General features: G+C 71.4%; 58 protein-coding genes (2 of these 58 cut by a window edge). 37 read left to right on the top strand and 21 right to left on the bottom strand.

The features are described 5' to 3' along the window. Both AC59HU_RS15100 and AC59HU_RS15095 read left to right on the top strand, forming a co-directional pair. Positions 1–548, top strand: partial view of an MFS transporter gene (locus tag AC59HU_RS15100; protein WP_497224241.1) — the end only. The gene continues 1,060 nt to the left of window position 1, outside the view; the window shows 548 of its 1,608 coding nt (coding positions 1,061–1,608); the start codon falls outside the window, past its left edge; its stop codon occupies positions 546–548. Then, positions 545–1,348, top strand: a complete 804-nt coding sequence (locus AC59HU_RS15095; protein ID WP_497224240.1) for a dienelactone hydrolase family protein — start codon at positions 545–547, stop codon at positions 1,346–1,348. Before AC59HU_RS15100 ends, AC59HU_RS15095 begins: the two co-directional genes overlap by 4 nt. Positions 1,349–1,414: 66 nt before the next feature. On the opposite strand, the gene AC59HU_RS15090 is transcribed toward AC59HU_RS15095, so the two are convergent. The 3 genes from AC59HU_RS15090 to upp form a co-directional block, all read right to left on the bottom strand. After that, positions 1,415–2,584 (bottom strand): zinc-dependent alcohol dehydrogenase, encoded by a 1,170-nt coding sequence (locus AC59HU_RS15090; protein ID WP_497224239.1) that lies wholly within the window; start codon positions 2,582–2,584, stop codon positions 1,415–1,417. Then, positions 2,581–3,051: a hypothetical protein gene (locus AC59HU_RS15085; RefSeq protein ID WP_497224238.1), complete on the bottom strand. Its 471-nt coding sequence runs from the start codon at positions 3,049–3,051 to the stop codon at positions 2,581–2,583. Before AC59HU_RS15085 ends, AC59HU_RS15090 begins: the two co-directional genes overlap by 4 nt. Before the next feature lie 215 nt (positions 3,052–3,266). Further along, positions 3,267–3,899: a uracil phosphoribosyltransferase gene (upp, locus tag AC59HU_RS15080; protein WP_497224237.1), complete on the bottom strand. Its 633-nt coding sequence runs from the start codon at positions 3,897–3,899 to the stop codon at positions 3,267–3,269. Positions 3,900–3,932: 33 nt separating this feature from the next. Between upp and tadA the strand changes: the two genes are divergently transcribed. Next, on the top strand, positions 3,933–4,448 hold the full coding sequence (gene tadA / locus AC59HU_RS15075) for a tRNA adenosine(34) deaminase TadA (protein WP_497224236.1): 516 nt from the start codon (positions 3,933–3,935) through the stop codon (positions 4,446–4,448). On the opposite strand, the gene AC59HU_RS15070 is transcribed toward tadA, so the two are convergent. After that, positions 4,445–5,185 carry a glutamine amidotransferase-related protein gene (locus tag AC59HU_RS15070; protein ID WP_497224235.1) on the bottom strand — a complete coding sequence of 247 codons (741 nt, stop codon included), beginning with the start codon at positions 5,183–5,185 and terminating at the stop codon, positions 4,445–4,447. The two genes, tadA and AC59HU_RS15070, sit on opposite strands and share 4 nt — an antisense overlap. 4 nt (positions 5,186–5,189) lie before the next feature. Continuing rightward, positions 5,190–6,152: a cation diffusion facilitator family transporter gene (locus tag AC59HU_RS15065; protein ID WP_497224234.1), complete on the bottom strand. Its 963-nt coding sequence runs from the start codon at positions 6,150–6,152 to the stop codon at positions 5,190–5,192. Between the two features lie 62 nt (positions 6,153–6,214). On the opposite strand from AC59HU_RS15065, the gene proC reads away from it, so the two are divergent. Then, positions 6,215–7,066 (top strand): pyrroline-5-carboxylate reductase, encoded by an 852-nt coding sequence (proC, locus tag AC59HU_RS15060; protein WP_497224233.1) that lies wholly within the window; start codon positions 6,215–6,217, stop codon positions 7,064–7,066. A 137-nt stretch (positions 7,067–7,203) separates the two neighbouring features. Here the strand turns inward: proC and AC59HU_RS15055 are convergent, their stop codons facing one another. After that, positions 7,204–7,875 (bottom strand): potassium channel family protein, encoded by a 672-nt coding sequence (locus AC59HU_RS15055; protein WP_497224232.1) that lies wholly within the window; start codon positions 7,873–7,875, stop codon positions 7,204–7,206. Beyond that, entirely contained in the window at positions 7,868–9,361 is a 1,494-nt protein-coding gene (locus AC59HU_RS15050) for a TrkH family potassium uptake protein (protein WP_497224231.1), read from the bottom strand. Before AC59HU_RS15050 ends, AC59HU_RS15055 begins: the two co-directional genes overlap by 8 nt. Positions 9,362–9,536: 175 nt before the next feature. Here AC59HU_RS15050 and AC59HU_RS15045 point away from each other — a divergent pair, with 175 nt between their 5' ends. The 5 genes from AC59HU_RS15045 (at position 9,537) to AC59HU_RS15025 (ending at position 11,111) form a co-directional block, all read left to right on the top strand. After that, positions 9,537–9,998, top strand: a complete 462-nt coding sequence (locus AC59HU_RS15045; protein WP_497224230.1) for an ArsR/SmtB family transcription factor — start codon at positions 9,537–9,539, stop codon at positions 9,996–9,998. A 42-nt stretch (positions 9,999–10,040) separates the two neighbouring features. After that, the gene (locus AC59HU_RS15040; protein WP_497224229.1) at positions 10,041–10,235 is read left to right on the top strand and encodes a helix-turn-helix domain-containing protein; all 195 of its coding nucleotides are present in this window, start codon (positions 10,041–10,043) and stop codon (positions 10,233–10,235) included. Positions 10,236–10,317: 82 nt separating this feature from the next. Further along, a complete protein-coding gene (locus AC59HU_RS15035) occupies positions 10,318–10,416 on the top strand; it encodes a 30S ribosomal protein bS22 (protein WP_003792170.1) in 99 nt (32 codons plus the stop codon). A 75-nt stretch (positions 10,417–10,491) separates the two neighbouring features. Continuing rightward, a complete protein-coding gene (locus AC59HU_RS15030) occupies positions 10,492–10,797 on the top strand; it encodes a hypothetical protein (protein WP_497224228.1) in 306 nt (101 codons plus the stop codon). 20 nt (positions 10,798–10,817) lie between these two features. Next, complete coding sequence (locus AC59HU_RS15025; protein ID WP_497224227.1) at positions 10,818–11,111, top strand: glutaredoxin family protein; 294 nt, start codon at positions 10,818–10,820, stop codon at positions 11,109–11,111. A gap of 16 nt (positions 11,112–11,127) precedes the next feature. On the opposite strand, the gene aspS is transcribed toward AC59HU_RS15025, so the two are convergent. Both aspS and AC59HU_RS15015 read right to left on the bottom strand, forming a co-directional pair. Then, positions 11,128–12,447 (bottom strand): aspartate--tRNA(Asn) ligase, encoded by a 1,320-nt coding sequence (gene aspS, locus AC59HU_RS15020; RefSeq protein ID WP_497224226.1) that lies wholly within the window; start codon positions 12,445–12,447, stop codon positions 11,128–11,130. A gap of 24 nt (positions 12,448–12,471) precedes the next feature. Next, positions 12,472–12,600, bottom strand: a complete 129-nt coding sequence (locus tag AC59HU_RS15015; protein WP_497224225.1) for a hypothetical protein — start codon at positions 12,598–12,600, stop codon at positions 12,472–12,474. Positions 12,601–12,741: 141 nt separating this feature from the next. On the opposite strand from AC59HU_RS15015, the gene AC59HU_RS15010 reads away from it, so the two are divergent. Genes AC59HU_RS15010 through ccsB form a run of 5 tightly spaced genes read left to right on the top strand, consistent with a single transcriptional unit; the run spans position 12,742 to position 17,539 of the window. After that, positions 12,742–13,410 carry a histidine phosphatase family protein gene (locus tag AC59HU_RS15010; RefSeq protein WP_497224224.1) on the top strand — a complete coding sequence of 223 codons (669 nt, stop codon included), beginning with the start codon at positions 12,742–12,744 and terminating at the stop codon, positions 13,408–13,410. After that, positions 13,407–14,048, top strand: coding sequence for a TlpA family protein disulfide reductase (locus AC59HU_RS15005; protein WP_497224223.1), 642 nt, complete (start codon positions 13,407–13,409; stop codon positions 14,046–14,048). Before AC59HU_RS15010 ends, AC59HU_RS15005 begins: the two co-directional genes overlap by 4 nt. 4 nt (positions 14,049–14,052) lie before the next feature. Further along, positions 14,053–14,835, top strand: a complete 783-nt coding sequence (locus AC59HU_RS15000) for a cytochrome c biogenesis CcdA family protein (RefSeq protein ID WP_497224222.1) — start codon at positions 14,053–14,055, stop codon at positions 14,833–14,835. Then, positions 14,819–16,480 (top strand): cytochrome c biogenesis protein ResB, encoded by a 1,662-nt coding sequence (gene resB, locus AC59HU_RS14995; protein ID WP_497224221.1) that lies wholly within the window; start codon positions 14,819–14,821, stop codon positions 16,478–16,480. The genes AC59HU_RS15000 and resB overlap by 17 nt, the downstream gene beginning before the upstream one ends. A 9-nt stretch (positions 16,481–16,489) precedes the next feature. Then, a complete protein-coding gene (gene ccsB / locus AC59HU_RS14990; RefSeq protein ID WP_497224220.1) occupies positions 16,490–17,539 on the top strand; it encodes a c-type cytochrome biogenesis protein CcsB in 1,050 nt (349 codons plus the stop codon). 31 nt (positions 17,540–17,570) lie between these two features. On the opposite strand, the gene AC59HU_RS14985 is transcribed toward ccsB, so the two are convergent. Next, a complete protein-coding gene (locus tag AC59HU_RS14985) occupies positions 17,571–18,581 on the bottom strand; it encodes an o-succinylbenzoate synthase (RefSeq protein WP_497224219.1) in 1,011 nt (336 codons plus the stop codon). 83 nt (positions 18,582–18,664) lie between these two features. Between AC59HU_RS14985 and AC59HU_RS14980 the strand changes: the two genes are divergently transcribed. From AC59HU_RS14980 to AC59HU_RS14970, 3 genes are all read left to right on the top strand, one after another. Next, positions 18,665–19,582: a 1,4-dihydroxy-2-naphthoyl-CoA synthase gene (locus AC59HU_RS14980; protein ID WP_497224218.1), complete on the top strand. Its 918-nt coding sequence runs from the start codon at positions 18,665–18,667 to the stop codon at positions 19,580–19,582. A 124-nt stretch (positions 19,583–19,706) separates the two neighbouring features. Then, entirely contained in the window at positions 19,707–20,957 is a 1,251-nt protein-coding gene (locus tag AC59HU_RS14975; protein WP_497224217.1) for an AMP-binding protein, read from the top strand. Between the two features lie 254 nt (positions 20,958–21,211). Beyond that, positions 21,212–22,168 carry a 1,4-dihydroxy-2-naphthoate polyprenyltransferase gene (locus AC59HU_RS14970; RefSeq protein WP_497224216.1) on the top strand — a complete coding sequence of 319 codons (957 nt, stop codon included), beginning with the start codon at positions 21,212–21,214 and terminating at the stop codon, positions 22,166–22,168. A gap of 28 nt (positions 22,169–22,196) precedes the next feature. On the opposite strand, the gene AC59HU_RS14965 is transcribed toward AC59HU_RS14970, so the two are convergent. Further along, the gene (locus AC59HU_RS14965; RefSeq protein ID WP_497224215.1) at positions 22,197–22,661 is read right to left on the bottom strand and encodes a DUF4229 domain-containing protein; all 465 of its coding nucleotides are present in this window, start codon (positions 22,659–22,661) and stop codon (positions 22,197–22,199) included. A gap of 91 nt (positions 22,662–22,752) precedes the next feature. On the opposite strand from AC59HU_RS14965, the gene AC59HU_RS14960 reads away from it, so the two are divergent. From AC59HU_RS14960 to recQ, 3 genes are all read left to right on the top strand, one after another. After that, entirely contained in the window at positions 22,753–23,103 is a 351-nt protein-coding gene (locus AC59HU_RS14960; protein WP_497224214.1) for a PLDc N-terminal domain-containing protein, read from the top strand. Then, positions 23,100–25,238, top strand: a complete 2,139-nt coding sequence (locus AC59HU_RS14955; RefSeq protein WP_497224213.1) for a thiamine pyrophosphate-binding protein — start codon at positions 23,100–23,102, stop codon at positions 25,236–25,238. Before AC59HU_RS14960 ends, AC59HU_RS14955 begins: the two co-directional genes overlap by 4 nt. Before the next feature lie 311 nt (positions 25,239–25,549). Next, positions 25,550–27,748 carry a DNA helicase RecQ gene (gene recQ, locus AC59HU_RS14950; RefSeq protein WP_497224212.1) on the top strand — a complete coding sequence of 733 codons (2,199 nt, stop codon included), beginning with the start codon at positions 25,550–25,552 and terminating at the stop codon, positions 27,746–27,748. A gap of 178 nt (positions 27,749–27,926) precedes the next feature. Here recQ and AC59HU_RS14945 read toward each other — a convergent pair whose 3' ends face one another. Next, the gene (locus AC59HU_RS14945; RefSeq protein WP_497224211.1) at positions 27,927–28,655 is read right to left on the bottom strand and encodes a DUF305 domain-containing protein; all 729 of its coding nucleotides are present in this window, start codon (positions 28,653–28,655) and stop codon (positions 27,927–27,929) included. A 149-nt stretch (positions 28,656–28,804) separates the two neighbouring features. Continuing rightward, entirely contained in the window at positions 28,805–29,521 is a 717-nt protein-coding gene (locus AC59HU_RS14940; protein ID WP_497224210.1) for a thioredoxin-like domain-containing protein, read from the bottom strand. Positions 29,522–29,637: 116 nt separating this feature from the next. On the opposite strand from AC59HU_RS14940, the gene AC59HU_RS14935 reads away from it, so the two are divergent. Next, entirely contained in the window at positions 29,638–30,348 is a 711-nt protein-coding gene (locus tag AC59HU_RS14935) for a lysophospholipid acyltransferase family protein (protein ID WP_497224209.1), read from the top strand. A gap of 31 nt (positions 30,349–30,379) precedes the next feature. Here the strand turns inward: AC59HU_RS14935 and AC59HU_RS14930 are convergent, their stop codons facing one another. Then, positions 30,380–31,456 carry an alkene reductase gene (locus tag AC59HU_RS14930; protein WP_497224208.1) on the bottom strand — a complete coding sequence of 359 codons (1,077 nt, stop codon included), beginning with the start codon at positions 31,454–31,456 and terminating at the stop codon, positions 30,380–30,382. An 87-nt stretch (positions 31,457–31,543) separates the two neighbouring features. Beyond that, the gene (locus AC59HU_RS14925; protein ID WP_497224207.1) at positions 31,544–32,068 is read right to left on the bottom strand and encodes a winged helix-turn-helix transcriptional regulator; all 525 of its coding nucleotides are present in this window, start codon (positions 32,066–32,068) and stop codon (positions 31,544–31,546) included. Positions 32,069–32,125: 57 nt separating this feature from the next. Between AC59HU_RS14925 and AC59HU_RS14920 the strand changes: the two genes are divergently transcribed. The 12 genes from AC59HU_RS14920 (at position 32,126) to AC59HU_RS14865 (ending at position 46,557) form a co-directional block, all read left to right on the top strand. After that, complete coding sequence (locus AC59HU_RS14920; protein ID WP_497224206.1) at positions 32,126–33,400, top strand: MFS transporter; 1,275 nt, start codon at positions 32,126–32,128, stop codon at positions 33,398–33,400. 271 nt (positions 33,401–33,671) lie between these two features. Continuing rightward, positions 33,672–35,777: an acyl-CoA dehydrogenase family protein gene (locus tag AC59HU_RS14915; protein ID WP_497224301.1), complete on the top strand. Its 2,106-nt coding sequence runs from the start codon at positions 33,672–33,674 to the stop codon at positions 35,775–35,777. A gap of 151 nt (positions 35,778–35,928) precedes the next feature. Next, complete coding sequence (locus AC59HU_RS14910) at positions 35,929–36,930, top strand: ABC transporter ATP-binding protein (protein WP_497224205.1); 1,002 nt, start codon at positions 35,929–35,931, stop codon at positions 36,928–36,930. Next, entirely contained in the window at positions 36,927–37,799 is an 873-nt protein-coding gene (locus AC59HU_RS14905; protein WP_497224204.1) for an ABC transporter permease, read from the top strand. The genes AC59HU_RS14910 and AC59HU_RS14905 overlap by 4 nt, the downstream gene beginning before the upstream one ends. Then, complete coding sequence (locus AC59HU_RS14900) at positions 37,742–39,163, top strand: sensor histidine kinase (RefSeq protein ID WP_497224203.1); 1,422 nt, start codon at positions 37,742–37,744, stop codon at positions 39,161–39,163. Before AC59HU_RS14905 ends, AC59HU_RS14900 begins: the two co-directional genes overlap by 58 nt. Beyond that, positions 39,160–39,870: a response regulator transcription factor gene (locus tag AC59HU_RS14895; RefSeq protein ID WP_497224202.1), complete on the top strand. Its 711-nt coding sequence runs from the start codon at positions 39,160–39,162 to the stop codon at positions 39,868–39,870. Before AC59HU_RS14900 ends, AC59HU_RS14895 begins: the two co-directional genes overlap by 4 nt. A 59-nt stretch (positions 39,871–39,929) precedes the next feature. Continuing rightward, positions 39,930–40,856 (top strand): endo alpha-1,4 polygalactosaminidase, encoded by a 927-nt coding sequence (locus AC59HU_RS14890; RefSeq protein WP_497224201.1) that lies wholly within the window; start codon positions 39,930–39,932, stop codon positions 40,854–40,856. Between the two features lie 144 nt (positions 40,857–41,000). Continuing rightward, positions 41,001–41,660 (top strand): HAD family hydrolase, encoded by a 660-nt coding sequence (locus AC59HU_RS14885; protein WP_497224200.1) that lies wholly within the window; start codon positions 41,001–41,003, stop codon positions 41,658–41,660. Positions 41,661–41,798: 138 nt separating this feature from the next. After that, positions 41,799–43,322 (top strand): sugar ABC transporter ATP-binding protein, encoded by a 1,524-nt coding sequence (locus AC59HU_RS14880; RefSeq protein ID WP_497224199.1) that lies wholly within the window; start codon positions 41,799–41,801, stop codon positions 43,320–43,322. Then, positions 43,319–44,323 (top strand): ABC transporter permease, encoded by a 1,005-nt coding sequence (locus tag AC59HU_RS14875; RefSeq protein WP_497224198.1) that lies wholly within the window; start codon positions 43,319–43,321, stop codon positions 44,321–44,323. The genes AC59HU_RS14880 and AC59HU_RS14875 overlap by 4 nt, the downstream gene beginning before the upstream one ends. A 70-nt stretch (positions 44,324–44,393) precedes the next feature. After that, positions 44,394–45,407 (top strand): sugar ABC transporter substrate-binding protein, encoded by a 1,014-nt coding sequence (locus AC59HU_RS14870; protein ID WP_497224197.1) that lies wholly within the window; start codon positions 44,394–44,396, stop codon positions 45,405–45,407. Between the two features lie 103 nt (positions 45,408–45,510). After that, the gene (locus AC59HU_RS14865; RefSeq protein ID WP_497224196.1) at positions 45,511–46,557 is read left to right on the top strand and encodes a zinc-dependent alcohol dehydrogenase; all 1,047 of its coding nucleotides are present in this window, start codon (positions 45,511–45,513) and stop codon (positions 46,555–46,557) included. A gap of 91 nt (positions 46,558–46,648) precedes the next feature. On the opposite strand, the gene AC59HU_RS14860 is transcribed toward AC59HU_RS14865, so the two are convergent. From AC59HU_RS14860 to AC59HU_RS14840, 5 genes are all read right to left on the bottom strand, one after another. Continuing rightward, positions 46,649–47,521 (bottom strand): SIS domain-containing protein, encoded by an 873-nt coding sequence (locus AC59HU_RS14860; protein WP_497224195.1) that lies wholly within the window; start codon positions 47,519–47,521, stop codon positions 46,649–46,651. Positions 47,522–47,555: 34 nt separating this feature from the next. Then, on the bottom strand, positions 47,556–48,482 hold the full coding sequence (locus tag AC59HU_RS14855; protein ID WP_497224194.1) for a phosphoglycerate dehydrogenase: 927 nt from the start codon (positions 48,480–48,482) through the stop codon (positions 47,556–47,558). 3 nt (positions 48,483–48,485) lie between these two features. Next, positions 48,486–49,454: a shikimate dehydrogenase family protein gene (locus tag AC59HU_RS14850; protein WP_497224193.1), complete on the bottom strand. Its 969-nt coding sequence runs from the start codon at positions 49,452–49,454 to the stop codon at positions 48,486–48,488. A gap of 69 nt (positions 49,455–49,523) precedes the next feature. Next, the gene (gene eda, locus AC59HU_RS14845; protein ID WP_497224192.1) at positions 49,524–50,171 is read right to left on the bottom strand and encodes a bifunctional 4-hydroxy-2-oxoglutarate aldolase/2-dehydro-3-deoxy-phosphogluconate aldolase; all 648 of its coding nucleotides are present in this window, start codon (positions 50,169–50,171) and stop codon (positions 49,524–49,526) included. Beyond that, complete coding sequence (locus AC59HU_RS14840; RefSeq protein WP_497224191.1) at positions 50,168–50,785, bottom strand: glucose-6-phosphate isomerase family protein; 618 nt, start codon at positions 50,783–50,785, stop codon at positions 50,168–50,170. The genes eda and AC59HU_RS14840 overlap by 4 nt, the downstream gene beginning before the upstream one ends. Positions 50,786–50,976: 191 nt before the next feature. Here AC59HU_RS14840 and AC59HU_RS14835 point away from each other — a divergent pair, with 191 nt between their 5' ends. The 4 genes from AC59HU_RS14835 to AC59HU_RS14820 all read left to right on the top strand — a co-directional run bounded on the left by AC59HU_RS14835 (position 50,977) and on the right by AC59HU_RS14820 (position 55,290). Then, positions 50,977–51,711, top strand: coding sequence for an SDR family NAD(P)-dependent oxidoreductase (locus AC59HU_RS14835; protein WP_497224190.1), 735 nt, complete (start codon positions 50,977–50,979; stop codon positions 51,709–51,711). Positions 51,712–51,809: 98 nt separating this feature from the next. Next, on the top strand, positions 51,810–53,303 hold the full coding sequence (xylB, locus tag AC59HU_RS14830) for a xylulokinase (protein ID WP_497224189.1): 1,494 nt from the start codon (positions 51,810–51,812) through the stop codon (positions 53,301–53,303). Next, complete coding sequence (locus AC59HU_RS14825; protein ID WP_497224188.1) at positions 53,300–54,262, top strand: phosphotriesterase family protein; 963 nt, start codon at positions 53,300–53,302, stop codon at positions 54,260–54,262. The genes xylB and AC59HU_RS14825 overlap by 4 nt, the downstream gene beginning before the upstream one ends. A gap of 14 nt (positions 54,263–54,276) precedes the next feature. Beyond that, on the top strand, positions 54,277–55,290 hold the full coding sequence (locus AC59HU_RS14820) for a zinc-dependent alcohol dehydrogenase family protein (RefSeq protein WP_497224187.1): 1,014 nt from the start codon (positions 54,277–54,279) through the stop codon (positions 55,288–55,290). Between the two features lie 39 nt (positions 55,291–55,329). On the opposite strand, the gene AC59HU_RS14815 is transcribed toward AC59HU_RS14820, so the two are convergent. Next, positions 55,330–55,529, bottom strand: the final stretch of a protein-coding gene (locus AC59HU_RS14815; RefSeq protein WP_497224186.1) for an aldose 1-epimerase family protein. 736 nt of this gene lie beyond the right edge of the window; only the last 200 of its 936 coding nucleotides appear in the window; its start codon lies off the right edge, out of view; its stop codon occupies positions 55,330–55,332.

Raw genomic sequence — 55,529 nt, 5'->3', positions numbered from 1 at the left:
CGTTCGTCGGCTTCGTGCTGCTCTTGCTGGCCGCGGTGCTCCCGCCGGCCGAGGACGCGATCTGGTTCATGGCCGGGGCGATGGCGATCGCCGGGGCGGGCGGTGGGCTCGTCATCTCGCCCAACCAGACCCTGACGCTCGCCGAGATCCCGGTGACGGAGGGCGGTGTCGCGGGCTCGATGGCCCAGGTCGGCCAGCGGGTCGGCACGGCCATGGGGGTGGCCGCCGCCTCGGCGATCTTCTTCTCGACGCTCTACCGCGAGGGCCCCGGGTCGAGCGACGACGTGATGCTGTACCACGACGGGTTCCGCAACGGCTTCCTCGTCACACTGGGCATCCTGGTCGTGGCGCTGGTCATCGGTCTGCTCGATCTGCGGCGCCGGAAGGTGCAGGCGCAGCAGGGGGATGCGGACGAGGGCGGTGCCGACGCCGGTGCGGCCGACGGTGCGGGGGCCGGGGCTGGTGCCGGTGCGGGTGCGGGTGCGGGTGCTTCCGCCGGTACCGAGTCAGGGGCCACCGGGTCGAGCGAGAAGCCGGCCGGCGCGTGAGCGGCGAGGCGCCGCGGGCCACGCTCGAGGGCTGGGTGAGGTCGCCGTTCGAGGTCGCGGGCATCCGGCACGACTGCTACGAGAAGGGGTCGGGGCCGGGCGTGGTGCTCATCCCCGAGCTGCCCGGCATCACGCCAGAGGTGCTGGGCCTGGCCGAGCACCTCGTCGACGAGGGCTTCACGGTGGTGGTGCCCTCCCCGTTCGGCACGCCGGGAAAAGAGCAGTCGGGCGGCTACGTCCTGCGGTCGGTCGCACGCATCTGCGTCAGTTCGGAGTTCCGCGCCTTCGCGCTGAACTCGCGTCGCCCGCTCACCACGTTCATCCGTGCCGTGGCCGCCGACCTGAACGCCCGCACGCCGGGCCCGGGCGTCGGCGTGATCGGCATGTGCTTCACCGGCGGCTTCGCGCTCGCCGCCGCGGTCGACGACGCGGTGCTGGCCTCGGTGGTCAGCCAGCCCGCCGCGCCGTTCCCGCTCGGGGCGGCCCGCAGGGCCGACCCCGGGGTCTCGGAGGCCGAGCTCGAGGTGGTGGCCGACCGCGCCGACGCGGTGGGCTTCTGCGCCCTGGGCCTGCGTTTCTCGGAGGACGGCAACTCGCCGCGCCCGCGCTTCGACGCGATCGCGGCTCGGCTCGGCGACGCCTTCGAGATCATCGAGCTCGACTCGTCGCCGGGCAACGTCGGCGGCTTCTCACCGCGGGCGCACTCGGTGCTCACCAGCGAGGTGCGCGAGGTGCCGGGCCACCCGGCCCTGGCCGCCCGCGAGCGGGTCGTGGCATTCCTGCGGGAGCGGATCGCCTGATTCCGCCCGCGTAGCGCCGCGCTCAGTCACTACAGCCGAGCCAGGCCGTCCCGACGCCGGCTCCGCTCAGGGCCGGAAGACCGCGCGCACGCAGCCGTCCTCCTTCGTCTTGAACATCTCGTACCCTTTCGGCGCATCCGCCAGGGGCATCACGTGTGTGGCGAGGTGCTCGGTCGGGATCTCGCCGGCCGCGATCCGCTCGAGCAGCATCGGGATGTAGCGGTGCCCGTGCTGCTGCGCCGACCGGAGGGTCAGCCCCTTGTTCATCACCGCGCCGAGCGGGAACTTGTCGACCAGCCCGCCGAAGACACCGAGCACGAAGACGCTGCCGCCCTTCCGGGTGGCCATGATCGCCTCCCGCACGGCGGTCGGACGGTCGGTCTCGAGCTTCAGCGCGGTCTTCACCCGGTCGTAGAGGTAGTCGGGGCGCTCGCTGTGCGCCTCCATCCCGACCGCCTCGATGCTCACGTCGGGGCCGCGGCCGCCGGTGCGCTCCCGCAGCTCGGCCATCACCTCGGTCTGGGAGTAGTCGAGGGTGTCGGCGCCGATGATCGAGCGGGCCTGCTCGAGGCGCTCGGGCAGCCGGTCGATCACGATCACCTTCTCGGCGCCGAGCAGCATGCTCGCGCGGGCGGCCATCTGGCCCACGCCGCCGGCACCCCAGACGGCCACGACGTCGCCCGGCTTGACTCCGCCGAGGTCTGCGCCCATCCAGCCGGTGGGCACGGCGTCCGAGGCGAAGACGGCCTGCTCGTCGCCGACACCGTCCGGGATCGGGAAGGCGCCCGTATCGACGTGCGGCACCCGCACGTACTCGGCGTGACTGCCGGCGTAGCCGCCGGTGATCTGGCTGTAACCGAAGCATCCGCCCGTCGATGCGCCGAACAGCCCCTCGCCGAGACCGGGGTGCGGGTTGGTGTTGTCGCAGAGCGAGGTGAGACCGTTCCGGCAGTACCAGCATTCGCCGCAGCTCATGAAGGAGCAGACGACCACCCGTTCGCCGACCGAGCGCTTCTGCACGCCCGGGCCGACGGCGACGATCTCGCCCATGAACTCGTGGCCGAGCACGTCGCCGGCGCGCATCCCGGGCACGTACCCGCCGAGCAGATGGAGGTCGGGGCCGCACGAGGTGGACAGGGTGACCCGCACGATGGCGTCGCCCGGTTCGAGGATTCCGGGCTCGTCGACGTCTTCGACCTGCAGCTTGTTGATTCCGGTCCAGCACAGGGCTTTCACAGCACTCCTTCTTCGGGGGAACGGCGGGAGAGGGTGTCGACCACGAACCCGGCCGGGGTGGCAGGGCGATGACCTTCGGGCTGCGGCTCGTTCGTGGCCAACTCGCCCACTTCGACGAGCTGCTTCGACTCGCGGAGGGCGCGCCGGATCATCCGGGCCAGGTCTCTCCGGTCGTCAGGATGCGCGGCGGCGTCACGGGGCCGGGCCGCGAGCTCGGTGCCGCGATCGCCCGGGGCCGGCTCGAAGCGAACCTCGACCAGGTCGTGGAGGTCGGCGAGCGGCGCCGGAAGGCGGCCCTCGGGGGCGATCCGCTCGGGGTCGGCCGCGATGGTGACCACGCGCCAGCGGTCGGGGCCGCCGTCGGTCTGCTGGTCCGGTCCGCTCTTCAGGAGTCGGCGGGCTGTCGCTGCCGCGGCGACCGCGGCAGCCGCCACGGCGGCGATCGTGAACACACTCTTCTTGCTCATGGGTCGAGCGTGCGGTGGTTCGTGCCGGGCGGCACGGGGGTTGACGCCGCGCCCGGAGCGGCGTATCCGACGGATCGCGGGGGCGCGCGGCGGAGCCCGGCGCCGGCCGACCGGTCGGACCGGCCGTTCTGCCGCTGGGCAGTTCAGCTATTCAGCAGTTCAGCCGCTCTGCAGGACAGCCGCTCAGCGGTTCAGCGGGGCAGAACCCCGACGGGTCAGACCGTGCCGTAGAGCCGGTCGCCGGCGTCGCCGAGACCGGGCACGATGTAGCCCTTCTCGTTCAGTCGCTCGTCCAGCGCCCCGAGCACGAGGGTCACGTCGCGACCGTCGACCGCCTTCTCGAGCGCCGCCACGCCTTCGGGGGCGCCGAGCAGGCAGATCGCCGTCACGTCCTGCGCCCCGCGCTTGAAGAGGAACTCGATCGCGGCCGACAGCGAGCCGCCGGTGGCGAGCATCGGGTCGAGCACGAAGCACTGCCGGTCGCTGAGGTCGTCCGGCAGACGCTCGGCGTAGGTGGTGGGCTCGAGGGTCTCCTCGTTGCGCACCATGCCGAGGAAGCCGACCTCGGCGGAGGGCACGAGCTTGACCATGCCGTCGAGCATCCCGAGCCCGGCGCGGAGGATCGGCACCACGAGCGGCCGCGGTTCGCTGATCGCCACACCCGTCGTCTCGGCGACCGGGGTCTGGATGGTGACGGGCTGCACGCGCACGTTCCGCGTCGCCTCGTAGGCTAGAAGGGTCACGAGCTCTTCGGCCAGGGCGCGGAAGGTCGGCGACGGGGTCGTCCGATCCCGCAGAACCGTCAGCTTGTGGGTGATGAGCGGGTGATCGGCAACGTGAACTCGCATACGGTCAATCTACTGGACTCGGGAGGGCAGCTCATGGGGCCGATCCGACCGCTTCCGGCCGCGGCCGTGCTCGACGAGTGGATGCGCGGTGCGCTCGCCGAGGCCCGCGCGGCCCGTGCGACCGGTGACGTGCCCGTCGGCGCCCTGGTGCTCGACGACGCGGGGGTCGTGATCGGGATCGGTCGCAACCGCCGTGAGGAGCGCCACGATCCCACCGCCCACGCGGAGGTCGTCGCGATCCGCGAGGCCGCGGCCGCCCTCGACGACTGGCACCTGACCGGCGCGACCCTCGTGGTCACGCTCGAGCCGTGCGTGATGTGCGCCGGCGCGATCCTCGCCGCCCGCATCCCGCGGGTGGTCTTCGGCGCGTGGGACGAGAAGGCGGGCGCGGCCGGATCGGTCTACGACGTGCTGCGCGACCGGCGGCTGAACCACCGGGTCGAGGTCGTCGCGGGGGTGCAGGCCGACGCGGCGGGGGAGCTGCTGACCGACTTCTTCCGGGATCCGGACCGGGTGCGGGACGCAGGCCAGGGGCCCGAGCGCCTTTAGCGTCCGGCGGCCTTGACGGCGTCCGGGTCTTCCGAGCCCTCCGCGATCCCGTCGAGGTACTCGGCGAGCATCCGCCGCGAGGCCTCCTGCATCCCGTGTTCGTACCGCTCCCGCTCGCGCCGCAGCGACTCGGGGTCGTAGCCGGCCGCGGCGACGTACTCGCTGTCGCCGACGAGCCAGCCCTCGTGCATCGCATCCGTGAGCTCGGGATGGAACTGCACGGCCAGCAGCCAGTTCCCGATCCCGAACGCCTCGTTCTCGTACGCGGCCGAGCTCGCGAGCCGGGTGGTGGCCGGCGGCAGCGTGAAGGTGTCGCCGTGCCACTCGGCGGCCGGGACGCCGGAGAAGTGCCGCACCGGCGACGTCAGGCCCGCCGCGGTCGGGCTCACCTCGCGGTAGCCGATCTCGACCAGGCCGCCCGGCCGCACCTCCTCGCCGAGCGCGGCCGCGATCGCCTGGGCGCCGAAGCAGACGCCGAGGGTGGGTCGCCGACGGGCGAGGCGTTCGCGGAGCGCCGCGAGCTCGACCGGGATGAACGCGTGATCCTCGTAGACACCGGCCGTCGACCCGAGCACGAGCAGCAGGTCGGCGGCGGCGCTCGCCGCGAGCGCGGCGCCGAACTCCGGGTCGCGGGCGTCGATGACCGTGACCTCCCAGCCCCGCTCCTCGAAGACGGGCTCGAAGTTGCCGAGGCCGACCGCGCTCTCGTGGCGGATGACGACGACGCGTCGCGTCATCCGGTCAGTCCGCGCTCTTGATCACGATGGCCGAGGTGTTCGTCTCCACGTCGAGCGGAGGCAGGTAGACGTCCGGCTCGAGGTAGATCACCCGCGCGATCGGCACGGCCTCGCGGATTTTCACCTCGACGTCGTTGATGGTGTCGGCCACGTCGCGCAGCGCCGAGTCCGGCGCCAGGGCGATCTTCGCGCCGACCAGCAGCTCGTCGGGGCCGAGGTAGAGGGTCTTGATGTGGATGAGGCGGTCGACCTTGGGGGTCGACTCGATCGCGGCGACGATCTTCGCGTGGTCCGCATCCGTCGCCCCCTCACCGACCAGGAGGCTCTTGGTCTCGATGCCGAGGATGATCGCGACCAGCACGAGCAGCGAGCCGATGAAGAGGGTGCCGATGCCGTCCCAGACGCCGTTGCCCGTGATCACCGAGAGGCCGACGCCGACGAAGGCGAAGAGGAGGCCGGTCAGGGCCGCCGTGTCCTCCAGCAGCACCACGGGCAGCTCGGGGGCCTTCGCGCGGCGCACGTACTGCACCCAGGTCTGCTTTCCGCGGGTGTGGTTGCTCTCCTTGATCGCGGTGCGGAGGGAGAAGCCCTCGAGCGCCATCGCGATCACGAGCACGGCGAGCGGGATCCACGGCGACTCGATCGGGTGCGGATGGGCCAGCTTCTCGATGCCCTCGTAGATCGCGAAGACGCCACCGACCGAGAACAGGATGATCGAGACGACGAAGGCGTAGACGTAGCGCTCGCGGCCGTAGCCGAAGGGATGCTCCTTGTCGGCCTGCTTGCGCGACTTGCGGCCGCCGAGCAGGAGCAGCAGCTGGTTGCCGGAGTCGGCGAGCGAGTGCACGCCCTCGGCGAGCATCGAGGACGAGCCGGAGATGAAGAACGCGATGAACTTGGCGATGGCGATCCCGACATTCGCGAGCAGCGCCGCGATGATCGCCCGGGTTCCGCCTGATGTGCTCACGTGCTGTCCTCTTCCTCGCTGGCGTTCCGGCTTCGTCCTGCCGCCAATCCTAGGATGGAGCGATGACCGACGCGGACTCGACCACCAGCCTCCCCCCGATCGCCCTGCTCGGCGCCGGATCGATGGGGCGGGCCATCCTGAGCGGCCTGCTCGCGCCGGGCGTCGAGGTCGAGGGCGGCATCCGGGTGACCAACCGCAGCGCGGCCAAGGCGGCGGAGTTCGCCGGCACCGAGGGCGTCACGGCCTTCGCCACGGAGGACGACCCCGAGGCCAACCGCCGCGCGGTGGCCGGCGCGGGCATCGTGCTGATCGCGGTGAAGCCCGCGATGGTGCCCGACCTGCTCGACGAGATCGCCTCGGCGCTCGAGCCCGGCACGGTCGTGGTGAGCGTGGCCGCTGGTGTCACCGTCGCGACCTTCGAGGCGCACCTGCCCTCGACCGTCTCGGTGCTGCGGTCGATGCCGAACACCCCGGCCGTGGTGGGCCGGGCGGTGACGGGGCTCTCGGCAGGAACCCGCTCGACCGAGGTCGAGCTCGCCCTCGTGCGCTCGCTGTTCGAGACCGTCGGCACGGTCGTCGAGGTGCCCGAGGAACAATTGGATGCGCTGAGCACGATCTCGGGGTCGGGGCCGGCCTACGTGTTCCTCTTGATCGAGGCGCTCACCGCGGCGGCCGTCGAGGAGGGCTTCACCCCGGAGCAGGCGGCGGTGCTGGTGAACGGCACCTTCGCGGGCGCCTCCGAGCTGCTCGTGGCCTCGGGGGAGACCCCCACCGACCTCCGCATCAAGGTCACGAGCCCCAAGGGCACCACCGAGCAGGCGATCGCCGTCCTCCAGTCGGCCGACCTCCCCGCCCTCTTCACCCGAGCCACCGACGCAGCCCTCGCCCGCGCAAGAGAACTGGCCCGCGGCTAGCTGCAGGCCGTACCCGACGACCCAGGGTGAGCGCGCGGCCGCGCCAGCGACCGCACGCGAACATGTCGCGTCGCGCCGGGCGGGGACCGGTGCGACCCGGGAACGCCGCGCGCAGCACGGCGCTCCCGGCAGCTAACTCAATTTCCTAGCGCGGCGAACGTCTCTATATCCGACGAGTTGCCCGAGACGATGATCAGGTCGTGGTTCGAGACCACGGTCGACTCGGTCGCGTAGGTGAAGGGTTTTCCCGGGCTCTTCACCCCCACCACCGTCACGTGGTACTTCGAGCGCACGCCCGACTCGGTGAGGTTGAGGCCGCGGATCGGCTTGGGCGGGTACATCTTCACCAGCGCGAAGTCGTCGTCGAACTCGATGAAGTCGAGCATCCGGCCCGACACCAGGTGCGCGACGCGTTCGCCGGCCTCGGCCTCGGGGTAGATCACGTGGTTCGCGCCGATGCGCTCGAGGATCTTGCCGTGCGAGCGCGAAATCGCCTTCGCCCAGATCTGCGGCACCTTGAGGTCGACGAGGTTCGCGGTGATCAGCACCGAGGCCTCGATCGACGAGCCGACCGCGACGACCGCGATCTGGAACTCCGAGGCGCCGATCTGCCGCAGCGCCTCGACGTTCTTCGCATCGGCCTGCACGGTGTGCGTGACCCGCTCGGACCACTTCTGCACCAGGCGCTCGTCCTCGTCGATCGCGAGCACCTCCCGGCCCAGGCGGTCGAGCTCGCCCGCGGTGGCGGCGCCGAAGCGGCCGAGGCCGATCACCAGCACCGGGGCGTCGTGTTTGATCCGGTCAACCAACGATGGGCCTCTCTTCCGGGCGCTTGTAGAGCTGCTGCCTCTGGCTCGCGGCGAGGGCGGCGGCGAGTGTCACTGTACCAACGCGGCCCATGAACATGGTGGCTGCGAGCACGTAGACCCCGGCGTCCGGCAGCGACGCGGTCAGCCCCGTCGTCAGGCCCGAGGTCGCGAACGCCGAGATCACGTCGAAGAGCACGAAGTCCAGCGGCGCCTTCGAGATCTGCAGGATGAGGATGCTCGACACGGCGACGGTCGTCGCGCCCCAGAGCACCACGCTCACCCCCAGTCGCAGCACGTCGCTCGGGATGCGGCGGCCGAACGCCTCCATGTCCTGCACGCCCCGCGCCTCGGCGAACGCGGCGAGGAAGAGCACGGCGAGCGTCGTCACCTTGATGCCGCCCGCCGTCGACGCCGAGCCGCCGCCGATGAACATCAGCATGTCGGTCACCAGCAGGCTCGAGCCGTTGAGATCGGGGATCGAGATGGTCGAGAAGCCGCCCGATCGCGTCATCACCGAGAGGAAGAAGCTCTGGAACACCGTGTCGCCCGCGTTCAGCCCGCCGAAGGTCTCGGGGTTGTCGAACTCCAGCACGATGTAGAGCACGGCGCCGACCACGATGAGCAGGAGGCTGGTGACGAGGGTGAGCTTGACGTGCACCGACCAGCGCACCCGGCCCGCCGTGCCGCGCGGGTGGCCGCGCCGCTTCCGCAGCCGCCACGCCCCGAGGCTCCGGGACAGCGTGTAGATCACCGGGAAGCCGATGCTCCCGAGGAACACCCCGACCATCAGCACGCCGAGGAAGAAGTAGTCGTTCGCGAAGGGCGCGAGCCCCTCGGCGTTCGGGGAGAAGCCGGTGTTCGTGAAGGCCATGGCCGAGTAGTAGAGGCTGTACCAGACTGCGTCGCCGATCGGGATGCCATCCAGCAGCATCCGGGGCAGCAGCAGCGCGGCCAGCACGGCTTCGATCACCACGACGCTGATCGCGACCGTCGCCAGCAGCGAGCCGATCTCGCCGAGGCGCACGGCCTGGCCCTCCGCGACCGGGCCGTGGTGCATCCGGAGCGGGTTGGTGTCGCTCGCGGCGATCAGGCGGGCGCGCAGTCCGAGTCTCCGCGAGATCACCAGGCCCAGGATGCTCGCCAGGGTCAGGACGCCGAGCGCGCCGATCTGCACGCCGAAGTAGATCAGCACGTGGCCGAACACCGACCAGTGCGTGGCCATGTCGACCGTGGAGAGGCCGGTGACGCAGATGACCGAGACGGCGGTGAAGAGGGAATCGGCCAGGCTCGTCGCGGTGCCGCTCGCGCTGGAGACGGGGAGGGAGAACAGCACCGTGAACAGCAGCACGAGTCCGGCGAAGATCAGGATGGCGAAGCGCGAGGGGGAGTGCTCGGAGGTCTCGCGCACGGCCTCCCGGATCTTGCCGAAGACGGAGGCGCTGCGACGCAGGGGGTTGCGACTCGCTACGGTGCCTCGCACGCTCATCCCTAGTCCTAGCTTCGCGGGTGTTCGGGGTGCATCCGGCGGGTCACCCGGCGAACGATCGCAATGCTACCGGGGGCGGCGCGGATCGGTGGGCTCGGCGTTCGCGCGGATCGGTGCCGCATGGGCGGCGCGGATCGGTGGCGCGGATGCGGGGGCGCACCGCTAGCCTGGTCCCATGGCCGACATCTTCTCCGTGATCGCCGACCCCACCCGGCGTCAGTTGCTCTCCCTGCTGCTGGATCGCTACGTGTCGGCCGACCCGGCGAGTGCCTCCGGAGCGGGGGAGGGCGAGTTCAGCGTCTCGGAGCTGGTCGCCCAGCTCGAGCTGAGCCAGCCGACGGTCTCCAAGCACCTCAAGGTGCTGCGGGACGCGGGGCTGGTGGCCGTCCGCGAGGAGGGCCAACACCGCTACTACAAGATCGACGTCTCGCCGTTGGAGGACGTGGAGGACTGGATCATCCCGTTCCTCTCGGCCGACTTCGACACCGCCGAGGAGGACGCGCTCTGGGACAACGCCTCGGATGCGGTCAAGTCGGCGGCCGCGACCTTCGGCCAGAACGTGGGTCGCCGGGCGGCCGCGACCTCGCACGCGGTGAAGTCGGTGGCCGACGACCTGGTGTCCAAGCTCCGGCGCTGAGCATTCTTGCCGCTTTCGCCCAGGAAGCCCTATAGTTTCGCCATGGCTGCCGATCTGAGTGACGTGCGCTTTCTCACCGTCGCCGAGGTGGCCGAGATGATGCGTGTCTCGAAGATGACCGTGTACCGGCTGGTGCACGCGGGCGATCTGCCCGCGATCCGCTTCGGGCGCTCGTTCCGGGTGCCGGAGTCGGCGGTCGCCGAGGCGGTCGATCGGCACATCGCCGATTCGGCCTAGCCTGGGCTGCTACACTTCTCCGAGGCTCTTTGCTCCTGACCGCCGCATCGGCGCGGTCTTCCCAATCACGTGTGAGGTATTCGTGGGTTCCGTTATCAAGAAGCGTCGCAAGCGCATGGCGAAGAAGAAGCACCGCAAGCTGCTTCGCAAGACTCGCCACCAGCGTCGCAACAAGAAGTAGTCCGAGACTCCGGTCTCGCGCTGCGAGCAGAGCGCCAGGATGTGTCCTGGCGCTTTTTGCTGTTAATCTCCGTTCATGACGCCCCTGTTCTGCGCGACCCTGATCGTGCGAGACGCCGTCACCAAGCTCGACGCGCTCGCGATCGTGGCGCTCGCCGTCGACCGCCCGGTGGAGGGTTCGGGAACGATGCGTCCGTTCATCCGCCTCGAATCCGGGGCCACCGTCGAGATCGAGATCCCGAAGTTCGGCGAACCGCCGCCCCTGGCGCTCGACGTCTACTCGACGACGAGCGACGACCACGCGAAGCTGAGCGCGCTGGGCCTGCTCGGCGCCCTCGAGGAGTCGACGGCGTGGACGGTGAAGCCCGACTTCGTGCTGTGAGGGCTCGCTAGGCTGGTGGCGTGTCCACCGATCCCATCCCCCTCACCCTCATCGGGAAGCCGGGCTGCCACCTCTGTGACGAGGCGCGCGACGCCGTGCGCGGGGTGCTCGACGATCTGGCCGCCGACAGCTCGGTGCCGGATGTCGACGTCGTCGTGACCGAGCTGTCCATCCTGGACAACCCGGCCCTCCGCGACGAGTTCGCCGAGGAGATCCCGGTCGTGATGATCCACGGCCGCGTGCACACGATCTGGCGGGTCGACCCGGCACGGCTGCGCACGGCCCTGGTGGAGGCCGCCGGCCGCGAGGTCTGACCTGCCGAGGTCTGCCCTACGGGGTCAGGCGGGTCGGTCCGCGGAAGAGGTAGACCACTTCGCGCAGGTTCGTCTGGTGCAGCATGAGCATCAGCACGCGCGAGAGCCCCATGCCGAATCCGCCGTGCGGCGGCACGCCGTAGCGGAAGAAGTCGAGGTAGAACTCCAGCTCCTCGGGGTCGAGCCCCTTCTCCTTCGCCTGCTCGATCAGCACGTCGACGCGGTGCTCGCGCTGGGCGCCGGTGGAGATCTCGACACCGTTGTAGACCAGGTCGTAGCTGTTCGTGATCGTCTCGTCGGCGGCGTTCCGCATGTGGTAGAACGGCCGGATGCTCGAGGCGTAGTCGGTGAGGAAGACGAAGTCGTGCCCGAACGTCTCCTTGACGTAGGCGGCGATCTGGCGCTCGCCCTCCGGGTCCATGTCGTCGTCCTCGCGGGGCACGACGTAGCCGCGCTCGGCGACGATCCGCTTCGCCTCGGCGAGCGGGATGCGCGGGAAGGGCTGGGTGGGGATCTCGATGTCGACGTCGAAGAGCGCCTTGATCTCCTCGCCGTGCTTCTCCTTCACCGCGGTGATGCCGGCGACCATGAGCTCTTCGTGCAGCTGCATGACGTCTTCGTGCGAGTCAATCCAGGAGATCTCGGCGTCGACGCTGGTGAACTCGGTGGCGTGACGGCTGGTGAAGCTCGGGTCGGCGCGGAACGCCGGGCCGACCTCGAAGACCTTGCCGAAGCCCGCGGGCTGCGCCATCTGCTTGAAGAACTGCGGGCTCTGCGAGAGATAGGCCTTCGTGTCGAAGTACTCCACCTCGAACAGCTCGGCGCGCGACTCGCTCGCCGAGGCCATCAGCTTCGGGGTGTGGATCTCGATGAAGTCGTGCTCGACCCAGTAGGTGCGCCAGGCGTGCTCGAGCGTGGTCTGCACGCGGAAGACGAGGTTCATCTCCGGGCGGCGCAGGTCGAGGAAGCGCCAGTCCATCCGCTTGTCGATGCCGGAGTCGGCCGCGATGGGCGTCTCCGGAATGGCGGCGGTCTCGACCTCGAGCGTCGCGAGCTTGACCTCGATGCCGCCGAGCTTCACGCGCTCGTCGTGCTTGAGCTCACCGGTCACCGTGATGAAGGAGCCCTGCGCGAGACCGGAGATGGTCTCGGCGACGGCCTCGGTCTCCTCGGTGCGCGGGTTCACCAGCTGCACCGCCCCTGACTCGTCGCGCAGCACGACGAACTGCACCTTCTTCTGATCGCGAACCGTGTCGACCCATCCGGAGACGGTGACGGGGCCGTCTTCGAGGGCGGCGAGGTTCTTGACGAGGGTGCGGGGGCTCTGTTCGGTCACGGTAGAGGAGTCTACCCGCGCCGATCAGGCGCGGCGGGCGGGAACCGTGCGGGTGGGGATGCGGCGGTAGCCGTCGGTGCGCACGGCGCGAACCGTGGCGACGACGCCGGCGAGGGAGACGAGGGCGAATGCGGAGAGGGTGATGAGGGTCATGGGTAAGCCTTTCTGTCCTCTATTCCAGCCGTCACGACTGTTCAGCACAAGTGCAGAGTTCTACACCCCTGGTGTAGCTCGCCTTCACGATTCAGGCCCTCTCGGCGGATACACGGCAATCCCGCTCGTACACTTGATTCCGTGCCTGCCCGCCAACTCCACCTCGTCCGTCACGGTGAGGTCTACAACCCCGACGAAGTGCTCTACGGGCGACTCCCGCACTTCGGTCTCTCCGACCTCGGCAAGCGGATGGCGTCGGCCGCGGCCGACGACCTGATGGCCCGCGACCGCACGGTCGCCGCCCTTTACACGTCGCCGCTGCAGCGTGCCCGCGAATCCGGCGAGCCGATCGCCGCCGGCCTCGGTCTCGTGCCGAGCATCGAGGACAGGATCATCGAGCCGACGAACGCCTTCGAGGGTCGGCGGATGAAGGGCCCGGGCGGTGCGCTCCGCGACCCGCGGATGTGGCGCTTCCTCTACAACCCGTGGCGGCCCGCCTGGGGCGAGGCCTTCACCAGCATCTCGGCCCGGATGCTCGCCGCGATGACGGACGCGTACGCCGCGGCCGCGACCATGGCCGCCGAGGGCGGCGTCGACGGCGACGTCGTGATGGTCAGCCACCAGCTCCCGATCTGGATGGCGCACCGCACGGTCGTCGGCGAGCGTCTCGCGCACGACCCGCGGAAGCGCCGCTGCGCACTCTCCAGCATCACGACCTTCGAGCGTCGCGACGGGCGGTTCGTCGAGGTCGGCTACAGCGACCCGGCCGCGCCGCTGGCCGCCTCTGCCCTCGACGTGGGAGCCGTATGAGGTCCCGACTCCGCATCGCTCTGGCCGCGACCCTGGCCGCGACGGCGCTCGCGCTCGCGGGCTGCACCGCCGACCCGCTCGCACAGCAGTACCTCGACGGCAGCAACAAGGGCTACATCTCCGGCGACGGAACGGTCACCGAGGTCAAGGTGCCCGATCGCGGCGAGCCCGTCTCGTTCACCGGCACGGACGAGAAGGGCGACACCGTCTCCTCCGCCGACTACGCCGGCCAGGTGCTGGTGCTCAACTTCTGGTACGCCGGCTGCGCGCCCTGCCGCGCCGAGGCTCCCGACCTCGAGAAGCTGAACGGCGAGTTCGCGGGCAAGGGCGCGGAGTTCCTCGGCGTCAACGTGCGCGACCAGGCCGCCACGGCCACCTCGTTCTCCGAGACCTACGGCATCAGCTACCCCTCGATCATCGACACCGACGGAGCCATGCAGTACGCCTTCGCCGGCACGGTGGCGCCGAACGCGGTGCCGACCACGCTGGTGCTGGACCCCGAGGGGCGCGTCGCGGCGCGCATCCTGGGCCGGGTCAGCGACCCGTCGATCCTCGAGACGCTGATCAAGTCGAACCTGCCGGGAGGCGAGGCGGGCTCCGGCGCCACCGCGCCCGCCCCGACCCCGACGGCCGGCTGACCCGGTGGGCAACCCCTTCGCCGAGGTGGTGCTGAGCGGCCAGCTGCTGCTCGCGATCCCGATCGCGCTGCTGGCCGGGCTCGTCTCGTTCGCCTCGCCCTGCGTGCTGCCGCTCGTGCCCGGCTACCTCGCGTACGTGGGCGGCATCGCGGGCGTGGGCACGGAGGCCGACGACTCGGCGCCCGCGGCGGTGCGCGCGAAGAAGGCGGCCCGGCGGCGGATGCTGCTCGGCATCGCCCTGTTCATCCTGGGCTTCTCGGTCATCTTCCTGGCCTACTCGGCGGCGTTCGGCGCCCTCGGCACCTGGCTGCTGGTCTGGCAGGACTGGATCACCCGGGTCATGGGTGTCGTGGTCATCGCGCTGGGGCTGGTCTTCATCGGCCAGTTCAGCTTCCTGCAGCGCACCTTCAAGCCCTCCTGGCGGCCCGCGACCGGGCTCGCCGGCGCCCCCATCCTCGGCATCGTGTTCGGCCTCGGCTGGACCCCGTGCATCGGGCCGACCCTCGGCGCGATCCAGGTGCTGTCGCTGACCAGCGGTTCGGCCTGGAGCGGCGTGCTGCTCGGCCTGTTCTACTGCATCGGGCTCGGCGTGCCGTTCCTGCTGGTGGCGCTGGGGCTCAACTGGGTCACCGGGTCGGTGCGCTTCCTCAAGCGCCACATCCGCACCATCAACATCGTCGGCGGTGCGCTGCTCGTGGCCATCGGCATCCTGATGGTCACCGGACTCTGGTCGATCTGGATCTACCAGATGCAGGCGGTGATCAACGGCTTTGTCTCGCCCATCTGATCACTACGAGTCGACCGCGGCTCCCGCTCCGGCGCCCGGCAGCGACGACGTCACCCTGCCCAAGCTCGGCCCCGTGGGCTGGCTGCGCTGGTTCTGGCGTCAGCTCACCAGCATGCGCACGGCGCTGTTCCTGCTGCTGCTGCTCGCCTTGGCGGCGGTTCCGGGTTCGCTCGTGCCGCAGCGGGCCGCCGACCCGAACGGCGTCACCCAGTACTTCGTCGACAACCCCGACCTCGCGCCGGTGCTCGACAAGGTGCAGGCCTTCGACGTCTACACCTCGGTCTGGTTCTCGTCGATCTACCTGCTGCTGTTCATCTCGCTGATCGGCTGCGTGATCCCGCGCACCAAGCACCACTTCGACGCGCTGCGGGCCAAGCCGCCGCGCACCCCGGCCCGGCTCTCGCGGCTCGCCGGTTTCACGACCCGCGACCTCTCCGGCGGCACGACCACCGCGGCCGCGGTCGTCGACGACGCCCGCGTGCTGCTGAAGAAGCAGCGCTACCGCACCGTCGTATTCAGCGGGGTCGACGCCAGGACCGGCCGCGAGACCGTGTCGGTCTCGGCCGAGCGTGGCTACCTGCGTGAGACCGGCAACCTGGTGTTCCACTCGGCGCTCGTCGGCATCCTGCTCACCGTCGGGATCGGCGGGGGCTTCGGCTACACGGGCCAGCGCGTCGTCGTCGAGGGGCAGACCTTCGTCAACACCCTGCTCGCCTACGACTCCTTCAGCCCCGGCCGGTTCTTCAGCGACTCGCAGCTCTCGCCCTACTCGATCACCCTCGACTCGTTCTCGGCCACCTACGAGACGCAGTCGCTCAAGGCCTTCGGCCAGCCGCTGGACTACAACGCCGCGGTGACGACGACGGATGCCGACGGCACGACCGCGCAGAACGACATCACGGTCAACGGGCCGCTGGACATCGGCGGCACCAACGTCTACCTGCTCGGCAACGGCTACGCGCCGACCATCACCGTGCGGAACCCGGCCGGTGACGTCGTCTTCACTGACTCGGTGCCCTTCCTGCCGCAGGACGCCTCGCTCACCTCGCTCGGCGTGGTGAAGGTGCCGGACGGCCTGCCCGCCCAGGTCGGGATGATCGGGTTCTTCTACCCCACCCAGGCGGTCTCGTCGTCGGGTTCGTTCTACTCGTCGTTCCCCGACCTGCAGTACCCGGTGCTCACCCTCAACGTCTACGACGGCGACCTCGGGCTCGACGCGGGCGTGCCGACCTCGGTCTACTCGCTCGACACCGACGGCATGACCCAGCTCACCGGCGGGGCCACGGGCGTCGACTCGGTCGAGCTGAAGCCCGGCGAGACGGCCGACCTGCCGAACGGACTCGGCACGGTGACCCTCGACGGCGTGAAGCGCTTCGCCTCGTTCGACGTGCACCACGACGCGACCCAGGGCTGGATGCTGCTGTTCTCCATCCTCGTGCTGGGCGGTCTGCTCACCTCGCTGTTCATCCCGCGCCGCCGGCTCTGGGTCAAGGCGACCGAGCGCGCCGACGGCACGATCCACGTCGAGTACGCGGGCCTGGCCCGCGGCGACGACCCCCGGCTGGTGGATGCCGTCTCCACGCTGGCCACGCGGCATTCCGCCGATTTCGACTCCTCCTCCGCCGCCCTCGACACCAAGGTTTAGGCTCTACCCGTGACGCAAACCCTCGACGAGATCTCGATCATCCTCATCTACTCGGCCATGGCCGTGTACGCCATGGCGTTCGTGTCGTTCGCGCTCGATCTCGCGCGGCGCTCCTCGACGGTCAAGCGGGTCGTCACCGCCGAGGCGATGGTTCCCGAGGTCGTGGGGGCGGCGCCCCGCTCGGGGTCGTCCTCGGCCCCCGTGCCGTATTCCGCCCCGGCCGGTTCGGGTGGTCCGGGCGATGCGGGCGGCGAGCGTCCCGACCTGGTCTCGCTCGACGGGCGCGATGAGAACGGCAAGCGCTCGATCGCGCTGCGCCTGGGCGTCTCGTTCACGATCCTGGCCTTCGTCATCCAGGTCGTCGGCGTCGTGCTCCGCGGCATCGCGGCCGCTCGGGTGCCGTGGGCCAACATGTACGAGTTCTCGATCACCGGCACCGTGCTGATCGTGGCGGTCTTCCTCCTGCTGCTCCTGCGACAGGACCTGAGGTTCCTCGGCACCTTCGTCACCGGCCTCGTGCTCGTGCTGCTCGGCATCTCGTCGGTCAACTACTACGTGGCCGTCGCCCCGTTGCCGCCGGCGCTGCAGTCGGCGTGGCTCGTCATCCACGTGCTCGTCGCCATCCTCGGCACCGCGTTCTTCGCGCTCGGCGGGGCCCTGTCGGTGCTGCAGCTGCTGCAGACCCGCGGCGACGCCGTGTCGCGGATCGGGTCGGCCCTGCGCCTGCGGTTCCTCAAGACGCTGCCGGACGCCGAGACCCTCGAGCGGCTCGCCTACCGGGTCAACATCGTGGGCTTCGTGCTCTGGACCTTCACGCTCATCGCTGGCGCCATCTGGGCCGAGCGCGCCTGGGGCCGGTACTGGGGGTGGGACACCAAGGAGGTCTGGACCTTCATCATCTGGGTGATCTACGCCGGGTACATCCACGCCCGGGCGACCCGCGGCTGGCGGGGGTCGCGGTCGGCATGGCTCGCGGTCATCGGGTTCGCGGCGGTGCTGTTCAACTTCGGGGTCGTGAACGTGTTCTTCAAGGGGCTGCACGCTTACTCGGGGCTGTAGGCCTTTGGGTCTGTAGGCCTGGCGTCGCGCTCTAGGCGCGCAGGAGGGCGTGGGTGCGGGTGACGCGGTCGCGCCACCAGGCCTCGCGGTCGGGGTTCGCTCGGAACCGCTCCAGGTGCGCGGGGTCGACGACCGGCCGCTCCACCGGGATCCGGCCGTCGCGCGGCACCAGGCTCCGCCCTTCGGCCACGACGTCGCCCTCGAACAGGTCGACGGTCGCGAGGCCGCAGTCGTAGTCGAGGGCGGGCAGCGCGGCAGCGAGGTGCGCCCCGATCGCGATGCCCACCGAGCTCTCCAGCGCCGACGAGACCACCGCCGGCAGGCCCGCCTCGGCGACGACGGCCATGGCGCGGCGGATCCCGCCGAGCGGCTGCGCCTTGATCACGATCAGGTCGGCCGCGCCGGCCCGGGCGACGGCCACCGGATCCTCGGCCTTCCGCACGCTCTCGTCGGCGGCGACCGGGATGCCGAGGTAGTGGATGCGCTCCCGCAGCTCGGCGAGCTCCTCGACGCTGGCACAGGGCTGCTCCACGTACTCGAGGTCGAATCCGGTCAGGCGGTGCACGGCGTGCTCGGCCTCGTCGACGTTCCAGCCGCCGTTGGCGTCGATCCGGATGCGGCCCTCCGCTCCGAGGATCTCGCGCGTGCGGCGCACCCGCGCCACGTCGTCGTCGAGGGTCTGGCCGCGTTCGGCGACCTTGACCTTGACCGTGCGGCAGCCGTCGTAGTGGGCCAGCACTTCGGCCACCCGCTCCGCCGCGACGGCCGGGAGGGTGGCGTTGACCGGGATCTCGGTGCGGAGCGGATCGGGCACCCGGCTCCAGCCGAACTCGATCGCAGCCCGCAGCCAGGCGGCGGCCTCGGCGTCGTCGTACTCGGGGAAGGGGGAGAACTCCGTCCAGCCCTCGGGCCCCTCGATCAGCGCCAGCTCGCGCACGGTCTGACCGCGGAACCGGGTGTGCAGGGGGATCGCGACCACGTGCATCCGCTCGAGGAGGTCGTCGGAGGAGGGGAGCGGGGCCGGGCTGCTGTCGTCGATCACTCCACAAGTCTCCGGTTCGGCCCGCTTGTCCACAATCTCGGACCCCACGCAGCCGCCCCGGAGCCCGGGCGTAGGCTTTGAGCATGACCGATCGCACCACCGTCTCCGAGATCTTCGACCCCGCCGAATGGGTGGTCGCGCCCGGTTCCGAGAACTTCACCGACATCACCTACCACCTCGATGTCGAGGGGCGGGTGGCGCGGATCGCGTTCAACCGGCCCGAGGTGCGCAACGCCTTCCGGCCCAAGACGGTCGACGAGCTCTACGCGGCGCTCGACGACGCCCGGCAGAACCCCCGCGTCGGGGTCGTGCTGCTGACCGGCAACGGCCCGAGCCCGCGCGACGGCGGCTGGGCGTTCTGCAGCGGCGGCGACCAGCGCATCCGGGGCCGTGACGGCTACAAGTACTCCGACGAAGAGACGGCGGCGGGCATCGATCTCGCCCGTTCGGGTCGGCTCCACATCCTCGAGGTGCAGCGGCTCATCCGCTTCATGCCGAAGGTCGTCATCGCGGTCGTGCCCGGCTGGGCGGCCGGCGGCGGGCACTCGCTGCACGTCGTCTGTGACCTCTCGATCGCGAGCGAGGAGCATGGGCGGTTCAAGCAGACGGATGCCGATGTCGGTTCGTTCGACGCCGGCTACGGCAGCGCGTACTTCGCCAAGCAGGTGGGGCAGAAGTTCGCGCGCGAGATCTTCTTCCTCGCCGAGGAGTACAGCGCGCAGCGGGCCTACGAGATGGGGGCCGTCAACGCGGTCGTGCCGCACGCCGAGCTCGAGACCGAGGCGCTGCGCTGGGCGCGGGTGATCCTCGGCAAGTCGCCGACGGCGATCCGGATGCTCAAGTTCGCCTTCAACGCCACCGACGACGGGCTGGTCGGCCAGCAGGTCTTCGCGGGCGAGGCGACGCGACTCGCCTATGCGAGCGACGAGGCGGTCGAGGGCCGCGATTCCTTCCTCGAGAAGCGGGCTCCCGACTGGTCGTCGTTCCCGTACCACTACTGATGGGCGCGCGGGGCGGCCGGGCGGCTGCCGTGGGTGCTGAAGTGCGTGCTGCTGCGCCTGCTGCGGCGTTTGACGCTGCGGGTGCGGCTGCGGCTTTGGCTGCAGTGGTAGCGGAGGTGGCTCTGTGAGTCGGCCGCTGCGGGTGCTGCGGGGGGCGAGCCCCGAGGCGATGTCGGCGGCGCTGCGGGCGGCGATCGCACACGACGGTCCCGCCATCCTGCCGCGTGAGCCGCTCGGTCACGGAAGTCGAGGATCGGACGAGCTGCTCGGCGACCCGGCCGTGGTCGAGGCCGGTCGGGTGCCCGACGAAGTGGCGCCGGCGGTGGCGCTGGTGATCGAGACCTCGGGCAGCTCCGGGGTCCCGAAGCGCGTCGCGCTGAGCGGCGACGCACTCCTGGCGTCGGCCGCGGCCTCGGAGGGTGTGCTCGGCGGGCCCGGGCAGTGGCTGCTCGCCCTGCCGACCCACTACATCGCCGGCGTGCAGGTGCTCGTGCGGTCGATCGCCGCCTCGACCAGCCCGCTCGCCCTGCCGCGGGGGCACTTCTCGGCCGCGCAGTTCGCCTCCCTCGCGCAGGAGCTGACGGAGCCGCTGCGGTTCACCTCGCTCGTGCCCACGCAGCTCGCGCGGCTGGTGGAGGCGGCAAAGGACGACGACGGGATCCGGCGGGCGGTGGCCCGCTTCGACACGATCCTCGTCGGGGGTCAGGCGCTGCCTGAGATCCTGGCGGCGCGGGCGGCCGACCTGGGGTTCCGTGTCGTTCGCACCTACGGATCGAGCGAGACCGCGGGCGGCTGCGTCTACGACGGCCGGCCGATCGGTCGAACGCGCGCTCGAGTGGTCGGCGGCGAGCTCGAGCTCACCGGGCCGTCGCTGGCCGAGGGCTACCTCGACGACGCGGCCCTCACGGCCGACCGGTTCGTCGTCGACGACGGGGCGCGCTGGTACCGCACCAACGACGGCGGCACCGTGACAGGCGGCATCGTCGAGGTGTCAGGCCGACTCGACAACGTGATCATCTCGGGCGGTGTCAAGGTGTCGCTCGACCGGGTGGAGCGCATCGTGCAGACCCTCCCCGGCTTCGAGCAGGCCGTGGTCGTGGGTCGCCCGAGCGAGGCCTGGGGCCAGGTCGCGGTGGTCGTGCAGGAGCGGGCAGCTGGTGCGGCGCTCGCGGAGCCCGCGGCGGTCGCTGGGTCCGCGGCGCTCGCGGCGCCGGGTGCCGGCGCTGAGCTCGAGCGCGTGAGGCGGGCGGTGGTCGAGGCGGCGGGACGCGCGGCGGCCCCTTCCGCGATCGTCGTGCTCGACCGCATCCCCCGTCTGAGCTCGGGCAAGCCCGACCGCGTGGCCCTGGCCGAGCTCGCCGCCGCCCCCCTCTAGCCCTCCCCGCCCGCACCCCTTCGCCGAGAAGTCACCTTCACGTCCAAACCCGCGCGGGTAGACGTAAAAGCGACTTCTCGCTGCACTCGTGGCCACCTTCAACCGACGCGCCCACCTCACCCATCTCGCCGAGAAGTCACTTTCACGTCCAAAGGGGCGCGGGTTGACGTAGAAGTGACTTCTCGGCGAGAGGGGGTGGGGCGGGAACGGGATCGGGAGGGGACTCGCGGGGGCGCTGGGTAGAATCGGGGCCGATGTCCAAAACGAAGAAGCGCCCCTCGGGTCACCCCGCGCGCACCGCCGCGCGCGGCCAGAAGTCCCCCGCCCCCGCCGGCCCCCGTTCGGCGGCCGGAGCCTGGATCGCCGGGGCGCGTCTTCGCACCCTGACGCTGTCGATCGCCCCCGTCATCCTCGGGGCCGGCGCCGCGAAGGTCGAGCTCGACGACGTGTCGCGCTGGCTCTTCGTGCTCTGCCTGCTCGTCGCGATCTTCCTTCAGATCGCGGTCAACTACGCCAACGACTACTCCGACGGCGTGCGCGGCACCGACGACGTGCGGGTCGGTCCGCCGCGCCTCACCGGCTCCGGCCTGGTGCCCGCCAAGCGCGTGCTGGTCGTCGCCCTGGTCTTCTTCGCGCTCGCGGCGGCCGCTGGCCTCGCCATCGTCGTCATCACCGGTCACTGGTGGCTGCTCGCCGTGGGTGCCGCGGCGATCGCGGCGGGCTGGTTCTACACCGGCGGCAAGCATCCGTACGGCTACTACGCGCTCGGCGAGGTCTTCGTCTTCGTCTTCTTCGGGTTGGTCGCGACCGTCGGCACCACGTTCATCCTTCTCGGTGAGGTCAACACCGAGAGCTGGCTCTCCGGCATCGCCGCCGGGGCGATCGCCTGCGCGGTGCTGATGGCCAACAACATCCGTGACATCGACCAGGACAAGCTGGTCAAGAAGCGCACCCTCGCCGTGCTGATCGGGCGCACGGCCTCACGAGTCGTCTACGTGCTCTGGATCGCCGTCGCCTACGCGGTGCTCGGCTTCTTCGCGCTGCTGTTCCCGCTCGCCGTGCTGACCTTCTTCACGCTGCTGCTGACGCTGCCCGCGATCGTGATCATGCTCACGGCCAAGCGGCCGAAGGAGTACATCATCGTGCTGCAGCTGACCAGCCTGTTCGGGCTGCTCTACGCGATCGGACTCGGGGCGGCGTTCGCGTTCTGAGCCAGCGGCAGTGCCCGTAACGGGAGCGCTACTCGGTGCCTGAGACGCGGGATGCGCTCGGGGCCGAGCTCGGCCGCTCGACGGCATCGACCTCGACGGGGTCGTTCGCGACAGGCCGGTCGACGGCGGCGGTGGGCGCTCCGGCCTCGCCGGGCTGCGCGCCGAGCTGCTCGCCTGCCCCGGTAGTGGCCGCGGCAGCCTCGGGCTCCACGGCCTGGTCGACCGCCTGGTCCTCGATGTCCTCATCCTCGGTGCGACCGGTCGGCGCCGGGCTCGACGCCCGACCCCGGTTCTCCCGCGCCTCGTAGAGGGTCTGCGACGCCGCTTCCCGCGGCCGGCGGAGGAAGATCACCGAGACGCAGAGGGCGATGATCGCCGCGACGACCGCCGCGATCCACTGCTCGATCTGCAGCAGGAGCAGCACCGTGAGCGCGACCGCGAAGATGCCCAGGCGGATGAGCGTGTACACGAGCCAAGTGCGTCCAGGTTTCACGGAACAGAGTCTAATTCGTGCTTCCTGACCGCCCACCGGGGCCCCGGCGAACACGCAGTCGGCTCCCGGATCCCGGGGGTACAGTTACTGCATGGCTCGCGTACTCCTTGCCCTCGTCATCATCGTCGTGGCGTTCACCGTGTACGCGCTCGTCGACTGTCTGATGCTCCCGAAGGCCCGGGTGAAGGCTCTCCCGCGGATCGCCTGGGTGTTCATCATCCTGCTGTTCACGCCCATCGGCGGCATCCTCTGGCTGATCCTCGGTCGTGGCCGGCCGGTCACCTCGCCGCCGCGGCGGGCGATGGGGCCCGACGACGATCCCGACTTCCTCGGCACGATCCGCCCGGTTCACGATCCCCTCGAAGACGAGCGGATCCGTGAGCTCGAGAAGCGCCTCGCCGAGACCGACGACGAGCCCGACACCGGCAGAACCGAGCGGTGACCCCGAGCCCGGCGGCGACGTTCTCCGCCCGGCTGCTCCGGGAGTTCGTCGCTCTCGGCGTGCAGCATGTGGTGGTGTCGCCCGGATCCCGGTCGCAGGCCCTCGCCCTGGCCGCCGCCGCGGCCGAGGAGCGCGGCTCGATCGCGCTGCACGTGCGTCTCGACGAGCGCGACTCGGCGTTCACGGCCCTCGGCCTGGCCCGTGAATCGGGGCTGCCCGCCCTCGTGGTGACGACCTCGGGCACGGCGGCCGCAAACCTCCTGCCGGCCGTGGTGGAGGCCTCGCACTCCGGGGTGCCGATGATCGTGCTGACCGCCGACCGGCCGGCCCGCCTCCGCGGCACCGGCTCGAACCAGACGACCTGGCAGCCCGGTCTCTTCGGCCGCTTCGTGCGGGCCGAGGCCGACGTCGAGGCGCCGGTGGCGTCGGCGATCCCGGATGCGCGTGAGTGGGCGCGCTGGGCGTTCGCCGCGGCGACGGGCGCGGGTGCGGGGCCGGCTGTGGGCTTCGGTGCAGGCACTGCCTTCGGTGCGGGCTTCGCTGCGGGCGCAGGCTTCGGTGCGGGGCCGGTGCACCTCAATCTGCAGTTCGTCGAGCCGCTCTCCGGCGCGGTGATCGACGACGACGACCCCGAGGGCGAGGGCGAGCTGGAGGTGCTCGCGGCGGAGGTCGCGGCCGACGCGGGCGTTGACGGTGGTGCCGGTGTCGGTGCCGGAGGCGACGGCTCACGGGAGAGTCGGGTCGATGGCGCGCGGGACGGCGTGGCCGCGGATCGCGCAGCAGCTGCTATTCGCGGCGTGGGCGCGGGTGAAGCTTCTGCCGCCCGGGACGGCGTGGCATCGAATGGCGGAGTCGCTGCGATTCGCAGCGCGGACGCGGGTCGCGGCTCGGCGGCGCGGGAGGGTACGGTCTCGGATGGCGGCGCGGGACGGCCGACCGCATCCACGTCGCTGCATCTGCCGCGCGGGCCTCGCACGATCGTGATCGCGGGGGCCGACGCGGGTGAGGCCGCCAACGGGCTCTCGCTCGAGGCGGGGTGGCCGCTGATCGCAGAGGTGTCGAGCGGGTCGCGCTTCGGCCCGACGCTGGTCGGTGCTTACCGCACGCTGCTCGACGACGACGAGTTCGGCGGCCGGGTCGAGCGCGCGGTCGTGTTCGGGCATCCGACCCTCAGTCGCCAGGTGCCGGCCCTGCTGGCGCGCGAGGGGGTCGAGGTCGTCGTCGTGCGCGGGGCCGGCGAGCCCGTCGTGCCTCGACCGGGAGTCACGGTCGTCGATCAGGTGACCGCCGATGCCGACGACCGCTCCGACCGGGCCGCCCGCGCCTGGACCGGCCAGTGGATCTTCGCCGGACGCGAGCTGCTCGCCACCGAGGAGGCGGCCGACGAGGTCGCGCCCCCGCTGGTCTCGGCGGGTGGGCCGGGCGACCTGGTGGGCTCCCGCGACTTCGCGCGGGCCGAACTCGCCGCGCTGCGTGCCCCGATCACCCGCCGCTCGCTCGCGCGCGCGGTGTGGCAGGCCAGCTGGCCGCACGACCGGCTCGTGCTGGGGGCCTCCCGCCTCATCCGCGAATTGGATGCGGTGGCGCCCGGGAAACGCATCCGCGTGCACGCGAACCGCGGGCTCGCGGGGATCGACGGCACGGTCGCCACCGCCCTCGGCATCGCGATCGCAAGCCAGTTCGGCCCGAAGTGGGGTGGTGCCGCTGGTGCTGGTGCTGGTGCTGGCCCTGGTGCTGAGTCGGGCTCGGCTGTTCGGAGGGGTGCGGCCGGCCGGTCGGAGCAGGCCGCCGACCGTGGACGCACCGGCACGACCCGCGTGCTGCTCGGCGACCTCACCCTGCTGCACGATGCCGGCGGGCTGCTGCTGCCGCCCGGCGAGACGCGACCGCGGGTGCAGCTGATCGTGGGCAACGACGGCGGCGGAACGATCTTCGACGGCCTCGAGGTCGCCTCCACCGCGGAGTCCTCCTCGTTCGACCGCGTCATGTTCACCCCACAGCAGGTCGACCTCGCCGCGCTCGCCGCCGCCTACGGCTGGCAGCACCGCACGGTGACGACGCGGGGCGACCTCGACTCGGCGCTCGCCTCGCCGCCCGCGGGCACGAGCATCCTCGAGGTGCCGCTGGACCGGTGAGGCCGCCAGGCGCGCCCACGCGTCCACCGGTGCGCCCACCCGGGCCGTCGCCTGCCCGCCCGGTGAGTCCGCCGGGCCTTCTTGAGCCGGCCCGGTGGGCCTGCCGGGCCTTCCCGAGCCGCCTCGGTGCGCCCACCTGCCCCTCCCGTGCCCGCCCGGTGCGCACGCCCGGCCCTCCCGGGTCGGCCCAGCGCGCCTGCCGGGCCCGTCGGCGGTGCATCGGGTTCTGCACAGGCACGGGCGGCCGTCGATCCCCTCACAGCTTCCGGTGCCGCGGCCGGGGTGTCGGCCGGGCGAACTAGGCTCGACTCGTGACCCAGACATCCGCATCCGTTGCCCTCGACACCCTGAGCCGGGTCTTCGGGTACGACTCGTTCCGCGGTGACCAGGCCGAGGTCATCGACCATGTGATCGAGGGCGGCGACGCGGTGGTGCTGATGCCCACCGGTGCCGGCAAGTCGCTCTGCTACCAGGTGCCCTCGCTCGTGCGGCCCGGCACCGGCGTCGTGGTGTCGCCGCTGATCGCGCTGATGCACGATCAGGTCGAGGCGATGAAGGCGGTCGGCGTCAAAGCGGCCTTCCTCAACTCGACGCAGGATGCGGCGGAGCGCGCCGAGGTCGAGTCGGCCTACCTCGCCGGCGATCTCGATCTGCTCTACGTCGCGCCCGAGCGCCTGTCGTCCGAGGCGACCAAGCGGTTCCTCGAGAACGGCGAGATCGCCCTGTTCGCGATCGACGAGGCGCACTGCGTGTCGCAGTGGGGGCACGACTTCCGGCCCGACTACCTGGCGCTGGCCGAGCTGGCCGAGCGCTGGCCGACCGTGCCGCGCATCGCGCTGACGGCCACGGCGACCGAGGCGACCCACAAAGAGATCACCCAGCGCCTGTCGATGGGCAAGGCCCGGCACTTCGTGGCGAGCTTCGACCGGCCGAACATCCAGTACCGCATCGACCCCAAGAACGAGGTGCGCAAGCAGCTGCTCTCGTTCATCACGGGCGAGCACTCCGGCGAGGCCGGCATCGTCTACGCGCTCTCGCGCAACACGGTCGAGAAGACCGCCGAGTTCCTCGCCGCGAACGGGGTCGACGCGATGCCGTACCACGCGGGGCTGGATGCGCGGGTCCGCGCCCGCACGCAGGCCCGCTTCCTCCGCGACGAGGGGGTCGTCATCGTCGCGACCATCGCGTTCGGCATGGGGATCGACAAGCCCGACGTGCGCTTCGTCGCCCACATCGACCTGCCGAAATCGGTCGAGGGCTACTACCAGGAGACCGGTCGCGCGGGCCGCGACGGCCTGCCGTCGACCGCGTGGATGGCGTACGGGCTCAACGACGTCGTGCAGCAGCGACGCATGATCGACGAGTCGCCGGGCGACCTCGCGCACCGTCGCCGTCTCTCGGCGCACCTGGATGCGATGCTCGCCCTGTGCGAGACGGTGCACTGCCGCCGGGTCAACCTGCTCGCCTACTTCGGGCAGAAGAGCGAGCCCTGCGGCAACTGCGACACCTGCCTCACCCCGCCCGAGTCGTGGGACGGGACGGTCGCCGCCCAGAAGCTGCTGAGCACCGTCGTGCGACTCGATCGGGAGCGCAACCAGCGCTTCGGCGCGGGTCATCTCGTCGACATCCTGCGCGCGAAGCGCACCGACCGCGTGGCGCAGTGGGGGCACGACACCCTCACGACGTGGGGGATCGGGGGCGACCTCAGCGAGCAGCAGTGGCGCGGGGTCGTGCGCCAGCTGCTCGCGCAGGGTCTGCTCGCCGTGAACGACGACGGCTACGGCACGCTCGTCATCACCCCGGAGAGCGGTGCGGTGCTCTCGGGCGCGCGCCAGGTGTCGCTGCGGCGCGAGCCGGAGCGGCCGGCGCGTTCGGGTTCGGGTTCGGGCTCTGGTTCGTCCGGCGGGCGCGGGGGTCGGTCGGCAGCGAAGGCCGAGCTGTCCGAGGCCGACGGCGAGCTCTTCGAGGCGTTGCGGGCCTGGCGCGCGGCGACGGCGCGCGAGGCCGGGGTGCCGGCGTACGTGGTGTTCCACGACGCGACGCTCGCGGCCGTGGCCTCCCTGAGGCCCACGAGCGTCGAGGGCCTCGCGGGGATCCCCGGCATCGGAGACCGCAAGCGCGAGTCGTACGGAGAGGGCCTGATCGCCACGATCGCGGCCGGCGAGTACGTGCCGGCCGAGGGTTCCTCGGCGGGTGCGGGTGCCGGCTCGGGTTCCGGTGCTGGAGCGGGTGCAGGATCTGGCTTCGGTGCGGCGACCGGTTCTGGTGCGGCGTCCGGCTCGGGTGCCTCCGGCGCCGGCAGGTCGGGCTCCGGTCGGACTGCCGGTCGGAACGGGACCTCGGCGGGCCGTGGACGAGGGGGCCGCTCGACCCGGGGCTTCTCGGAGGAGGCCCCGTCATTCCCCGTGGACGCGCCGCCGGACGACGAGGCGCCGCCCTACGAGGAGTACCCGCCCTTCGACGACCTCCCCTTCTACGACGACGCGGACGCACCCCCCGAGCGCTTCTGACCGCCGCCGCCGGCATCGCCGCGCCCGGGCCGTCAGGCCGTCTTCTGACCACCGCCGGCTTCGCCGCGCTCAGGCCGTCTTCTGACCACCGGCGGTTTCGCCGCGCCCAGGCCGTCAGGCCGTCTTCTAACCACCGGCGGTTTCGCCGCGCCCGGGCCGTCAGGCCTTGGGTCGCGGGCTAGGCGGGGAGGGCGTCCAGGAGCGACTGCATGTAGGTGATCTCGCCCTGCTGGGCGAACACGATCGAGTTCGACAGGGCCAGCACCAGGGGGTTGGTGGTGCGCGCGATCGCCGCCTGGGCCATCTCGACCCCGCCCCGGTGGTGGGCGATCATCAGCTGCAGGAAGAGCCGCTCGGCGTCGACGCCGGTCAGCTCGGAGAGGCGGGTGAGATCCGCATCCGTCGCCATTCCGGGCATCGGCTGGCCGGGGACCATGTCGGCGGGCGTGCCGTCCGCGGGCGAGGCGCCGTTCGTCGCCGGAGCCGCCTGGCCCATGTCGTGGCCGTGGGAGCCGCCGGATCCGTCGAGGGTGGGCTGCAGCATCCACGTCATCTCGGGCTGTGACGACGCCTGCGGGAGGCCCCAGAGGTTCAGCCACGCGAACATCTGGCCCGACTGCTGGGCCTGGGAGGTCGCGATGTCGTAGGCCAGCTGACGGATCTCGGGGTCGTCGGTCTGCGTGCGGATGATCATCGCCATCTGCACGGCCTGGTCGTGGTGGGTCTGCATGTCGCGGGCGAACCCCGCCTCGACACTTGTGTCGGAGGGGGTCGCCACACGCGGGGCGGCGAGCCAGCCCGCCGCGAAGGCGCCGACGCCGAGCAGCACCGCCGCGACGATCGCCGCGAGCACCACCCGGCCGCGGTTGCGCGGGCGGGCGGCGGCGGCGGCCGAGCCGTCCGTCACCACAGCAGTGTCGGCCGTGCCAGCCGACCGACCAACAGAGCCAGCAGAGCCGGCACCCGAGCCGGCCGAGCCGCCCGAACCGCCGGCCAACCCGCCAGTCGAGCCAGCCGACCCGCCAAGACCATCCGCTCCCTCAGAGCGCACGGGGCTCAGGAGACCTTCCCGGGCCCGTCGACCCCGCCCGTGCAGGCGGCGCCGGGCTCCGGAGCATCGTTCGACCGCCAGAACTTGGTCACGAAGTCGTCGAGGCGGGTGTCGTCGACCCCGTCGAGGTAGACCTGGTTGCCCCAGGCCGATGCCACGACCGGAGCCGGGAGGCCCGGGTACGGCGAGAGCACGATGTACGTGCTCGGCAGCTTCGACCGCAGCGTCTTCACGCCGGCCTCGTCGACGATCGAAGGGTCGTAGGTCACCCAGACCGCGCCGTGCTCGAGGTCGTGCACCGCGTTCTCGTTGGGGACGGGCTCGGAGTAGACGCCGCAGTTCATCCAGACACCGGCGTGGTCGCCGCCGGCCGGCGGCGTCATCGCGTAGTCGACGGTGCCCGAGACGTGGTTCGCGGTGAGGTTCGGGTAGGTCTTGAGGTCACCGATCGAGATCGAGGCGGGGTCGACCTTGGGTGCCGCGCTCGACACGACGAAGGTGATGATGAGGCCCACGGCGAGCACCGCGGCGGCTCCTCCGCCGATCCAGGCGATGCGTCGGTTGCGCGTCTGCTTCTTCTGCTGGGCGACCATCTGGGCCACCTTCTCGGCACGGCGCGCGTCGCGCTCCTGCTTGACGGAGAGCTTCTTGGCCTGATCCTTCGCCTTCGGCGGGACGGGCGAGGAGGGCGAGGAATCGGAACGCGGAGACACGCTTCTCATTTCGATAGGAGGGTTGACGCTACAACTATTGCCAGGATGCCTGGAAGATCCATGTGCGCGCAACGAGCCGCGCCCGCATAGCCGCAGACGCATATGACTCATGTGAAGATCGGTGGATGCTCAAAGCAGTGGCGAAGACGCTGGCCCGGCCTCTCGCCAAGGTCGTCTACCGCCCGTCCGTGATCGGCCGCGAGCTGATCCCGCGCAGAGGTCCCGTGCTCTTCGCGAGCAACCACCTGAGCTTCATGGACAGCGTGGTGATCACCGTCATCGCCCCTCGTGACGTGCGCTTCCTCGCCAAGGCCGAGTACTTCACCGGCTCCGGCGCGAAGGGGCGCGCCTCGAAGGCCTTCTTCGAGGCGATCGGCGCCATCCCGGTCGACCGCGAGAGCGCGACCGCCGCCCAGGACTCGCTCGAGAGCGGCCGCGAGGTGCTCGAGAGCGGCGGCGCGTTCGCGATCTACCCCGAGGGCACCCGATCCCGCGACGGCCGCCTCTACAAGGGACGCACCGGGGTCGCCTGGCTCGGCCTCACGACCGGCTGCCCGATCGTCCCGGTCGCGCTCACCGGCACGGAGGACCTGCTGCCCGGCGACGCCCGCGTGCCCCGCATGGTCCCGGTCACGGTGCAATTCGGCGAGCCGATCGACTCCACCGTGTTCGGCGACGCCGACTCGGCCCGGTCGAGGCGCCGCCTCACCGACGAGGTGATGACGGCGATCGGCACCATGTCGGGCCAGGAGCTCGCGAACGCCTACAACGAGCCCCCGGCCGCGAACGTGGTCGAGCGGATGCGCCGGGTCCTGCACCGCAACGACCCCGTCTGACGCGCCAGATGCGCGCCGACCGCCCGCGCGACTACGCGCTCAGGCGCGGGTAGTCGGTGTAGCCCTCGGCGCCCGAGGCGTAGACCGTCGGCTGGTCGACCTCGTTCAGGTCGTGCCCGCCCTGCCACCGCTCGACCAGATCCGGGTTCGCGATCGCGGGGCGGCCGACCGCCACCGCATCCGCGACGTCGTCGTTCACGATCGCGTGCGCCTCGTCGGCGGTGGTGACCTCGCCGAAGCCGCTGTTGACGATCACGGTGCCGCCGAAGCGCGAGCGCAGCTGCTGCACCAGCTGTCCCGCGGGCTCGGCGTGCAGGATGCTGAGGTACGCCAGCCCGAGCGGCGCGATCGCGTCGACGAGGGTGCCGTAGGTGGCGAGCACGTCGTCCGCGTCGGTCTCCAGCGCGTCCTGGATGTTGTGGCTCGGCGAGATGCGGATACCCACGCGCCCCGCGCCGACCTCGGCCGCCACGGCCTCCGTCACCTCGATCACGAAGGCGGCACGGGCCGCGGGCGAGCCGCCGTAGGCATCCGTGCGCACGTTCGAGGCGGGGGAGAGGAACTCGTGCAGCAGGTAGCCGTTGGCCGAGTGCAGCTCGACCCCGTCGAAGCCGGCGTCGACCGCGCGGCGTGCGGCGGCGACGAACTCGCCTTTCACGGTGGAGAGCTCCTCGGTGGTCAGCGCGTGCGGCAGCCCGTAGGCCGCCTTCGAGCCGTCGGCCAGCCGGGTCTCGCCGTCGATCGCGATCGCGCTCGGCGCGACGATGCGGTCGGTGCCCGTGATGCCGGTGGTGGTCACGCGGCCGCCGTTCATCAGCTGCATGACGATCCGGCCCGAGGCGGCGTGCACGGCATCGGCGACCAGGCGCCAGCCGGCGGCCTGCTCGTCGTTCGTGATGCCGGGCTGGCCCGGGTAGGCGCGCGACTCCGCGCTCGGGAACACGCCCTCGCTCACGATCAGGCCCATGCTCGCGCGCTGCGCGTAGTGCTCGGCGATCAGGGCGTTGGGCACCCCGCCCTCATCGGCGCGCAGTCGTGTCATCGGCGCCATCACGAGACGGTTCGTCAGTTCGAGATCGCCGGCGGCCAGAGGGGAGAACAGCTTCACGGGGGTTCCTGTCGTTCGGGTGGTGAGGCCGCGACGGTTCCGCGACCTCAGGGGCGAACTCCGGATGCGCGTGATTGATTCCGGGTCTCAGCCGATTCCCACAGGCGCCGCCCCATCAGACGCCGCCTCCGCTGTGGCCCCCGCACCCGCCGCCGCCACGGCCCCCGGCCCGCGCCGGAAGCGCACCTCGCCCGCATCCGTCTCGTCGCCTGCCGCGTCGACGAACCGCAGCGACAGGTCGCGGCCCTCCGCATCCTGCACCAGCCACGCCGCCCCGCCGTCGTAGGGCGCGAACTCGTCGCCCCACTGCACCATCGCGGCGAGCACGACCGACAGGCCCCGGCCGCTCTCGGTGAGGTGGTAGCTGAAGCGCTCGCGGGAGCCGGCCTCGCGGTAGCCGCGCTTCTCGAGCACGCCCGCATCCACCAGCTTCGCCAGCCGTGCCGAGAGGATGTCGCTCGGCACCCCGAGCGACGATCGGAACTCCGAGTACCGGGAGCTGCCCCGGAACGCGTCCCGGATGATCAGCAGCGACCACTTCTCGCCGATCACGTCGAGGGTGCGCACGACCTGGCAGTGCGGCTGTCGCGCCGTCGCGGATCCCGTGGTCATGACTCCGATCCTACCGTCTGGGTTGGAAAAGCCAAGCCAGACCTCTAGAGTCGTCCCATGACCTCCTCCTGGCGCTTCGCCCGCCGCGGCACGTTCTGGTCGGCCTCGGCCGTGCTCGCCCTGTGTCTGTGGGCGAGCGGCGCCCCCAGCGTGCTCTACCCGGTCTACGCGGCCGACTGGAACCTGCCCTCCGTGGTCACGACCTCGGTCTTCGCGACCTACCCGGTGGCCCTTCTGATCGTGCTGCTCGCCTTCGGCTGGCTCTCCGACAGCATCGGCCGCCGCCGGGCGATGCTGCTCGGGGTCGCGCTGATCGGCCTCGCCGCCCTGCTGTTCGCCGCCGCCCCGAACGTCGGCTGGCTCTACGCCGGCCGCGCGCTCCAGGGCATCGGCACGGGGTTCGCCCTCGGGGCCGCCAGCGCCGCTCTGGTCGAGAACAACACCTCCTCGAACCCGCGGGTGGCGAGCACGCTCACCACCGCCTCCACCGCGACCGGGCTCACGGCGGCGCTGCTGGTCTCCGGCGTGCTGGCGCAGTACGCGCCGCTGCCGCTGGTGCTCTCCTTCGGGGTGCTCTTCGTGCTCTCGGCGGTCGCCTTCGTTGCCGTCTTCCTCACCCCGGCCGATACCGTCGGGCTCGGCCGGCCCGACTGGCGGCCGCGCCCGCTCCACCTGCCCGGCGGCATCCGGATGGCCTTCGCCGCCGCCGCGGTGTCGGTCTCGACGGCCTACAGCGTGGGCGCGATCTTCCTCGGCCTGGGCTCCCAGATGGCCCGCACCCTCACCGGCACCAGCGACCTGTTCGTGATCGGCGCCCTGCTCGGGGTCTCGTCGATCGTGATCGGCGTGACCGCGGTGTTCCTCCGCGCGGTGCCGGCCCACCTGTCGATCATGATCGGCGGCATCGTCTCGCTCGGTGGGCTCGCCCTCATGGCCGCCGCCGCGTCGACCGGGTCGATCGGGCTGTTCCTGGCCTGGTGCGTCGTGGGAGGGGTGGGCTACTCCTTCGCCTTCAGCGGCGGCCTCGGCGTCATCAACGCGGCCGCCCCGCGCGAGCACCGCGGCGCATCCCTCTCGCTGGTCTATCTCGTCTCCTACCTGCTGCAGGCCGCCACGGCCGTGGGCGCCGGAGCCCTGGCGACCGCGCTCGGGCTCGGGCCCGCCGTCGACATCGCCGCGCCGGTGGTGGGGGTGCTGGCCGTGGGGGCGATCGTGCTGGCGGCGGTCGACCGCCGCATCCGTCGCCGCATCCACCGCCGCTCCGACGCGAGCGGAGGCCCGGCCTCCACCGACCCCGCTTTGTCGCCCTCGGCAGTTGTTTCGGGCAGCTGACTGTGGGATGTCCACAGCCGACGCCAGAGCGCGTCGGCCGAGAGTTGTAGGCCGGTCACGGCCCGTTTCCGCCCCGCCGGGACCGTTCTTATCGTGGAACGACCACGAGGACGATGAGGACGAGGACGAGGACGACCAGATGACCGACACCATCGACACCACGAACGCGCGCGACGACGAGGCCTCCGAGGCCCGGGCGATCGAGAAGGACCTCGACGCCTCGGCCCAGCTGCCCGCGCGGGAGCCGAGCGGTTCGAACGGTCCGAACCGGATGACCGGCAACGGCGTGGTCGTCGCCCGCACCGACGTCGAGTGGCTCGGCCGCTACCTGCTCGGCACCTGGGCCGAGGTGCGGCTCGCCGCTCGCGACCTCACCGCCACGCCCGCGATGCAGCGGATCGAGGGCCAGACGCTCGACGAGCACCGCGAGCGCGTCTTCGGTCAGCTCAAGCTGCTGGTCGAGAACGGACAGGTGCACCGCGCCTTCCCGAAGGAGCTCGGCGGCGACGACGACCACGGCGGCAACATCGCCGGCTTCGAGGAGCTCGTCACGGCCGACCCCAGCCTGCAGATCAAGTCGGGCGTGCAGTGGGGGCTGTTCGGCGCCGCCGTGCTGCACCTGGGCACCCGCTACCACCACGAGACCTTCCTGCCGGCGATCATGAGCCTCGAGGTGCCCGGCGCCTTCGCGATGACCGAGACCGGCCACGGGTCGGATGTCGCGGCGATAGGCACCACGGCGACCTACGACGCCGAGACCGGCGAGTTCGTCCTCCACACCCCCTTCCGCGGCGCCTGGAAGGACTACCTCGGCAACGCGGCGGTGCACGGAACCGCCGCCGTCGTCTTCGCGCAGCTGGTCACCCAGGGCGTGAACCACGGCGTGCACGCCTTCTACGTGCCGCTCCGCGACCCGGCCACGGGCCAGTTCCTCCCCGGGATCGGCGGCGAGGACGACGGGCTGAAGGGCGGCCTCAACGGCATCGACAACGGCCGGCTGCATTTCGACGCGGTGCGCGTCCCGCGACTGAACCTGCTGAACCGCTACGGCGACGTGGCGGAGGACGGCACCTACTCCAGCCCCATCCAGAGCCCCGGCCGCCGGTTCTTCACGATGCTCGGCACGCTGGTGCAGGGCCGCGTGTCGCTGGACGGCGCCTCGGTCGCCGCCGCGAAGATCGCGCTGACCATCGCGGTCACCTACGGCAACCAGCGCCGGCAGTTCACGGCCGGCAGCGACACCGACGAGGAGGTGCTGCTGGACTACCAGCTGCACCAGAAGCGGCTGATGCCCAAGCTCGCCACCACCTACGCGGCGAGCTTCGCGCACGAGCAGCTGCTGACCACGTTCGACGGGGTCTTCTCCGGCGCCCACGACACCGACGACGACCGGCAGGATCTCGAGACCCTCGCCGCCGCCCTCAAGCCGCTCAGCACCTGGCACGCCCTCGACACCCTGCAGGAGGCCCGCGAGGCCTGCGGCGGGGCGGGGTTCCTGGCCGAGAACCGGCTGGTGGGCCTGCGCGCCGACCTCGACGTCTACGCCACCTTCGAGGGCGACAACCACGTGCTGCTCCAGCTCGTGGCGAAGCGCCTGCTCTCGGACTACGGCCGCAAGCTCGCGAAGGCCGACTTCGGGGTGCTCGCGCGCTACGTCGCAGGTCAGGCCGCCGACCGCACGATGAACGGCTCGGGGCTCCGCTCCCTCGCGCAGACGGTGGCCGACTTCGGCTCGACCGCCCGCTCGGTCGGCCAGCTCCGCGACGCCTCGGCCCAGCGCCAGCTGCTCACCGACCGCGTCGAGACCATGGTGGCCGAGGTCGCTGCGAAGCTCCGGCCGGCGTCGAAGCTGTCGAAGAAGGATGCGGCCGACCTGTTCAACCTGCACCAGTCCGAGATCATCGAGGCGGCCCGCGCGCACGCCGAACTGCTGCAGTGGGAGGCCTTCACCGAGGCGGTCGACGGCGAGCAGGGGCTCACCAGCGGGATGGACGACGGCACCCGCGTGGTGCTGACCTGGCTGCGCGACCTGTTCGGCCTCGGTCTGGTCGAGAAGCACCTCGCCTGGTACCTGATGAACGGTCGCCTCTCGCCCAAGCGGGCGCAGGCCGTGGGCCTCTACACCGAGCGGCTCTCGGCGCGGATCCGCCCGCACGCCCAGGACCTGGTCGAGGCCTTCGGCTACGGGCCCGAGCACACCCGCGCGGCCATCGCCTCCGGCGCCGAGAAGGCCCGACAGACCGAGGCCCGCGACTACTACCGCGCGGCCCGTGCCGCCGGCACCCTGCCCGAGCCGGAGAAGAAGCAGCCGGCGAAGAAGCAGGATGCGAAGACCCAGCCGGCGAAGAAGCAGGACGGCTCGAAGAAGCAGCGCTAGCCCGCACGGCGGAGCGGTGGGTGGTACCCCGGTACCACCCACCGTCGCCGCATCGGCCCGGAGACGGCACCCCGGTCGGATGGCCCGGACCGGCCGCCTCCGTAGCGTGAGGAGTGCGCAGAACGCGCACCAGCCCACGCGAGGAGAACCGATGATCGAGGCCACGTCGTTGACCAAACGCTACGGAGCGAAGACGGCGGTCGAATCCGTCAGCTTCACCGTGAGGCCCGGTCATGTCACCGGGTTCCTCGGCCCGAACGGGGCCGGCAAGTCGACCACCATGAGGATGATCATGGGGCTGGACCGCCCGACCAGCGGCCAGGTGCGGGTGAACGGCCGGCCCTACGCCGAGCACCGTTCGCCGCTGCACGAGGCCGGTGCGCTGCTCGAGGCGAAGGCCGTGCACACCGGCCGGAGCGCTCGCAACCATCTGCGCGCGATCGCGGCGACCCACGGCATCCCGAACCATCGCGTCGACGAGGTCATCGACCTCACCGGTCTGCGCTCGGTCGCGGGCAAGCGGGTCGGCGGCTTCTCGCTCGGCATGGGCCAGCGTCTCGGCATCGCGACCGCCCTGCTCGGCGACCCGGCCACCCTCATCCTGGACGAGCCGGTCAACGGCCTCGACCCGGAGGGCGTGCTCTGGGTGCGCGGCTTCGTGCGCCAGTTCGCCGCGCAGGGCCGCACCGTGCTGCTCTCCAGCCACCTGATGAGCGAGATGGCCCTGACGGCCGACCACCTGATCGTGCTCGGCAAGGGCCGGGTGATCGCCGACGCGCCGATGTCGGACATCGTCAACTCGACCCAGACCTTCGTGCGCGTGCGGAGCCCGCGGATCGAGGAGGTCGCCCGCCGGCTCTCGCAGCCCGACGTCGACGTCACCGAGCTCGGCGACGGCGTGATCGAGGTGCGCGGGCTCACCTCCGAGGTGATCGGCGACACCGCGCTCTCGCTCGGGATCGCGCTGCACGAGCTCAGCACTGTGAGCGGATCCCTGGAGGACGCCTACATGAACCTCACCCGCGACGAGGTCGAGTACCGCACCGAGCTGCCGCCCGGCGCCGGCCCCGCATCCGCCGGCCCTGCATCGACCGCGCCGGCATCCGCCGCGACGTCCCCGACCACCCAGAACACCCAGGAGGTGGCCCGATGAGCGCCGCGACCGAGACCCCGACCCACGCCCGCGCCTCGCACCAGCCCCTGCCGCCCTCGCGGCTGCGGTTCTCCGGCGTGCTCAAGTCCGAGTGGATCAAGCTGACCACCCTGCGCTCGACGGTCTGGGCCTACCTGATCATCGTGCTGCTGCAGATCGGCATGGGCGCGCTGTTCGCCCTCACCGTCGGCCTCGGCGGCCCGGGCGGCCCCGGCGGCTCGGGCGGTCCGGGCGGCGGCGTGGACGTCACCGTCACCGGAGCCGCCGCCGCCCAGACCGCGGTGCTCACCGCCTCGCTCGGGGTCATGCTCGGGCAGCTCGTCGTCTCGGTGCTGGGCGTGCTGGTGATCAGCGGGGAGTACGGCACCGGGCAGATCCGGTCGACCTTCACCGCGGTGCCCAAGCGGCTCCCCGTGCTCTGGGCCAAGGCCCTGGTCTTCGCCGTGTCGACCTTCGTCGTCGGCCTGGTGGCGGTCTTCGCGACCTACGCCGTCACCTGGGGCATGCTCCAGAGCCGGGGCGTCACCAGCGACCTCGGCGACCCGGATGTCTGGGGTCGCCTGGTCGGAGCGGCCGGCTACCTCGTGCTGGTCGGCCTGATCGCCTACTTCCTGGGCGCGATCCTGCGCCACACGGCCGGCGGCATCGCGGCGGCGGCCGGGCTGGTGCTCGTGGTGCCGATCGTGCTCGGCTTCATCAACGCCGACTGGGCCACCGTGCTCGGCCAGTGGCTGCCGAGCAGCGCCGGGCAGACGCTGTTCCTGGGCGGCGGCGTCTTCGAGCCGTGGCAGGCGGTGCTGGTTATGCTCGGGTGGATCGCGGTGTTCGCAACGAGCGCCGCCGTGCTGCTCAAACGGAGGGACGCCTGACGGTCTCGACAGCCGGCCCGCTCGGGCCACCCGGAACGGCCTCGGCGCCGGCGGCACCGCCGTCCGGCGTCGAGGATCTCCGGCTGCCCAAGCCGCCGGGATTCATCCGGGCCTACTTCAACCGGCACCCGTGGCTGCTGGACGGCTTCATCGCCGCCGGCTACGCCGTGCCGATGGGCACGGTCTCGCTGATCGCCCTGGCCGGGTCGTTCCTCGGCTTCGGACCCTACGACGGCGACCCCCTCCGTGGCTCGCCCGTCTACGCCCTGCTGCTGTTCTACGTCACCGGCGCGGTGACGGTCGGTCTGCTCTTCCGTCGTCGCGTCCCGGTGCTGACGGCGGCGATCTGCGCGGCCTCGCTGTTCGCGATGCCGAGTGCGCCCCAGCAGCTCGACGCCGTGCCGATGATGTTCGCGCTCTACGCGCTCGCGGTCTACCGATCGGCGCGCTCGGCCTGGTTCTGGACGGCGATCGCCGTGGCGGCCGCGGTCGTCTCGATGACCATCCTCGATCCCACCGACCTGGCGGGGATCGTCGGCACCGCGGTCCTCTTCGCGCTGTTCATGGTGATCGCCACCCTGGTCGGCATCACCTTCGGCAACCGGCGGCGGTACATCCAGGCGCTGCTGGACCGCGCGGAGCAGCTCGCGCGCGAGCGCGACCAGCAGGCCCGGCTCGCCGCCGCGGGGGAGCGTGCCCGGATCGCGCGCGAGATGCACGACATCGTCGCGCACAGCCTCACCGTGATCGTCGCGCTGAGCGACGGTGCCGAGGCGAGCCTGGACCGGTCGCCGGAGGCGGCCCGGGAGGCCGTAGCCCAGACCGGCGCCACGGCCCGCCGGGCGCTCGCCGACATGCGCCGTGCACTGGGCGTGCTGGCCGAGGCCGCCGAACCCGCCGCCGGAGTCAGCACCGGAGGGGCCGCCGCCGGAGGCTCGGCCGCCCTGGCCCCGCTCGCCCCCCAGCCGGGGCTCGACGACCTCGGCGACCTGATCGCCGCGACCCGGGCCGCCGGGCTCCCGGTGCGCTACACCACGAGCGGCACCCCGCCGGTCGACCCGGTGCTCCAGCTGACGGTCTACCGCGTCGTCCAGGAGGCCCTGACCAACGCCCTCCGCTACGCGGTGCAGGCGACCGTGGTCGACGTGGTCGTGCGCTTCGACCCCGAGGGCGACCCCGGCGGCATCACGATCGACGTCGTCGACGACGGCCTCGACCCCGCCCGCGGCGCCGACAGCGTCGGCTCCGGACGGGGCCTGATCGGGATGCGCGAGCGCGTCGGCGTGCACGGCGGCTGGGTCTCGGCGGGTCCGGCCGGCGCGAGAGGATGGCGGGTGCACGCCAGGATGGAAGGACCACGATGAGCGACGAGACCACGATCCGGCTGCTGCTGGTCGACGATCAGCAGCTGATCCGGCTCGGCATGCGGATGGTGCTCGACGCGCAGCCCGACTTCGAGGTGGTCGGTGAGGCCGGCGACGGCCGTGCCGCCGTCGAGGAGGTCGCCCGGCTGAACCCCGACGTGGTGCTGATGGATGTGCGGATGCCCGGGATGGACGGGATCGAGGCGACCCGGGCGATCGTGTCGGCCAACCCGCGCAGCCGCATCCTCATCCTCACCACCTTCGACCTGGACGAGTACGCCTTCGCCGGGCTCGAGGCGGGAGCGAGCGGCTTCCTGCTGAAGGACGCCCGGCCCGCCGAGCTGGCCGCCGCCATCCGCGCGGTGGCCTCCGGCGATGCCGCGGTGTCGCCGCGGGTGACCCGCAAGCTGCTGGAGCTGTTCGGGCCGCAGCTGGGCGCATCCGCGGGCAAGGCCCCGGCCTCCGCCTCCGCCTCCGCGCCGGCGACGACCGCGCCGCAGACACCCTCCGTGCTCGGCACCCTGACCGAGCGCGAACGCGAGGTGCTCGTGGCGATGGCGGAGGGGCTGACGAACTCGGAGATCGCCGCCCGGTTCCACCTCTCCGAGTCGACCGTCAAGACGCACGTCGGCCGGGTGCTGATGAAGCTCGAGCTGCGCGACCGGGTGCAGGCGGTCATCTTCGCGTACTCGGCCGGGCTGGTCTGAGCGGCCGGCGACCGGCGCCCGTACGGCGACCGGCCAGGACCACCGGGTACGATCCCCCCATGAGCACGCAGCGACCCGCCCGCCCACCGCGGGCCGTGGTCGCGATCGGGGCGGCTCTCGTCTCGGCCGCGCTCGTGCTCGGTCTCGCGGCCTGCGGCCCCGCCGCGGCGCCCGTCGACGCCGGCGGCACCTCGTCGCCGGCGACGGATGCGGCCACCGAGTCGCCGACCCCCACTCCCACCCCGACGCCCACCTGGGCCGCGGGGGTGGTGAACCCCCTGCCCGCGAACCCCGTCTTCGACTACCAGCTCGGCGGCGCCTACGATCCGCCGCCCGGGGTCACGGTCGTCACCCGCGACAGCTCGGCCGACCCGGTCGAGGGCGTCTACTCGATCTGCTACGTCAACGGCTTCCAGAGCCAGCCCGACGGCTACTGGCCCGAGTCGCTCAAGGTGCACGACGCCAAGGGCGAGACCGTGAACGACCCGGCCTGGCCGGACGAGAGCGTGCTCGACATCTCGACGCCCGACAACCGGCAGGCCATCGCCGACCGCACCGCCGTGACGGTCGCGGGCTGCGCGGGCAAGGGCTTCCAGGCCGTCGAGTTCGACAACCTTGACGCCTACACGCGCTCCGAGGGCGGCACGACGCTCTGGGACACGATCGCCTACGCGAAACTGATCACCGAGTTCGCCCACAGCTCGGGGCTCGCGGTCGCCCAGAAGAACACCCCCGAGCTGCAGGCCAGGGGCAAGACCGAGATCGGTTTCGACTTCGCGGTCGCCGAGGAGTGCCAGCGCTACGGCGAGTGCAGTGCGTACACCGAGGTGTACGGGGCAGACGTGCTCGACATCGAGTACGCCGGCGCCCTGGGCGCGGCCTGGTCCGACGTCTGCGCCGATCCCTCGCTGCCGGTCGGCACGGTGCAGCGCGACCGCAAGCTGGTGCCCGCCGGCGAGGCCGGTCACGTCTACGCCCGCTGCTGACGGTCGTTCTTCACCCGCCGTTCACCTCCGGTTCGCGCGCCCCGGCGATCCCCGGCCTCTCGCGCGCCGGAAGATGGATCGCACTACCCCGCCGTCGCGCATCCGCTGATCCGCTCCGCCGGGGCCGAGCGGATGGGGCCATCGGTGACGAGCGACGTGGATCGGCGGATCGCCGCCCGTGAGCTGCCGGCGGTGCTCGAGGACACCATGGTGCTCTTCGACTGGAACGGCGCGGTCGTCGTCGACGCCGACCGTGCACGGGCCGCGGTCAACACCGTGCTCGCACGCCGGGAGCTCCGGCCGCTCGGCGAGACCGAGTTCACGGCGAGGTTCCGGCTCCCGCTCTCCGAGCTCTTCGAGCAGCTCGGGCTCGCCGAGGGCGACCGGGAGGACGCCGAGCGCGAGTGGAGCGAGGCGCTCGCCGACACCCGGGCGCATCTGCGCGACGGCGCCGCCGACGCACTGACCGCGCTCGCCGCCGCGGGGGCCTGGCTCGGGATCGTGTCCGCCGCCTCGGCCGCGGCCGTGCGCTTCGACCAGCGCGCCCTGGCCGTGCCCGCCGTCTGGGCCTCCGTCGACGCCGGGGTGCCCGACAAGTTCGAACTCCTGCTGCGGCACCGGCCCCTCCGGCCGAACGCCTACTTCGTCGGCGACTCCACCGCCGACCTGCGCTGCGCCTCCGCGGCGGGGTACACCGCGATCGGGGTGACGGATGCGGTCGCCGCCGACCCCCGCACGCTGCGGGCCGCGGGTGCGGTGCACGTCATCGCGTCGCTGGACGAGCTGCTCCCGCTCGTCGTCTGAGCCAGCGCATGTAGCGCAACTACCGGGAACGGGCAATCCGACCGGGCAATTTGCGATTTCCGGACGCGCATACATACAATCGCGTAGTATCACTACACGCCTCGCGGCAAGATGTGCGCGCAAAGGAGCCCACCGGACATGACCGATCCGTCATCGACGAAGACCGTCGCCTTCGAGGCGGTCGACGTCTCGAAGAGCTACCCCGGCGTGACCGCTCTGGACGGCGTCTCACTCACCGGATACGCCGGGGAGGTGCTCGCGATCTGCGGCGCGAACGGTGCGGGCAAGTCCACACTCGCCCGGCTGCTGGCCGGCCAGGAGCAGCCCACGAGCGGTTCGATCCGCATCGCGGGCTGGGACAAGCCCATCACGGGGCCCGCGGATGCGCAGGACGCCGGCATCCTGCTCATGCACCAGGAACCGATGATCATCGACGACTTCACCGTCGCCGAGAACGTCTTCATCAAGGGCATCAGCTCGGCCGGCTCGGTGCGCGGCTGGAAGACGGTGCCGCGCAACCGTGCCGAGGCCACCCGGGAGGTGCTCGCCGCCGTCGGGCTGCACGGTGTCTCGCCCGACCGTCTCGGCCGCGAGCTCGGGCCCGGCCTCCGCCAGATGCTCGCGCTCAGCCGAACCCAGGTCAACGAGCACACCGTCCTCCTGCTGGACGAGACCACCGCCTCGACCACCGAGGAGCACTTCAAGGACGTGCTCGCCCTGGTCGATCGCGAGCGCGCCGCCGGTGTCTCGGTGATCTTCGTCTCGCACCGCATGCCCGAGGTCTTCTCGATGGCCGACCGGATCGCCGTGCTCCGGAACGGCCGGCTGGTCGACGTCGTGACGACGAGCGAGACCAGCCCTGCCGAGGTCATGACGCTCATGATCGGCGAGGCCGTCAGCGCGATCGAGGCCCCGGCCCCGGTGGCGACCACGACGCGCCCGGTCCTGGAGGTCTCCGGACTCAGCTCGGGATCGGCGACCGACGTCTCGTTCGACGTGCGCCCCGGTGAGGTGCTCGGCATCTACGGGCTGGTGGGCAGCGGACGGAGCTCGATCATCCGCTCCATCTCGGGCAATCAGACCCGCGACGCGGGCGTGGTCACCCTGAACGGTCGCGAGGTCCACCCGAAGAGCCCGGGGGAGGCCGCCGCCAAGGGCATCGCGTACCTTACCGAGGACCGCCGCAGGGAGGGCTTCGTCAAGGACTTCACCAACGGCGAGAACATGACCCTCGCCACGATCAAGAACTACTCCCGGCTCGGGGTGGTGAACCGGCGCAAGGAGAACACGCGCATCGGCGAGCTGATCTCCGAGTATCAGGTCAAGGGCGGCCCGTCGACCCTGACCAGGACGCTCTCCGGCGGCAATCAGCAGAAGGTCGTCATCGCCAAGTGGCTCGAGGCGCGGCCCGAGGTGGTGCTGCTGGACGAGCCGACCAAGGGCATCGACGTCGGTGCCCGGATGAACATCTACCAGATCGTGCACGGACTGGCCGACGAGGGCAAAGCCGTCGTGGTCGTCACGAGCGGGGCCGAGGAGGCGCTCATGCTCTGCAACCGCATCCTCGTTCTCAAGGAAGGCCGCTTCGTCGGCGAATTCACACCCGCAACCAGCACGACCGACGACCTGATCCGGGCGTCCCTCGCAGGAGTAACCGCATGACTCAGACATCCACCACCACCGCACCGACCGGCCGCGCCGGTCTCGACTGGGGGCGCGTCGGCGCCTGGGCGAAGGAGCAGTACCCGCTCTACATCCTGATCCTGCTGCTCGTCATCGCGGGCATCTCGACGAGCGCCTTCTTCACTCCGCAGAACCTGACCAACCTGGTGCTCCAGGCCTCGGTGATCGGCATCGTGACGCTCGCCCAGTTCCTGGTCGTGCTCACCGGCGGGATCGACATCAGCGTCGGATCGGTCGTCGGGCTGGCGGGCGTGCTGGCGGCAGGCCTCTTCTCCGGTGCGAGCATCCCGCTGGCCATCCTCGTCGCCGTGCTGACCGGCGCCGCCATCGGTGCGGTGAACGGCTGGCTCGTGGCCTTCCGTGGTCTCGAGGCATTCATCGTCACGCTCGGCATGCTGGCCCTCGCCCGCGGTCTCGTCTACGCCTACACCGAGGGCGTGCCGGTGACCCCGCAGGCCGACGACTTCCGCGCGATCGCCTCCTCCACCCTGTTCGGGTTCCCGGTCATCGGCATCCTCTGGCTCGTACTCGCGATCGCCGTCGCCTTCCTGGTGCGTCGAACGGTGTTCGGCCGCCGGGTCTACGCGGTCGGCAGCAACAAGGAGGCCGCCCGGGCGGCCGGCATCCCCGTGCGCTCGACCCTCTTCCTGGTCTACGTGATCGCGGGCGTGCTCTCCGGCTTCGCCGGCTTCCTGCTCGCCTCGCGGGTCGGGGTGGGCACGCCGACGGCCGGCACGGGCTACGAGCTCAACGCCATCGCGGCGGTCGTCATCGGCGGTACCAGCCTGGTCGGAGGCAAGGGCCGCGTGTTCGGGGCCCTGGTCGGCACGCTCATCTTCGCTGTGATCAGCAACCTGCTCGTGCTGCTGAACGTCTCCACCTACCTGCAGGACGCCTTCCGCGGTGCGCTCATCCTCGTCGCCGTCCTGCTGACCACCATCCAGTTCGCCAAGAGGAAGAAGGCGCGCCAACTCTCCTGACGCTTCACCACCCGTTCCATCACAGCCACACACCATCCGCAATCACTCTCGAATGAGGTCAATGATGACAATGAAGAAACGAGTTCTCGGGGCAGTCGCAGCGGCGGCGGTCCTCTTCTCCCTCGCCGGCTGCGGCACCGTCGGCGGCAGCACCTCGGGCTCCTCGAGCACCGAGGCCGCGGAGACCAAGGACGTCAAAGATCTGACGATCGGCTTCCTGCAGCGCCAGCTCGACGCGCCCTACTACTCGGCGATGCAGTCGATGGCCGAGGACCTCGCGAAGAAGGAGGGCTTCAAGCTCCTCTTCCAGAACGCCAGCGGCGACCCGGTTACCCAGCTCGACCAGGCCCAGACCATGCTCTCCCAGGGCGCCGACGTGATCGTCGTCAACGCCATCAGCCCCGACACCGAGAAGGAGCAGCTGGCTCAGATCGCCGACCAGGTGCCGCTCCTGTTCATCGACACGGGCATCCCGGACGTCGGCGTCACGTCGGTCTCGTCGGACAACTCGGCCGTGGGATCGCTGTCGGGCGAACTGGCCGCGAAGCGCTTCACCTCGGGCCAGAGCATCAAGGTCGGCGTGCTGAACGGCGGACCGAACGACGTCATCGTCGGCCCGGCACGTCAGCAGGGCTTCCTCGACGGGCTCACGAAGGCGGGCGTGAAGTTCGACGTCGTCGCCGAGACCGAGGCCGACTACGCGCAGGACAAGGCGGTGCCGGCCACCGAGTCGATGCTGGCCGCGAACCCGGACCTCGACCTGATCCTGGGCCTGAACGACTCGATGGCCCTCGGTGCTCTGACCGTATTGAACGACCAGGGCAACACGAAGACCCTCGTCGCCGCCTCGGCCGACGGCCAGAAGCAGGCACTCGAGCAGCTCATGAAGGGCTGCGACGCGCAGTACGTCTCGACGGGCCTCAACTCCCCGTCGCTGGCCACCGAGCGGGCCTTCGAGATCGCCGTGCAGCTGGGCACCGGTGAGAAGGCCGCGAGCGACTTCGAGCCGAACGAGTACACGGATGCGGCGGGCATCGACTGCAACAACGTCGCCGACTACTACGACGCGAACAGCATCTTCTGATCCGTCGGACACCGAGACCGGCCGGTAGCCCCTCCCGGGACTGCCGGCCGGTCCTGTTCCCTCTCTCTTCCTCCCGTTCTTCCGCACGACGAAAGGAACACCGATGAGCCAGAGCACCCGCCGCCGAGTGATCGTCTCCGCCCCGGGACGGGTCGAGGTCGTCACCGAGGCCGTGCCCGAGGTGCGCCCCGACGAGGCCCTGGTCTCGCTGCAGGTGGCCGGGGTCTGCGGCTCCGACCTCCACGGGATGCACGGCACGCACCCGACGATGAAGCCGCCCTATTACCCGGGCCACGAGGTCGTCGGCGTCGTCGAGGCGCTGGGCGCCGACGTGACCGGGCTCGCGATCGGTCAGCTCGTGACGCCGGAGCCGCCACTGCCCTGCGGTCACTGCAAGATGTGCACCACCGGGCGCTCCAACATCTGCGAGAACCTCGAATTCTTCGGCTGCGGCTTCCGCGAAGGCGGCATGGCCGACCTCTTCACCGTGCGCGCCGACCGGTTGCATGTGGTGCCCGATGGCTTCGACCTCAGGATGGCGTCGCTGATCGAGCCGTTCTCCACCCCGCTGCACGCCGTGCGCCTCGCCGGCGACATCGCGGGGAAGGCCGTGGCGATCATCGGCTGCGGCACGATCGGTCTGCTCATGCTCGCCGCGGCCCGCGCCAAGGGCGCCCGCCGGATCGTGATGACCGACGTGCTCGAGGCCAAGCGCCAGGGCGCGCTCGAGCTCGGCGCCGACGCGGTCGTCGACGCGGCGGCCCCGGATGTCGCGGCCCTCGTGCGGGCGGAGCTCGGCGAGTCGGCCGACGTCGTCTTCGACTGCGTCTCCATCCAGCCCACCGTCACCTCGGCGATCGACATGGTGCAGCGCGGCGGGACCGTGGTGATCGTCGGCGTCCCGTCGAAGCCGGTGGAGGTGCCCGCCTTCATCCTGCAGGACCGCCAGGTGCGGTTGCAGGGCGCGGCCACCTACCTCAGCGAGGACTACGCCGATGCGATCGCGATCATCTCGGCCGGCGGAGTGGACGCGAGCCGCATGATCACCGCGAGCTTTCCGCTGGAGGAGACCCCCGCGGCCTTCGCTGCGGCGGCCGGCGGCGATCAGATCAAGGTCCTGCTGACCGGTCCGGGAGTCGAACTCGACTGACCCGGTCGGCCGGTGACGAACCGGGAGCGGGCGGCCTGTGGTGGTGCCGCCCGCTCTCCTGTCTCCGGGTCGCGACCGGCCGGCTCGGCGCTCAGCCGTTGCGGCGGAAGCGGGCCAGGCCCTCCTTCATCGCCGTGAGGTTCTCCATGTGGTCCTCGCCGCGGCGCAGCGCGACCGAGGTGGCCAGGATGTCGATGACCACGAGTCCCGCCAACCGGCTGACCGTGGGGGTGTACATGTCCGTGTCCTCGATCGTCTTCACGATCAGCGGGATGTCGCAGTGCTCCAGGAGCGGGCTGTCCTCGCCCGAGATCCCGATCACGGTGGCTCCCCTCTCCTGAGCCGTCTGCGCGACCTGCACGACCTGCCGCGTGCGCCCCGTGTTCGAGATCGCGACGATCACGTCGGTGGGCCGCGCGGTGGAGGCGGCCATGAACTGCTGGTGCGGGTCCGACGGTGCGGTCGACGGCACCCCGAACAAGGCTGCCTTCTGCTCGGCGTCGAGCCCGATGATGGCCGAGGCGCCCAGACCCGCGAAGGTCAACGACGTCGACTTGAGGATGGCCTCGACCGCTCGCTCGATCTGGGCCGGGTCCAGGAACCGCCGGGCACGGTCGAGGCTCGAGATGGTGTGGTCGAAGATCTTGGTGGTCAGCACCTCGATCGAGTCCTCGCGGCCGATCGTGGAGAGCGTCGCCGGGATTCCGAGGGCGAGGGTCTGCGCGAGCGAGATCTTGAACTGCTGGAACCCGCCGAAGCCGAGCGACGTGCAGAACCGCATGACCGTCGGCTCGCTGACCCCGGCCGCGTCGGCGACGCCGGCCATGGTCGCGTTCATCACGAACGAGGGGTTGTCCGCCACCAGCTGGGCGACCTTGCGCTCGGAGTTGCGCAGGGTGCCGATCACGTTGCTCAGGTGCTCGAGCAGCGGGGCGTTCGTGGGCGAATAGCTCTCGGGCTTCATGGGCACGTCTCCCCGCCGCGCCACGGTGGCGCGATTACAACCCCAGCGTAGCGATCAGGTTGCCCACCGACTGCTCCGTGGCCCGTCGCGTGCTCGCGCCGGTGAAACCGCCCAGGTGCGGTGTGAGGATCGTTCGGTCGTGCCGGAGGAGGGGGGTGAGCGCGGGGGGCTCCGTGTCGAAGGCGTCGACCGCGTAGGAGGAGAGCTGCCCGGACTCGAGCGCCTCGAGCACCGCGCCGTCGTCGACCAGGGCCGAACGGGCCGTGTTGACGAGCACGGCATCCCGTCGCATGGTGGCGAGCACCTCGGCGGTGACGAGCGGTGAGCCGTCGGCCGGGGGTGGGCTGTGCAGCGAGACCACGTCGCTCAGGGCGAAGACCTCGGCGAACGAGGCGCTCTCGGCACCGGAGGCCGGCTCGACCTCGGAGAAGGCGTCGTAGGCGAGCACGCGGGCGCCGAGTGCGCCGGCGAGACGCGCGACGATGCGGCCGATGGCTCCGAAGCCGACCAGGCCGACCGTCACATCGGGCATCTCCCGGCCGAGCGAGCGCGACCAGCCGCCGGACTTCATGGCGGCGTCGGCGCGCGGGAGGTCGCGGAGGCTCGCCAGCATCAGCAGCACGGCGAGCTCGGCGACCCCGCGGGAGTTCGCGCCACGCGCGAGCTCCACCCGGACGCCACGGGCCTCGGCGGCCCGCACGTCGACCGCGTCCGCGCCGACGCCGTTGCGGCTGATCACGCGCAGTCGGTCGGCCGCGTCCAGCACCCGTGCAGAGACCGTCTCGACGCCCGCGAGCCAGCCGTCGACCCCCGGCACGAGGGCGAGGAGTTCGTCTTCGCTCGGCAGTCGGCCGGCGGGTCCCGGCACCAGTTCGGCGCCGAGGTCGCGGAGCGGCTGCAGCTCGGACACGGCGTCCAGGCCCTGGGAGGTCATGGAGCGGGGCGTGACGAGGATGCGCATCGGTCAGGCCCTCGTGCGTGCCGCGATGGCCGACAGTTCGTCGAACACCGGCCCGCTGGTCGGGATGGCGATGTCGAACACCTCCGCGATCACCTGGGTCCACCCGTGGATGAAGTAGATCCAGCCGTCCTCGACCTGCAGCGAGCGCTCGGACTCGGCCGCGCGGGCCTGGTCGAGGAAGACGAGGTCGCCGCGGTAGTTCAGGTCCCAGACCACGGCCCGCTCGGGGAAGACGACGGCGTCGGAGAGCGGCGAGCCCGGAGCATCCTTGCCGAGCCCGGTCGCATTGACCACGACGGCCCGCCGGCTCGCCGAGGCGAGCACGGCGTCGTTGTCCTCCGGCGTCGGCGCGAGCGCCGTCTCGAGGCGCACCTCGGCCGAGGCCTCGTCGTGGATCGCGCGCAGGGTCTCGAGCCGGGCGCCGCTGCGGTTGGTGACGACGATCCTGGCGGGCCGGTCGGCGCCGCGCTCCGGTCGGGAGAGGTACCAGTCGATCGCGATCGCCGAGCCGCCGGCGCCGAAGACGACGACGTCGGTCGGGGCCTCCGTGAAGTAGCCGGCAGGAAGGAAGGCGTCGAGGGCGAGCCCGGAGGAGATCGGATCCTTCGCGTGAGCCCGGAACCGTCCGTCTCGCTTGGAGAGGCAGCTCACCTCGTCCATCAGTTCGGCCAGGGGGTCGATCTCGTCGAACAGCTCGCGCGCGGCCCGGTAGAGGTCGATCTTGTGGGTCGTCACGAGCGCACCGAGGCTGAGCGGGTCATCCTTCAGGAACGACACCACGGTGCGGTACTGCTCGTCCGGGGCGTGCAGCGGCAGATCGATCCCCACGAGCTCGACCTCCCCCAGACCGAGTGCTTCGGCCCAGGCGGGGAACACGGTGCGGATCGACGAGCCGCCCGTCGTGACGCCGATGAAGTAGAAGGTGGGGACCGACGCCGCTTCGAGCGTGTCGGGGGTGAAGGTGCGGGGCACGAGGCCTTCTTTCTCTGTGGTCTGCGAGGAGCCGGGGCTGGATGCGGTTCGGCGGGTGCGGAGGCCGGCTCAGGCGCCGTAGGCGGCGACCGTCGAGACGGCGGTGCGGGCGGCCCGGTCGATCTCGTCGAAGCGCCCCTCGGAGATCTGGTCGCGCGGGGCGATCCAGGTGCCGCCGATCGCGAAGACGGTGGCGAGGCCGAGGTACGCGTCGAGGTTGGCGGGGCGGATGCCGCCTGTGGGCATGAAGCGGATGCCGAGGGCCGCGAACGGAGCAGCGAACGCCCCGACGGCAGAGGCCCCGCCCGACTGCTCGGCGGGGAAGAACTTCAGGTGGGTGTGCCCGAGGTCGGCTGCGGCGAGGATCTCGGAGGCGGTGACGGCGCCCGGCACGAACGGCAGGTCGGCCGCCGAGGCTGCGCGGGAGAGGTCGGGGGTGAAGCCGGGGGAGACCCCGAAGTGGGCGCCGGCCTGGACCGCATCCTCGACCTGAGCCGGCGTCAGCAGCGTTCCCGCCCCGACCAGGAAGCCGGGCACCTCGTCGGCGATCGCGCGGATCGCCTCGAGGGCGGCCGGGGTGCGCAGGGTGACCTCGGCGACCGGGAGACCGGCGTCGGCGAGCGTGCGGGCGAGTTCGACGCCGCGGGCCGGGTCGGTGATCTCGACGACGGGGACGATACGCGCGAGAGTCAGACGCTCGAGAGGTGAGCCGGTCATGCCGTCACCGTCCGGTAGCCGCGGTGGCGGGGGTTCGGGATCGTGGTCCAGCCTCCCTCGCCGTCCGAGACGACGAGGGTCTTCATCCCGCCGGCCTCGGCGATGATCGCGTAGTCCTGGCCGGCGTCGGCGGCGTAGGAGAAGAGGGTGACGAACGGCTCGTCGCCGACGTTGACGCTGCGGTGGATCCAGTGGCCGGGCACGTTCACGGCCTTCCCCGGGGTGAGCTCGACGGCGGCGGTGCGACCGTCGACGGTGTCCAGCAGCATGACCCCGCGGCCGCTCAGGCAGTAGTAGAGCTCGGCGCGGTCTGAGATCGCGTGCAGGTGGCCGCGGGTGACGGCGTATTCGTCGCCGTAGGAGCCCGGCAGGAGCGTGCTGGTGCCGACGATCAGCGCGCCGGGGCCGTCCTGGTACTTCTGTTCGTCGACCGAGTAGATCAGGGCCCCGGTGCCCTCGCGCTCGACCGCGGAGGTCCAGGCCCGCTCATCGAGGTAGACGCCGGCCATGTCGCCCAGCTGCTTCTCGTAGTGCCGGGTGGCGCCCGTGAGCTCGCCGGACGGAGATATCTCGATCAGGGTGGGGTGGTCGATTGCCGGTGCGGCGGATGTCATGCGTCTCCTCCTCGAGAGTCGGTAGTCATACTACAAGCATCGTGCCATCACGTCCCCTCAACGGCGAAATCGAGCCCATCGAGGGGGCTGACCGCGGGTGGGATGCGACTGGAGGTCGAATTGATGTAGTTTTACTAGGCGATGCCTCGCGATGCTCGCGGACTCAATGGAGACTCAGGGAGAAGATCAGAGTGGATACGACACGTTTCACCGGCCGCCGGGTGGCAGTGACGGGTGGTGCCGGAGGGATCGGGCAGGCGATCGCCCGCCGTCTGGTCGCCGAGGGAGCGGAGGTCTACGCCCTCGATCGTGCCGGCCTCGACACGCTGCCCGAGGGGGTCCGCGGCTTCGAGCTGGATCTCGCGTCGCCCGAATCCGTCTCGGCCGTCGTGGCGACGCTCTACGCCGACGACCCCCGACCGGTCGACCTCGTCACCAGCGCCGGGATCGTGGAGGACGACGTCGCCGTCGTCGACATGCCGGTCGAGCAGTTCGATGCGGTGCTCGGCGTCAACCTCCGCGGCGTCTTCCTCACCTGCCAGGCCTTCGGCCGGGAACTCATCGCCCGCGGCGGAGGCGCGATCGTCAACATCGCCTCGATGTCCGGCAACGCGGTCGTCAACTTCCCGCAGAAGCAGACGGCCTACAACACCTCCAAGGCCGCGGTCACCGCCTTCACCAAGTCGGTCGCCGTCGAGTGGGGAGCCGCGGGGGTGCGGGTCAACGCGCTCTCGCCCGGGTACGTCGATACCCCGCTGAACCACCTCAAGGCGCACATGCACGACACCTGGAAGCGGGACATCGTGGTGGACCGCTTCGCCACCCCCGAGGAGGTCGCCGCCTCGGTCGCCTTCCTGCTCAGCGACGACGCGCGCTACTACATCGGCGCCGAACTGCTGATGGACGGCGGCTACTCGCTGCGCTGACCGGCGACCGGCCTGCGGCCGCGCCCAGCCACGCCCGCCGCATCCGCCCGACAGCCCTCACTCGCTCCACCCCGCTCGACCCCTCGGAGGACAATCCCGTGATCATCTCGCACGACCTCGGCACGACCGGCAACAAGGCGACTCTCGTCTCGAACGACGCCCGTCTCATCGCGGCGGTCTCGGTGGGCTACGGCGCCGACTTCGGCCCAGGTGGCCGGGCGCAGCAGGATCCCCACGACTGGTGGGACGCGATGGCCGCAGCCAATCGCGAGCTGCTCGCGAAGGGCGGGGTCACCAGCGCCCAGATCGACGCGGTCTCCTTCTCGGGCCAGATGATGGGGGTGGTGCCCGTGGATGCCTCGGGCGAGATCGTGCGCCCCGCGATCATCTGGGCCGACACCCGCTCGGGCGCCCAGTGCGACACGCTGATCGAACGCGTCGGCATGGAACGCGCCTATGCGATCACGGGCCACCGGCTCAACCCGACCTACTCGCTCTCGAAGGTGATGTGGCTCCGTGACAACGAGCCCGAGGCCTTCGCGCGCATCGACACGGTGCTGCAGGCGAAGGACTACCTGGCGTACCGACTCACGGGGATGCGGGTGACCGACCCCTCCGACGCCTCGAGCACCAACGCCTACGACCAGGCCGCGAAGGGCTGGTCCGAGGAGTTGATCGCGGCAGCAGGTCTGGATCGCGGTCTCTTCCCCGAGATCGTCGAGTCGACCACGGTCATCGGAACGGTCACGGCCGAGGCCGCCCGCGAGACGGGCCTGGCCGAGGGCACGCCCGTCGTGATCGGCGGCGGCGACGGACCGATGGCCGCCCTCGGTGCCGGCATCATCGACGCCTCCTCCGGCGCCTACGCCTATCTCGGCTCGTCCTCCTGGGTCTCGGTGAGCGCGGACGCCCCGCTGCACGACCCCCTGATGCGCACGATGACCTTCAATCACGTCATCCCCGGGTGGTTCGTGCCGACGGCCACGATGCAGACCGGCGGGGCCGCCCTCTCCTGGGTGACCTCCCTGCTCGCACCGGACCGCGACGACCGGTACGAGGAGCTCCTCGGGGCCGCCGCCTCGGCACGCGCGGCGGAGGACGGCCTGTTCTTCCTTCCGCACCTACTCGGCGAGCGCTCGCCGTACTGGAACCCGGCGGCCCGCGCGGCCTTCGTGGGCCTGCTGATGCACCACGGCCGGGGCGAGCTCACCCGTTCCGTTCTCGAGGGCGTCGCGTTCAACCTCTACACGGGGCTCCGCGCCTTCGTCGAGAACGGCACGACCATCGATTCGATCGACGCGATCGGGGGCGCCGCGAACTCCGGACTGCTGCTGGACATCTTCGCCGACGTCTGGGGGGTGCCGGTCAGCGCCCGCGACCTGGTCGACGAGGCCAACGCCATCGGGGCCGCCGTCGTGGGCGGTGTCGGCACCGGGATCTTCGACGACTTCGACGTCGCCCTGCGCTTCTCGACCCGCACCGAGGAGCGCCGCCCCCACCCCGATCAGCACGCCCGCTACGGCCGCGAGTACGGGACCTTCCTCGACGCCTACCGACGGCTCGAGCCGTGGTTCGACGGGCTGGCGCGGTGAGGCGCGAGCCCGACCCCGCGGTCATCCGAACCGTTCTCGGCGACATCGACCCCGCCGGGCTCGGCGTGCTCGACTACCACGAGCACCTGTTCCAGGTCTCCCCGCTGCTGGCGGGAGACGAGCTCGACGACGAGGTGCTCTCCGGCCGCGAGGCCCGCTCGCTGGCCGAGGCCGGCGTGCAGGCGATGATCGACGCGACCCCCACCGGGCTCGGCCGCGACGTCGAGGCGACGGCGCGCATCAGCGCCGAGACCGGGCTGGCCGTGGTGCACACCACGGGGGCGCATCACGGCGGTCATTACGGCCCTGGTCATCCGCTGCTCGACCTCTCGGTCGCGGAGCTCACCCGCCGGTTCACCGACGACGTGCGCACCGGCTTCCGGCTCGAGGGCGGCGCCGCGGCGACCGCACCGGAGGGCACCCCCATCCGCGCCGGTATCGTCAAGGCCGGCATCCGCTACTGGGCGATCGGCGACTTCGAGTCGCGCGTGCTCGAGGCCGCGGCCGCGACGTCCACGGCAACCGGATGCGCCGTCATGGTGCACCTCGACCTCGGTTCGGCGACCCACGAGGTGCTCGACCGGCTCGAGCGCGAGGGCGTCGCACCCGAACGGGTCGTGCTCGCCCACGCCGACCGCAACCTCGACCCCGGGCTGCACGCCGACCTCGCCGCGCGAGGGGCCTACCTCGGTTACGACGGGATGGCCCGGCATCGCGAGGCCCCGGACTCCGCCATCCTCGAGTGCCTCGTGGAGGTCGTGGAGGCGGGCGGCGCATCCCGGCTCCTGCTCGGCGGCGACGTCGCCCGGCGCAGCCGCTACCGCGCCTACGACGGGATGCCCGGACTGGCCTATCTGCCCGAGCGTTTCCTGCCCCGGGTCCGTGACCGACTCGATCCCGCCGACTACCGGCTCGTCACCGTCGTGAACGGCGCCCGCCTGCTCGCCATGCCCGCCTGACCCGAAAGGCCCCCATGAAAGCCATCGTCTACGACGAGCCCGGTCGCTTCGCTCTCGCCGAGATCCCGGTCCCCACCCCCGGACCCTTCGAGGTGCTGATCCGCGTGATCGTCGCCGGGGTGTGCGGCACCGACCTCCACCTGCACGACGGCGAGTTCGGCCCCACCTACCCGCTCACCCCGGGCCACGAGATCGTGGGCGAGGTCGTCGGGCGCGGAGCCCTGGTCACGAGCCCCCAGCCCGGCGACCGGGTCACCTTCGACAACACCGCCGCCTGCGGTCACTGCGACGAGTGCCGTCGCGCGCGCCCGGCGTTCTGCCGCCGGCTCATCGCCCAAGGGGTCAACGCGCCGGGCGGGTTCGCCGAGTTCGTGCTCGCCTCCGCCGACCGGTGCTTCGTGGTGAACGACCTCGATCCTGAGGTCGCGGTCTTCGCCGAGCCCACCGCCTGCGTGGTGCACGGTCTCGATGTGCTCGCGCTCACGCCCGGGGCCGAGGTGCTGCTGTTCGGCGCCGGACCGACCGGCCTGCTGCTCGCCCAGATGCTGCGGAGCTCCGGAGCGGGATCGGTGACGGTGGCCGCCCCCACCCTGGCCAAGCTCGACCTGGCCGCCGCCCACGGCGCCGACCGTACGGTGCCGATCGAGCGCGGTGCGGATGCCTCCGGCGAACTGCTCGCGCTCACCGGCGGGGTCGGCTTCGACGTCGTGATCGACGCGACCGGCGCCATCCCCGTGCTCGAGCACGCGATCGCACTGACCCGCACCGGCGGCACGGTCTTCGTCTACGGGATGACCGGAGAGAAGGCCGAGCTGCCGATCCTGCCGTACGAGGTCTTCCGGCGCGAGCTGACGATCAAGGGCTCGTTCGCCCAGCAGTTCTCGTTCGACCGCGCGCTGGCGGCGCTCCGCAGCGGCAGGATCGACACCGACGGCATGATCACGCACCGCTTCGACCTCGAGCACTACGCCGACGCGCTGGCCGCCGTCGCCGACAGCTCGTGCATCAAGGCCGTCATCCGTCCGTAACGGAGCCGTAGCCGGAGCTCGAGCCCGAGACCCCCGGCCTCAGCCCGCGGCCGGGATCGCGAAGACCGTCCACGACCGCGCGGCCGTCGCCCCCGGCTCCAGCACGATCAGGTCCTCGCCCGAGTTGAAGGCGTCCGGCGGGCAGGTCATCGGCTCGACGGCGAGGCCGCGGCGACCGGCCGCCTCGTCCTCGGGCAGGTCCGCGGTGTGCACCTGCACCCAGGGCATCCCCTCGGGCC

This window comes from Herbiconiux sp. 320_LB, from assembly GCF_059691755.1.
Note: the sequence above shows the minus strand (reverse complement) of the source record. Positions and strands in the feature narration are given on the sequence as shown.

Excerpts from the sequence above, each read along its gene's own strand:
- AC59HU_RS15005 (WP_497224223.1), top strand. The coding sequence starts at position 13,407 with ATGAGGTCCCGACTCCGCATCGCTCTGGCCGCGACCCTGGCCGCGACG.
- AC59HU_RS14890 (WP_497224201.1), top strand. The coding sequence starts at position 39,930 with ATGAGCACGCAGCGACCCGCCCGCCCACCGCGGGCCGTGGTCGCGATC.
- AC59HU_RS14940 (WP_497224210.1), bottom strand. The coding sequence starts at position 29,521 with ATGAGAAGCGTGTCTCCGCGTTCCGATTCCTCGCCCTCCTCGCCCGTC.
- AC59HU_RS14925 (WP_497224207.1), bottom strand. The coding sequence starts at position 32,068 with ATGACCACGGGATCCGCGACGGCGCGACAGCCGCACTGCCAGGTCGTG.
- AC59HU_RS14920 (WP_497224206.1), top strand. The coding sequence starts at position 32,126 with ATGACCTCCTCCTGGCGCTTCGCCCGCCGCGGCACGTTCTGGTCGGCC.
- AC59HU_RS14935 (WP_497224209.1), top strand. The coding sequence starts at position 29,638 with ATGCTCAAAGCAGTGGCGAAGACGCTGGCCCGGCCTCTCGCCAAGGTC.
- AC59HU_RS14870 (WP_497224197.1), top strand. The coding sequence starts at position 44,394 with ATGAAGAAACGAGTTCTCGGGGCAGTCGCAGCGGCGGCGGTCCTCTTC.
- AC59HU_RS14855 (WP_497224194.1), bottom strand. The coding sequence starts at position 48,482 with ATGCGCATCCTCGTCACGCCCCGCTCCATGACCTCCCAGGGCCTGGAC.
- eda (WP_497224192.1), bottom strand. The coding sequence starts at position 50,171 with ATGACCGGCTCACCTCTCGAGCGTCTGACTCTCGCGCGTATCGTCCCC.
- AC59HU_RS15070 (WP_497224235.1), bottom strand. The coding sequence starts at position 5,185 with ATGACGCGACGCGTCGTCGTCATCCGCCACGAGAGCGCGGTCGGCCTC.
- AC59HU_RS15015 (WP_497224225.1), bottom strand. The coding sequence starts at position 12,600 with ATGACCCTCATCACCCTCTCCGCATTCGCCCTCGTCTCCCTCGCCGGC.
- AC59HU_RS14880 (WP_497224199.1), top strand. The coding sequence starts at position 41,799 with ATGACCGATCCGTCATCGACGAAGACCGTCGCCTTCGAGGCGGTCGAC.
- AC59HU_RS14820 (WP_497224187.1), top strand. The coding sequence starts at position 54,277 with ATGAAAGCCATCGTCTACGACGAGCCCGGTCGCTTCGCTCTCGCCGAG.
- AC59HU_RS14910 (WP_497224205.1), top strand. The coding sequence starts at position 35,929 with ATGATCGAGGCCACGTCGTTGACCAAACGCTACGGAGCGAAGACGGCG.
- AC59HU_RS14840 (WP_497224191.1), bottom strand. The coding sequence starts at position 50,785 with ATGACATCCGCCGCACCGGCAATCGACCACCCCACCCTGATCGAGATA.
- AC59HU_RS14915 (WP_497224301.1), top strand. The coding sequence starts at position 33,672 with ATGACCGGCAACGGCGTGGTCGTCGCCCGCACCGACGTCGAGTGGCTC.
- tadA (WP_497224236.1), top strand. The coding sequence starts at position 3,933 with ATGGGGCCGATCCGACCGCTTCCGGCCGCGGCCGTGCTCGACGAGTGG.
- AC59HU_RS15045 (WP_497224230.1), top strand. The coding sequence starts at position 9,537 with ATGGCCGACATCTTCTCCGTGATCGCCGACCCCACCCGGCGTCAGTTG.
- upp (WP_497224237.1), bottom strand. The coding sequence starts at position 3,899 with ATGCGAGTTCACGTTGCCGATCACCCGCTCATCACCCACAAGCTGACG.
- AC59HU_RS14860 (WP_497224195.1), bottom strand. The coding sequence starts at position 47,521 with ATGAAGCCCGAGAGCTATTCGCCCACGAACGCCCCGCTGCTCGAGCAC.
- AC59HU_RS14970 (WP_497224216.1), top strand. The coding sequence starts at position 21,212 with ATGTCCAAAACGAAGAAGCGCCCCTCGGGTCACCCCGCGCGCACCGCC.
- AC59HU_RS15040 (WP_497224229.1), top strand. The coding sequence starts at position 10,041 with ATGGCTGCCGATCTGAGTGACGTGCGCTTTCTCACCGTCGCCGAGGTG.
- AC59HU_RS14905 (WP_497224204.1), top strand. The coding sequence starts at position 36,927 with ATGAGCGCCGCGACCGAGACCCCGACCCACGCCCGCGCCTCGCACCAG.
- AC59HU_RS15085 (WP_497224238.1), bottom strand. The coding sequence starts at position 3,051 with ATGAGCAAGAAGAGTGTGTTCACGATCGCCGCCGTGGCGGCTGCCGCG.
- AC59HU_RS14895 (WP_497224202.1), top strand. The coding sequence starts at position 39,160 with ATGAGCGACGAGACCACGATCCGGCTGCTGCTGGTCGACGATCAGCAG.
- AC59HU_RS15050 (WP_497224231.1), bottom strand. The coding sequence starts at position 9,361 with ATGAGCGTGCGAGGCACCGTAGCGAGTCGCAACCCCCTGCGTCGCAGC.
- AC59HU_RS14980 (WP_497224218.1), top strand. The coding sequence starts at position 18,665 with ATGACCGATCGCACCACCGTCTCCGAGATCTTCGACCCCGCCGAATGG.
- AC59HU_RS14865 (WP_497224196.1), top strand. The coding sequence starts at position 45,511 with ATGAGCCAGAGCACCCGCCGCCGAGTGATCGTCTCCGCCCCGGGACGG.
- proC (WP_497224233.1), top strand. The coding sequence starts at position 6,215 with ATGACCGACGCGGACTCGACCACCAGCCTCCCCCCGATCGCCCTGCTC.
- AC59HU_RS14875 (WP_497224198.1), top strand. The coding sequence starts at position 43,319 with ATGACTCAGACATCCACCACCACCGCACCGACCGGCCGCGCCGGTCTC.
- AC59HU_RS14960 (WP_497224214.1), top strand. The coding sequence starts at position 22,753 with ATGGCTCGCGTACTCCTTGCCCTCGTCATCATCGTCGTGGCGTTCACC.
- AC59HU_RS15030 (WP_497224228.1), top strand. The coding sequence starts at position 10,492 with ATGACGCCCCTGTTCTGCGCGACCCTGATCGTGCGAGACGCCGTCACC.